Raw genomic sequence first — 57,671 nt, forward strand, 5'->3', positions numbered from 1 at the left:
CCCTGGCCACCCCCTCGGGGGCGAGCGCCGACGGGGCCGCCGGGGCGGTCGTCGCCGCGGCGGCCGGCGCCGGGGTGCGGTACTTCGACACCGCGCCCTACTACGGCTTCGGGCTGGCCGAGCGCCGGCTCGGCCGGACGCTGGCCCGGCTGCCCGCGGGTTCGTTCGCGGTGTCGACGAAGGTGGGCCGGACGCTGGCCGGCGACGGCTGCGTCTTCGACTTCTCCGCGGACGCCGTCCGCCGGGGGCTCGAGGGCAGTCTCGACCGCCTGGGCCTCGACCGCGTCGACATCGCGTACCTGCACGACCCGGACGACCACGAGGAGGCGGCCGCTGCCGAGGCGTGGCCGGAACTGTGCCGGCTGCGCGACGAAGGCCTGGTGTCCGCGATCGGCGTCGGGATGAACCAGTGGGAGATGCCCGCCCGGTTCGTCGAGCGGCTCGACGTCGACGTCGTCCTGCTCGCCGGCCGGTACACGCTGCTCGACCGCAGCGGTGCGCAGCTGCTCGACCTCTGCGGCGAGCGCGGGGTCGACGTGGTGCTCGGCGGGGTGTTCAACTCCGGCCTGCTCATCGACCCCAAGCCCGGCGCCTGGTTCGACTACGCCCCGGCGCCGGCGGACCTGCTGGCCCGCGCGCAGCGCATGCGCGAGGTCGCCGCCTCGGCAGGGTACGACCTGGCCGCGTGCGCGCTCGCGTTCGCCGCCGCGCATCCCGCGGTGACCTCGGTCCTGGTCGGTGCCACGAGCGCCGGACAGCTGCGGGCGAACGCTGAGGCCTTCCGCCGCGAGGTGCCGCCGGATCTCCTGCGGCGATTGGTTTCCTGCTAGCTCCCCATCACCCTCTGGAGAGTGCGATGACGCCCCCTGCCCAGAACCCGTTCTCCCGACGGCAGTTCGGCGCCCTCGCGGCCGCCGGGCTCGCCGCCGCGGCCGTGCCACCCGCGCTGGCCGGCCCGGCGGCCGCCGCCACGCCGGGCGAGCCGTACCAGCCCACCTGGCCGTCGGTCGACCGGCACCCGCCCGCGCCGGAGTGGTTCCAGGACGCCAAGTTCGGCATCTACTGGCACTGGGGCGCCTTCACCACCCCGGAGTTCGGCAGCGAGTGGTACGGCCGGAACATGTACATCCCGGGCAGCGGCGAGAACAAGCACCACAAGGGGACCTACGGCGACCCGGCAGTGTGGGGCTACGACCGGTTCATCGACGGCGGCACCGACGTGGCGGGGAACCGCGTGCAGTTCGCGCCGAAGCTCGGTGGCCCGCGGGCCGCACCTGAACTTGCTGGACCTGTTCGGCAAGGCCATCCGCGGGCAGGGCCTGAAGCTGCTGGTCGCGATGCAGAGCTCTGGCTGGCCAAGCTCAAGGAGGTGATCGACCGCGCGAAGCCCGATGTCCTCTGGCAGGACTTTTCGCTGAACTCGCCGGGCTACTGCATCAACAGCCGGCCGACATCGTCACGCCGTACTGGCTCACTGACGACGCGATCAGCAGCAGCAGCTGGAGCTACACCCGGGGCATCGGCTACTACTCGAGCACGCAGATGATCCACGCGCTGATCGACCGGGTCAGCAAGGGCGGCACCATGCTGCTCAACATTTCCCCGACGGTGGAAGGCACGATCCCGGCCGAGCAGCGGGCCGTGCTCGCCGACTTCGGCACCTACCTCGGCCGCGTCGGCGAGTCGATCTACGCCACGCGCGCCTGGGACGTCTACGGCGAGGGCCCGACCAAGATGGGCGGCGGCTCGTTCGTTTCGCCGAAGGTGGGCACCGCCAAGGACTTCCGGTTCACCCGCGACAAGGCCGGCCGCGTGCTCTACGCGACCGTGCCGGCCTGGCCCGGGGCCATGGCGGAGCTCACCACGCTGTCCGGCAAGCGGATCGACCTCAGCAGCCTGCGGCGCGTCGAACTGCTCGGTGCTCCCGGCGCGCTGAAGTACACCCAGGACGCGAGCGCGCTGCACGTCACGCTGCCCGCGGCGAAGCCGTACGAATCACCTGCCTACGTGCTCAAGCAGACCTTCGCGAACAGGATCCCGGTCGTGGGACCGGCGACCGGCGCGAAGGTGTTCGCCGAGCGTCGCTACGGCGGGGCGAGTGCGGCGCTGGGAGTCGGCAGCTACACCGCGGCGCAGCTGAAGGCCGTTCTGCCGAAGCCCGTTTCCGCGATCTGGCCCGGGGACGGCTACCCGGCTCTCGGCTACCCGGCCGACGACTTCACCGGGACTCCGAGCCGATTCCTCGTGGCCACGCCGGACGTGCGGGCGTCCGCCATCGTCTCGATGCGCGTGACGTTCGATCCCGCCCGGTGGTTCCGCATCGTCAACGTCACCAGCGGCCTCGCCGTGGACGGTGGCGGCGCGGTCGCGGCGGGCAGCAAGCTGAAGGTCTGGACCCCGGACGACAGCACGAACCTCCAGTTCGGCATCGAGGACGCCGGCGACGGGTTCGTCAAGCTGACCAACCGCACCAGCGGCCTGGTGATCGACGGGGCGGGCGCACCACCGCGGGCGGCAACCCGGTGCAGTCGGGCTACACCGGCGCGGTGAGCCAGCAGTGGTCGATCACCGACACCGGAGGCGGTGCCTGCGTGATCGCGAACCGGGCGAGCGGGCTGGTCCTCGACGGCGGCGGGAACGTGCCATCGGGCTCCCCGCTCAAGGTGTGGTCCGACGACGGCAGCCCCAACCTCCGGTGGCTGTTCTCCGTTGCCTGAGGTGCTCCTGGACGCCGTGACCGGTCTCCGGTCACGGCGCTCAGAGCTCGAGCCGGCCGTCGAGTTCCCGGATGTCGGCCAGGTGCGCGCGCAGCCAGCGTTCGGACGTGTCGACGTGCATCAGCGCGGCCGCGGTGGCCACCGCCGGGTCACGGTCGGCGAGCGCGTCGTAGATGGCCTTGTGCTGCGACAGCGTCACGTGCGTGACGCCGCGGTCGACGGTGCCGCGCCAGACCCGCGCGCGCAGGGTGCGCGAGGAGATGCCGTCCAGCAACGCGGTGAGGGTCTCGTTGCCCGTCGCGGTGACGACCGCCCGGTGGAAGGCGGCGTCGAGCACGGTGAGGCGTTCGACGTCCTCGACCGCATCGTGCATCGCGTCGAGCAGCTCGCCGACCGCGCGCAGCTGCGCGTCGGTGATCCGGGTGGCGGCCACGCCGGTCGCCGCGGGCTCGAGGAGCCGGCGCACTTCGGTCAGTTCGAGGACGCTGCCGCCCTGCATGAGCGCCACGGCGTTGCCGAGGCCTTCCAGGAGCAGGCTCGGCGCGAGACTGGTGACGTACGTGCCGTCGCCGCGGCGGACTTCGAGCACCCTGGCCAGCGCGAGCGCCTTGACGGCCTCCCGCGTGGGACTGCGGGAGATCCCCAGCTCGGTGGCCAGTTCGTGCTCGGGGGGCAGCTTGGAGCCCGCCGGGAACCGGCCGGACCGGACGAACTCCCGGATCCGGTCGATCGCTTCGTCGGTCAACGACCTCGCCATGGTCCTCCTCGGACAGCTCACCTGAAGAACCACCCTAGCATTCATATGATGTATACCCACAAAGGAGTCGCCGGTGTCGCGTGAGTTTGGGTGATTCGCCAGTTTCGACGAAAGGGCATGCTTGAGACATGTGATGTCTGGAACATCTTCTTACTTACTTGTAAGTTAGAACGCAGGACGACGACATTCGCCCCCGACGTGGCCGAGGCACGGGCCCGGGTCGATCCGTGAGTTCGTGACGCACATGGCGCGTGCCTACCCCGACTACTCGTTCACGCGCACAGGGCTCTACGCCGAAGTGAGCCGCCGCGCCGTGCTCGTCGCCTGGCGCTTCACCGGTACGTTCGCCAAGACCGGCAGCCGGGTCGAGTTCCACGGCGACGACCGGCTGGAATTGGGCGAAGACGGGCTGATCCACGCGTACCGCTGCCTGTACGACAACAAGTTCGTGCTCAGCCGGCTCGGCGGTGGCGCGGGGGAGCGGTGAACGACGCGGGTCCGGCCCGCCTGCCCGCCGCGGCGCGCCGGGCGGGGATCATCGAAGCGGCCGACGCCGAGTTCGCCGCGAACGGGCTGGCGGGCACCCGGCTGGAGGCCATCGCCGCCCGGGCCGGCATCTCGCACCCGCGGATCGTGCAGATGTTCGGCTCCAAGCGGAAGCTGTTCCTCGAAGTCGTGCACGCCGCCTACGACCGCATCGAAGCGGCGTTCGGGGGCGCCGAGCCGACGCTGGCCGCGCTGGGCGTCGCCTACGTGCGGCTCCTGCAGAGTGATCCGACGGTCGGCCTGGTGGTGCTGCAGGCCTACGCGGCGGCGGCGGACGAGCCGGTCCGCGAGGCGGTCCGCCGGCGGCACCTCGCCCTGATGGACTCGATCGCCGGGTTGACGGGCGCGGACGCGTTGCGGGTGCGGACGTTCTTCGCCACGGGCCTCGTCCAGACGGTGTCGACCGCGCTCGAGCTGCCCGGGCAGCGCGCCGACACGGCTTGGAGCGCGTGGATCCTCGACCTGGCCGATCCGGCCGGCGACTCGTGACGGCGCCGGTCACGACTTTTCGGGCACTTTCGTCCCTCCGGTTGACACATCGGGGCGCCGGGTTCCAGCATCAATGCTGCCGAGCAAGCGGTCAAAAGATCACCGGTGGGTGACGGCGGCCGCGGCTCACCCGTTCGAACCACTCTCGCCCAAGGATGTGCGGACGTGACCGAGAACCGGTATCCCGGCGCCCTTCGCGCCGATCCCCCTTAGCCGTGGTGGACGCCGCGGCCGTCGACGGCCCGATCGGCGGTCCGGCGCGCTCTTCCCTGAAGTGTTAGCGCTAACACCATCCCCGGTGCGTGCTGTCCCCACGGAGGTGACCATGACCGTTCTCGACCTTTCCGATCCGCGGCCGACCCTGGCCGATGTGGCCCGGGCCGCCGGTGTCTCACCGGCCACGGCGTCGCGGGTGCTCAACGGATTCCCCAAGGTGCGCGACCGGACCCGGCGTCAGGTCGAACAGGCCGTGCGCGCCCTCGGCTACGTCCGGCAGCGGGCGGCGCGGGCGGGCGACGGACAGCGGACGGGCACGGTCGCCGTCGTGCTGTGCGAGGACAGCCTGCGGCTGTTCTCCGACCCGTTCTTCGGCCGCATCATGGGGGGTATCCACCGCGAGTTCACCGCGGCGGGCGTGCAGGTCGTGGTGCTGATGATGCAGGCGGCGGCCCAGGCCACCACCTTCCGGTACCTGGGCGGCGGGCACGTCGACGGAGCCCTCTTCGTGAGCACGCACGCGCGGTGCACCATGGCGTTGTCCCAGGCGGAGCTCCCCATCGTCAGCGCCGGCCGGCCGATGGCCCCCGACCCCACCCGGTACACCTACGTGGACGTGGACAACCGCGGGGGCGCCGTGGCGGCCGTCCGGCACCTCCAGGCCGCCGGGCGGCGGCGGATCACGACGGTCGCCGGCCCGAAGGACATGGCGCCGGGCCGGGACCGGCTCGCCGGCTACGTCGCCGCGATCGGCGGCCCGGGCGTCGTCGACCCGGGATCGGTGGCCCACGGCGACTTCGGCCAGGCATCCGGCGAGCACGCGATGCGGCGGCTGCTCGACCGGAGGCCGGACCTGGACGCGGTGTTCGTCGCGTCGGACGTGATGGCGTTGGGCGTGCTGCGCGCCCTGCGCCGCGCCGGGCGCCGGGTCCCCGACGACGTCGCGGTCATCGGCTTCGACAACTCGCCGATCTCGCGCACCACCGACCCGCCCCTGACGACGGTGAGCCAGCCGGTCGAGGCGCTCGGCGGCCGGTCGGCGGCCGAGCTGCTCGCGGTGATCGACGGAACGGCCGAGCGGCCGCGCCGCGTGGTGCTCGGTACAACGCTGGTGGTCCGGGAATCGGCGTGAGGTCGCGGCGGCGGCCGGGCGCCGGCCCTGAGCGGGCGCTTAGTGACCTTGTTCACGAACCGGCCGCGGGTATCGTCGCCCGGCGAGGCCGTCCGGGGAGGCGGGTCCCCAGGTGGGGGCCGCTTCCACCGGCGGATGGCGGGTGGCTGACGAGCGTCGCGAACGGTCGTGTTGCCGACGTCAAGGTGAACATTGCCGGTGACTGTGGTGACCTCCATGTGACGCGAAGTCTTCGCGGGGGTTACCGATGAGGGTGGGCAGCGTGCGAGAGCAGACCAGAGGGCACCTCGGTGGCACCGCGGTCGTGCTGCCGGACCCGGGGCGTTCGATCGGCGTGCTCACCTCGACGCTGGCCACGCTCGGCAACAGCCGGACGCTCGACGCCGTCGCGCAGGCGGCCGCGGCCGAGGGGTACGCGATCAAATTGATGTCCGTGGGCAAACCGACCCGCGACGCGGTGACCGACGCGTTCCGGGAACTGGGGACGCACGACGTCGACGGCCTCGTCGTCCTCGTCGAGGAATACGCCCTGGATTGGCCGGGAATCGTTTTCCCGCAAGCCGTCCCGGTGGTGGTCGTCGATTCGAACGCGCGTGCCGGATATGCGACGGTCGACGCCGATCAAACGCAGGGCGCGGTGCTGGCGACCGAGCACCTGCTCAAGCTCGGCCACGAGACCGTCTGGCACATCGCGGGGCCCTCGGATTCGTTCGCGGCCGAGCACCGGGAACGGGCCTGGCGGCGGACGCTGACCCGGTTCGACCGGCGCGTCCCGTTGCCGGTGGTGGGGGACTGGACGGCCGGATCCGGCTACACGCTCGGCCGGGTGCTGGCGCACGATCCCGCGGTGACGGCGGTGTTCGCGGCGAACGACCAGATGGCGCTGGGCCTGCTGCGCGCACTGCACGAATCCGGTCGTTCGGTGCCGGGCGAAGTCAGCGTCGTCGGGTTCGACGACATGGCGGAGGCGGCCAGTTTCTGGCCACCGCTGACCACGATCAGCCAGCCGTTCGCCGAACTGGGCGACCAGGTGGTGCGGACGCTGCTCGGCGAGATCAGGTCCGGGGTGCGGGCGGCCACGCTCGAACGGGTGCCGGTGTCGCTGGTGGTCCGGAGCAGCACCGGCCCGCCGCCGTGGTGATCCGCACCGGCGTGAGGAAGGTGTGAAGAGTTTCGCGGTTCGCTGGTTCTTGCTCGCTCTTCGCGATTGAATACATCGAATCGTGCGACCGCGTGTTGACACGGCGGCCGGCGCAAACGGATGCTCGGCGTACCGGCCGAAAGGCCGAACCCCCGGACCGACAAAGGGAGAGAGCCGAGTCATGACCACCGTGCCGGCGAAACCTCCCGTTGCGTCCTGATGGAACCGGAACTCATCGAGATCACCGTCACCGTGCCGCACCCGCCCGCGGCGGTGTGGACGATCGTGGGCAGCCCGCACCTCTACCCGCGGTTCGTCCGCGGGATCACTTCGTGTGAGCCGGTTTCCGAAGCGACCGGCCGGGGCGCCCGCTACCGGTACCGCGCCGGCGGGGAGGGCGAGGCCGAAATCTTCGTCCACCGCCGGGGCGAGCACCTGGCCTGGTCCGGCCGGCAGCACCGGATGTCGGTCGTGCTGCGTCCGACGTCCGAAGGCTGCGCGATCACGTTCCTGCTCACGCTGCTCGACGGCCGCTCGCCGACGGCCCCGCGGATCCGCCAGCGGATCCTGGACGCGGTCGCGGCGATCAGCGACCACCTCGGCGGCGTCCCCGCGGCGGACTCGCTGCCGCCCCGCCCCTCGAAGCGCGAGTTCGCGCGGATCCTGGTCAAGGCCGGGGTCCTCACCCCGGCCCAGCCCACCGGAACGCTGCGGCAGCTGAGGTCGGTGGGCCGCTGGGGCTCGACCCTGGCCGGCGGCTACGAGGCGGTGGCGCGCCGCACGCCGGAGTCGCTCGCCCTGTGCGACGAGCGGTCCGAGCGGACCTTCGGCGAAGTCGACGACCGCACCACCCGGCTGGCCGCGGTGCTGAAGCGCTACGACATCGGCGAGGGGTCGCGGGTCCTGCTGATGTGCCGCAACCACAACGCGATGGTCGAGGCGATGATCGCCTGCAGCAAGCTGGGCGCGGACGTGGCCCTGATGAACACCGGGCTGGCCCTGGGCCAGGCCGCCGAGTTCGCCCTGCGGCACGGCTCCCAGCTCGTGCTCGCCGACGCCGAGTTCGCCGCCCTGCGCGAGCAGCTGCCGCCCGAGATCCCGCAGCTGTGGACGTGGCCGCCCGGCGACGGGTGGCACGGTCCGACCATCGAAGAACTGATCGAGGCGCAGTCGCCCGCCCGGATCGCCCCGCCGGGCAAGCCCGGCCGGCTCGTCGTGCTCACCTCGGGCACGTCCGGCCCGCCGAAGGGCGCGCGCCGGCCGACCCCGCACAGCGTCGCGGACTCCGCCGCGGTGCTGTCGGAGATCCCGCTGCGCTCCGGCGAACCGATCCTGGTCGCGGCCCCGTTGTTCCACACCTGGGGCCTGGCCGCGCTCCAGCTCGGCATGGCGCTGCGGGCGGGGCTGGTGCTGCCTCGCCGCTTCGACCCGGAAGCGACGCTGTCGATGATCGAACGGCAGCGGTGCACGGCGTTGTTCGCGGTGCCGACGATGCTGCAGCGGCTGCTGGACCTGCCGGAGCAGACCCGGGCCCGCTACGACCTGTCCTCGCTGCGCGTGGTGGCCAGTTCCGGCGCGGGACTGCCGGGCCGGCTGGGTGAGGAGTTCATGGACGCCTTCGGCGACATCCTCTACAACCTGTACGGCTCGACGGAGGTGTCGTGGGCGGCGATCGCCGGGCCACGCGACCTCCGCGCGGCCCGCGGCACGGCGGGCCGTCCGCCGATCGGCACGGCGATCCGCGTCCTGGACCGCGCGGGCACCCCGGTGCCACCCGGCGCGACCGGCCGGCTCTACGTCGGCAACCGCCTGCTGTTCGACGGGTACACCGAGGGCGAGCAGCTCGACGTCCGCGACGGCCTGATGGACACCGGCGACCGCGGGTACGTCGACGCGAACGGCCTGCTGTTCGTCCAGGGCCGCGAGGACGAGATGATCGTGTCCGGCGGCGAGAACGTGGCCCCGGCCCCGGTGGAGGAAGTCCTGCTCACCTTGCCGGAGGTCCGCGAAGCGGCGGTGGTCGGCGTCCGCGACCCCAAGTACGGCCAGCGCCTGGCGGCCTACCTCGTGCTGGTGCCGGGCGCTCGGCTGGACGCGGACACGGTGCGGTCCCACGTGCGTGAACGTCTCGCGCGCTTCGCGGTGCCGCGGGATGTCGTGTTCGTCGACGAGTTGCCACGCAACGCGACGGGCAAGGTCGTGAAGCGGGCCCTGCGCCGCAACTACCGCTGGTGACCGGCCTGCCCCGCCACGGCTCCTGTGGCAGTGTCGTGAGTGGACGACGGCACCCGGCCCGCGGAGGAGCTGATGGTACACAAAGGACAGAGCAGGCTGTTCGACGCACTGACGACGAAAGGGACGGCGTTCGACCGCGACGAACGCGCCGAACTGGGGCTGCTCGGCCTCCTGCCGTACGCGGTGAAGTCGCTCGAGGACCAGGCCGCCCACACCTACCAGGAATTCTCCCGCCGCCGGGACGACCTGGACAAGCACATCTACCTGCGGGCCCTGCAGGACCGCAACGAAACGCTGTTCTACCGGCTCCTCGCCGAGCACGTCGAAGAAATGCTGCCGATCGTCTACACCCCGACGGTCGGCGAGGCGTGCGAACGGTTCAGCGACATCTACCGCCGCCCGCGTGGCCTGTTCGTCTCCTACCCCGACCGGGGACGACTGCGGGAAGTACTCCGGAACCGCCCGAACACCGGCGTCGACGTCATCGTCGTCACCGACGGGCAGCGCATCCTCGGCCTGGGCGACCAGGGGATCGGCGGGATGGGCATCCCGATCGGCAAGCTCTCGCTGTACACGCTCATCGGCGGCATCGACCCGGCCCGCACGCTGCCGGTCGTGCTGGACGTCGGCACGGACAACGTCGAACGGCTCGAGGATCCGAACTACCTCGGGTGGCGCCACCGCCGCATCGATGACGACGAGTACTACGCCTTCGTCGACGAGTTCGTCACGGCGGTGCGCGAGGAACTGCCGGACGTGCTGCTGCAATGGGAGGACTTCGCGACTTCGCACGCCCTGCCGATCCTCGAGCGCTACCGCGACCGGATGCTCACCTTCAACGACGACATCCAGGGCACCGCCGCGGTCACGCTCGGCGCACTGCACGGCGCGGCCGAGACGGCGGGACGCCCGCTGTCGCAGCAGCAGGTCGTCATGCTCGGCGCCGGCTCGGCCGGCATCGGCGTGCTGGAGATGATCCACCGGGAGATGGTGGTGCAGGGGCTTTCCGACGCCGAGGCCGCGGACCGGATCTGGGTCGTCGACATCGACGGGCTGCTCACCGACGACCGGGCGGGACTTTCGGCCGGGCAGCGCCGGTTCGCGCAACCGGCGAAGCGCGTCCGGGACTGGGAGGGCACCGGGCTGGCCGACGTCGTCCACCACGTCGACGCCGGGGTGCTCCTCGGCCTGTCCACGGCGGCCGGCGCCTTCACCGAGGACATCGTGCGCGAAATGGCGGGCAAGACCGACCGGCCGATCATCTTCCCGCTCTCGAACCCCACCAGCCGCGCCGAGGCGCACCCGCGCGAGCTCGACGAATGGACCGACGGCCGCGCGCTGGTCGCCACCGGCTCCCCCTTCGCGCCGGTGGAGCGGCACGGCCGGAAACGCCGGGTCGCGCAGTGCAACAACGTCTACATCTTCCCCGCGGTGGGCCTGGCGGTGACGGCCGTGGGCGCCACCCGGGTCACCGACGAGATGATGCGGGTGGCGGCCAAGACGCTGGGCGAGGCGTCCCCGGCGCTGACCGACCCGGACGAGCCGCTGCTGCCCGCGTGGGACGACGTCCCGGAGATCGCGACCCGCATCGCGACCGCCGTCGCCGTCCAGGCTGTTCAGGACGGCGTCGCACCGGAGAAGAGCGAGGACGAAGTCGCGAAGGCGGTGCGGCAGACCCGGTGGACTCCCGAATACCGTTAGCGGTCAGGCCGGGCAGCTGACGTCGTGCTCCGGGGCCGCCAGTGCCAGCAGGTAGCGGTCCACGGCCGACCGGGTGCAGGCGTTCTTCTCGAAAACCCCGTGGCCGGAGCCCTCGTACGTCAGCAACGTCGTGTTCGCCGGGGCTTGGCGGTGGATGGCGAGGGCCCAGGCGTACGGGGTCGCCGGGTCGTGGCGGGAATTGAGCAGCAGGATTCGCGGCGCTCGCGGGATGCTCAGCCGGTGCGGCGGGTTGGCCGGCGGGCCCTGGACGCCCAGGCACGCCATCGCTTCGCCGTGGCCCAACGTGCTGCCGCGCATGACCGGGCCGCGGCGCAACTCTCCGGCGTGCAGCACCGAGTACTGTGCGAAACTCCGGATACGCAGGTCGAAGTCCTGGCAGACGACGGCCAGGCGGATCGAGTCGTAGTTGTAGGAGAACTGGGCGGTCATCGGCGGCCTGCCCGCCGCGGCGTCGGCGATCGCCTGGCCCAGGTCGTCCCACACCGGGCGGTACATGTCCTTCAGCACCCGGTCGCGCAGCTCGCTCTGCGCCGGCGGCGCCCCGGCGGTCACCGCGAGAGCTTTCTGCCAGACGGCGTAGACGTCCTGGCCGTGCAACGCGCAGGTCGTCGTCCGGTCGCACCACGCGGCGAACTGGCGGAACGCGTCGTCCGCGGCGGCGGCCCGGTCGCCGAGGAACCGCTCGATGCCGGCGCTGTGGTCGATGGAGCTGTCGAGCACCATCGCCCGCACCCGGTCCCCGTGCTGTTCGGCGTACTGCTGGCCGAGCAGCGTGCCGTAGGAGATGCCGAAGAAGCTGATCCGCGCTTCGCCCAGCGCGCGGCGGACCGCGTCCATGTCCTGGGCGTTGGCGCCGGTATCGGCGTGGTCGAAGACGGGGAGGTTGCGGGCGCGGCAGGTGGAAACGGCCTGCTCGTGGTAGTTTCGCAGCGCGGCGAACTCGGCCGGGCCGGCGGGCTCGTCGCCCGGCGGCCTGCCCGTGTCACCGCATTCGATGAATGCGCTGCGGCCGGTTCCGCGCACGTCGAAGCCCACGACGTCGAACCGGGCCTGGACCTCCGGGCTGAACACGCCCGGGGTCACGGCGAGTTCCGCGTTCGACGAGCCGGGACCGCCGAAATCGGCCAGCAACACGCCGAGGCGGTGTGCGGAATCCGTGGCGCGGTGCCGGGCCACGGCGAGCGTGATCGTCGGCCCGTTCGGGGAGTTCCAGTCCAGCGGCACCCGGACCGTGCCGCACTCGCCGTCCGGCGGAGCGGGGTTGTCCGGGTCATCCGGGCACGCCGTCCAGACGATCGGGGCCGGCGTCCAGCCGGTCTCGGCCACGGCCGGCGCGGCGCCGGTCAGCAGAAGTGCGCTCGCCAGAACGGTTCCCAGCACCCGAGGCTCCTCCCCGCGACGACCCGGACCCCGCCGACCGTAGGGCGCCGGGGTCTGGACCACAAGAGCCGATCAAGCGCTGCTGCCCGCGAACGTCCACACGCGACCACAGGCCGCCGTCCCCGAGCTCCTTCTTCAGCGGATGATCGGTGACATCGGGGTGCGTGGTGATTCGGCGGGGAAACAGTCTTCCGCGCGGCAAAACCTGCGGTAATCGGCAGTCAGGCGGCGACTTTCCTGCGCTGAGCGCGCTTTCGCGGCGACGGCACTGACGATTCCGCGTCGGCGTCGTGCACCCGCTCGTAGGCGGCGACGACTTCGGAGGAGAGGCGGCCCCGCTCGGAGACCTCGTAGCCGTTCGCGTTCGCCCAGGCCCGGATCCGCTGGTTGCGCTCGCGATCGGAGGCGGTGGTCGACTGGCCGGTGGCCACGCGCACCTTGCGCCCGCCGACGCGCCGGCCGGCGCCGATGTAGCGGGCCAGTTCGTGGCGAAGGGCGGTCGCGTTCCGGTCCGAAAGGTCGATTTCGAAGGTGACGCCGTCGAGGCTGAACTGGACGGTCTGGGCGGCGGTGCTGCCGTCGATGTCGTCGAGGATCTCGACGGAGACTTTCTGGGCCACTTGGCTACTCCTCCGGTGGATGTGCGCTCGAGAACGCGAACAGCACAATGCGCAGCGTTCGCCGCGAAGTGTATCCACAACCGGCCCGAAAGGGAATTCAACTCGCGGGGAAACGGCGCGGGTCCGTTCGGCGTAATTGCCCGCATCGGAGCAGGAAGCAGGGGCCCGGGGCAAGATCGGCCGCGGTCCGGAAATGCGCCGGTGTCGCCTCAATGGGTGAAGAGCGACTTCGGCCGGGTTACCGGCCGGTCAGGTGCCACACCGCGACGGCGAGGAGATCTCCTGGCCTGGGGGATCTATTGTGGACGTCCTTTCCGGACGGCCCGTGGTCGAGCCGCGGACGGCGCCCGCGGCCTTCCTGCGGTTTCCCGGATGGCCGGCGAAGGGGTTCCCGAAATGCTCGCCGGTGTCGGGTGGGTTCGAAACCCGGGTGGCGGGAAAGGCGGTGGCCGCGGCGGCTCGCCGGACTTGGCCGACGCGCCCGCTGCCGCCGGACGGCGCCCGCCCGTGCTGGTCCGGCGCCGATCAGGGTGGGGGTCACCGTCGGAGGGGCGACGTCGGCTGCGCGGGGGCGCGACCCGCGGGAGATGGCCGTGCGCGCTGCCGGAGGTGGTCGGGGCCGCGGCGGTTGCGGCTCGCTCCGCGGGGTTGGGGTCGGGAGCCGGTGGCCGACGCGGCTGCGGCTCGCTCCGCCGGGCTGGGGTCGGGAGCTGGTGACCGCGGCGGCTCCGCCGGGTTCGGGACCGCTCGCGAGACGGGTCGGGGTGGCTGGTGCGCTCGCTGCCGCCGGACGGTGCTTCCGCTCGCCACGGTGCCGGCCGGCGCTGATCAAGGGCGCGCACGCCAGTGACCGGGACGGGGCTGCCCGGCTGGACTGGGGCCGCGGCCCGGCGGTGGTCGCGGCTTGCGTCGCTAGGTGCTGGCAGGTGAGTCGGGGAGCTGGATGGGATCGATGGGCGGTGGCTCTGAGTGGTCTCTGGGAGGGGCGGGTCCCCGTCGCGCTGAAGCGGTGGGGTCGGCCGAGCCGGACCGGTCCCTCGGTGGGTCTGGTCGAGTGGGTCCCGGCAGGCTGCTCCGGTCGCGCTCGAAGCGGCGGGTCGGCTGAGCCGACCCGGCTTCGTCGGCGGTCTACCCCGGTGGTCCCCGCCATCCCGGCCCCCGGGGCGCGCCCGAAGCAGCAAGGCTGGCTGAGCCCGACCCGATCCGCGGCCGGGATGGCCGAGGCGGTCCCGGCCGCGAGCCCACCGCCCCGACCGCCGCCGGCGGGCAGGCCCGGTCACCAACCCCATGCCGTGCCACCCACCCGCACCCCGGCCACCCCCAGCCGCCCCGGGGCGCGCTCGGCCCCCGACTCCCGTCACCCCTCCCGGGTGAACGCTGTTCACTCCGCGGCAATCGGCCACCTTCGCATTCCGGGCTCGACTTTGCCCCGGTTGCCGGGATCGTGGAGATCTGCGTTGATCGATCATTTCACCGATGCGCCCGGCTCTTCCGCGTTACCCGCCAATCGGGTGATGCGCCGTAAGCTGAAGCACATCTTCGAAAGTCACTTACTTCGGCCGCCGGGCTGTGTTCGTCACCCGGGTGGCGTTGCGTCTTCGCTGGTGAGCGCCCTGTCGTAAATTCAAACCTCCCAATCGAGGTAACATTTTCCGGCAGAAGAGTGAACAAAAATCGTCGTTGTACTACTCGCTGTCCGGGTAAACCGAGGCGATTTTTGGACATTTTTGCCAATGCTCCGTTCGGCGGTACGAGCTAGGCGTTCACTAGGTAGCGTGATGCCAATCCGGCTGGTCTTGGGGGGCACTCGACTGCCGGGTGATCGGACCTGTTGCACGAAGAACGCTGGTTGTCGCGCGCGTTCGACGGTCGCTGGTGCCTAATCGGCTCCGCGGGGTGCCGTCGAAATCGGAACTGTTTCCGGGGGTTGCCGCGCGGCTGCACGCTGGAAAGGATCAATGTGTCTCGCCCTCGTTCCTGTGGGTTCGCCCGGTGTGTGGCACGCCGGGGCGATTTGTTGAACGAGTGGCAAAAAGCCGGTGACCGGGCCTGGATCCGGCCACCTTTCTTCGCGATTTCCCTGGTCGCGGGCCCCACCTGCGTGTCAACTCCCAGCGCCCGGACGGCCCTGCGCTGACCTCCCCCGTGCTCGAAAGGTTCCAGCAATGCCGCGATACGACGTCTCGGTTCCTGACGCCGACGACGACAGATCGGTCCCCGCGCGTACCCTCGCCGGACTGTTCCAGGCCCAAGCCGCGCGCACCCCGGCGGAACCGGCGCTGACCGGCGCCGGCGGCACGCTGACCTACGCGACCGTCAACACGCGGGCGAACCGGCTGGCGAGGCTGCTGATCCGGCACGGCGCCGGGCCGGAAACGGTCGTCGCGCTCGTCCTGCCGAGGTCGGCCGACCTCGTCGTCGCGCAGCTCGCCGCGGCCAAGGCCGGTGCCGCCTTCCTGCCCGTCGACCCCGACCAGCCCGCCGAACGGCTCGCCTTCGTGCTCGCCGACGCGACGCCCGTGCTCGTCGTGACCCGCGGGAAAGTGAGCACCACAGCCACCGCTCTCGACCTCGGCGAACCCGGCCTGCTGGACGGCCTGCCCGGCACCGAGCCCACCGACGCCGACCGGACGCGCCCGCTGCACGTCGACCACCCGGCCTACCTCATCTACACGTCCGGTTCGACCGGCGTGCCCAAGGGCGTGCTCGTCACCCACCGCGGCCTGGCCGGCTTCTTCGCCGCGATGCGGGAGCAGTACGACGTGCGGCCCGGCGACCGGGTCCTGGAGTTCTCCTCGCCGAGCTTCGACGCCTCCATCCTCGAGCTCGGCATGGCGCTGCCGCACGGGGCGGCCCTGGTCGTGCCGCCGCCCGGCCCGCTGCTGGGCGACCGGCTCGCGGACGTCCTGGCCGAGCACGAAGTCACCCACGCGCTCATCCCGCCGGTCGCGCTGGCCACGCTGTCCGCCGCGCACGCGGCCGGGCTGCCGGACTTCCGCACGGTGATCGTCGGCGGGGACGCCTGCCCGCCCGAACTGGTCCGGACCTGGGCGCCCCGCCGCCGGATGATCAACTCCTACGGTCCCACCGAATTCACCGTCGTGGCCACCTGGAGCGACCCGCTGGTCCCCGGGGGCCCGCCCCCGATCGGCCACCCGCTGCCGGACGCCACCGCGTACGTCCTCGACGGCTCGCTGCGCCCCGCCGACACCGGCGAGCTCTACGTCACCGGCCCGGGCCTGGCCCGCGGCTACCTCGACCGGCCCGGACTGACCGCGAGCCGGTTCGTGGCCGACCCCTTCGGCGCGCCCGGCGCGCGGATGTACCGGACCGGTGACGTCGTCCGCCGAACCGCGAACGGCGAGCTGGAGTTCGTCGGGCGGGCCGACCACCAGGTCAAGATCCGCGGCTTCCGGATCGAACCGGGCGAAATCGAAGCGCTGCTGCGCGAGCAAGACGGCGTCCGCGAGGCGGTCGTCGTCGCCCGAGAGGACCAGCCCGGCGTCAAACGCCTGGTGGCCTACGTCGTCGGGGACGCCGATCCGGCGGACCTGCGCGCCGCCGCGGCCGACCGGCTGCCGCCGTACATGGTGCCGGCCGCTTTCGTCCCGCTCGAGGCGATGCCGCTGACCCACCACGGCAAGCTCGACCGCGACGCCCTGCCCGAACCCGACTGGCAGGCCCAGGTCCAGGCCGCGCACACCGCGCCCCGGACGCCGGCCGAGCACGCGCTCGCCGAGATCTGGGCCGACGTGCTGGGCGTGCCGGACATCGGCGTCGACGCGGACTTCTTCGAACTCGGCGGGGACTCCATCCTCGGGGCGCGGGCGCTCGCCCGGATCCGCGCCCGCTTCGGCGCCGAGCTGTCCCCGCGGGTCGTGTTCGACGCCCGCACCATCGCGAAGCTCGCCGAGCTGCTGCCGGCTCGAGCCAGTGCCCCGGCCGCCCGGATCGAACCCGGGCCCCACGACGCGGTGGTGCCGCTCTCGCCGGTCCAGCGCCGCCTCTGGGTGCTCGACCGGCAGAACCCCGGCAGCACCGAATACAACGCCGGCGTCGCCCTCACCCTCTCCGGCCCGCTGGACCGCGACGCCCTGCTCGCCGCGCTGGACGGGCTGGCCGCGCGCCACGAGGCACTGCGGACGACTTTCCGGACCGTCGACGGCGAGGGCGTCCAGGTCGTCGCGGACGAAGGCACCATCCCGCTGCGGGAAGCCGACGCCGAGGCGGACCTGGACGCACAGCTCGCGGCCGAACTGGACCGCCCCTTCGACCTGGCCGCCGGACCGCTCACGCGGGCCACGCTGATCCGCCGCGGCCCGGACGACCACCTGCTGCTGCTCTGCCAGCACCACATCATCACCGACGGCTGGTCCGTCGGCCTCCTCGTCGACGAACTCGCCACGCTCTACGCGGGGGAGAAGCCCGCGCCCCTGGACATCGGCTACCGCGACTACGCCCGCTGGCACCACGACCGGCTGGCCGGGCCGTTGCGCGAGCGGCAGCTGGCGTACTGGCGCGAGCAGCTCGCCGGCCTCGAACCCCTGGACCTGCCCACCGACCGGCCCCGCCCGCCCGTCCGCGCCACCGAAGGCGCGATCCGCCGGTACGCGCTGCCGGCGGAGCTGGCCGGAAAACTCGCCGAGCTGGGCCACGACACCGGCGCGACGCTGTTCACCACGCTGACCGCCCTCGTCCAGGTGCTGCTGGCCCGCTACACCGGGCAGGACGACGTCGCCGTCGGCACCGCGGTGTCCGGCCGCGACCACGACCAGCTCGAACGGCTCGCCGGGTTCTTCGTCAACACCCTCGTCCTGCGGTCCGCGGTCGATCCGGCCGAGCCGTTCGACGCCTTCCTCGGCCGGGTCAAGGAAACGACGCTGGCGGCCTTCGCCGCCGCCGAAGTGCCCTTCGACCAGGTCGTCGACGACCTGCGGCCGGCCCGTGACCCGAGCCGGACCCCGCTGGCGCAGGTCCTGCTGGTGCTGCAGCAGGACCTCGTCGGGCCCCGGGAGGCGGGCGCCCTCCGCCTGGGCGAGCACGATCTGCCCCGCCCCCGGGCCCGGTTCGACCTCGTGCTGGAGTTCCAGCCGCAGGGCCGCAGTGTCGCCATCGAGTACGACACCGCGCTCTTCGACGCCGCGACGATCGACCGCTTCGCCGGGCACCTGCGGGTGCTGGCCGCAGCGGTGGTCGCCGAGCCCCACCGGCCGGTGGCCGAGCTGCCGCTGATGGGTGACGCCGAGCTGGCGCAGGTGGCCGAGCTGTCCCGCGGGCCGGTGCTCGAAGCGCCGGAAGCCACCCTGCCGCAGCTGTTCGAGGCCCAGGCGGCCCGCACGCCCGACGCGATCGCGGTCGTCTGCGAGGACCGCTCGCTCAGCTACGCCGAGCTCGACGAGCAGGCCAACCGGCTGGCCCGGGTGCTGGTGGAGCGGGCCGCCGGGCCCGAGCGGTTCGTCGCCGTCTCCCTGCCGCGCACCGAACGGATCCTGGTGGCGCTGCTCGGCGTGCTCAAGTCCGGCGCCGCCTACCTCCCGGTCGATCCGGCCTACCCGGCCGACCGCCAGGAACTGATCCTCGACGACGCCGGCCCGGCCCTGCTGCTGACCCCGGACGGCCGGGGCCCCGGGTCCGTCCCCGCCCTCGCGTTCGACGACCCCGGCCTGCTCGACGGGCGGGCGGGCACGCCGCTCGCCCGCGCCACGAACCCGGACCACCCCGCCTACGTGATCCACACGTCCGGCTCGACCGGCCGTCCCAAGGGCGTCGTGGTCGCCCACCGCAGCGCCGCGAACCTGATGGCGTGGGCGGAAACCGACTTCCGGGACGTCTTCCGGCCCGGGTCCACCGTGGTCGCTTCGACGTCGCTGAACTTCGACGTCTCGGTGTTCGAGATCTTCGCGCCGCTGATGACCGGCGCCACCGTCGAGATCGTCCGGGACGTGCTGGCCCTCGGCGAAGGCGAGCACACCGGCCGGCCGGTCGGCCTGGTCAGCGGCGTGCCCTCGGCGTTCGCCCAGCTGCTGGCCCAAGGCGCGGTGTCGGTGCGTCCGTCCACAGTGGTCCTGGCCGGTGAAGCGCTGACCCTGCACGCGCTGCACGACATCCGGAAAGCGTTGCCCGGCAGCCGGATCGCCAACATCTACGGACCCACCGAGTCCACTGTGTACGCCACCGCGTGGTACCACGACACCGACCGCACCCCGCCGATCGGGCGCCCGATCGCCGGCATCCGCGCCTGCGTGCTCGACCGCGGGATGCGGCCGGTGCCCGTCGGGGTGCCCGGCGAACTGCACCTCGGCGGCGCCGGGGTGGCCCGCGGCTACCTCGGCCGGCCGGGCCTGACCGCCGGCCGGTTCGTCGCCGACCCCTTCGGCGAGCCGGGCGCCCGGATGTACCGGACCGGCGACGTCGTGCGCTGGACCAGCCGCGGCGAGCTGGAGTACCTGGGCCGCGCCGACGACCAGGTCAAGATCCGCGGCTTCCGGATCGAGCCCGGCGAGGTCGAGGCCGCGCTGCGGCAGCACCCGGACGTCACCGAAGCGGTGGTGGTCGCGCGCACCGACGCCGGCCACCAGCGGCTGGTCGCCTACGTCGTGCCCGAGGCCCCGGCCGGCCTGCGCGAGTTCCTCGGCGCGTCGCTGCCCGCCCACCTCGTGCCGTCGGCGTTCGTGCCGTTGACGCGGCTGCCGCTCAACCCCAGCGGCAAGCTCGACCGGCGTGCCCTGCCCGCCCCCGACTGGACGGGCGGCACCACCCGCGTCGCGCCGCGCACCGAGACCGAACGGCTCCTGGCCGCCATCTGGGCCGACGCCCTCGGCCTGCCCGAGGTCGGCGTCGAGGACAACTTCTTCGAACTCGGCGGCGACTCGATCCTCAGCATCCGGCTGGTTTCCGAGGCGGCCAAGGCCGGCCTGCGGATCACCACCAAGGACGTCTTCCGGCACCAGACGATCGCCGCGCTCGCCGCGGCGGCCGGGGTGGCCGCGCCCGCGGCCGAGCGCCCCGCGGCCACCGGGGACGTCGTCGTCACGCCGATCCAGCACTGGTTCCTCGACACCGATCCGGCCGACCCGGACCACTTCGTCCAGCAGCTGAGCGTCCGGCTCGCCGACGACGTCGACGAAGCCCGCCTGCGCGCGGCCGTGAACACGGTCGCCGCCCACCACGACGCCCTGCGGCTGCGCTTCCGCAAGACCGCCGAAGGCTGGACGCAGTTCCACGCCGAGCCCGGCGAGGCCGACGTCTTCGGCGCGGAGATCGACATCGAACACGGCCCGCTGGTGCGCGCGGACCTGGACGGCACGACGCTGCGCCTGGCGGTGCACCACCTGGCGGTGGACGGCGTCTCCTGGCGGATCCTCCTGGAGGACGTCGGCCACGCCTACCACGGGCGGGACCTGAGCGCCCGGACGACGTCCTTCCAGGACTGGGCGAACCGGCTCGCCGAGCACGACTTCGCCGGCGACCTCCCGTACTGGCGGTCGGTCGGCGGCGCCCAGATCCCGCTGGACACCGACGGCGCCAACACGGTGGCGAGCACCCGCACGGTGACCACCCGGCTGGACGCCGAGCTGACCCGGGCGCTGCTGCAGGACGTCCCGGGCGTCTACCGCACCCAGGTCAACGACGTGCTGCTGGCCGCGCTCGGCGGGGCCCTGCGCCGCTGGAGCGGCGACGACCGGGTGCTGGTCGACCTCGAAGGCCACGGCCGGGAGGACCTGTTCGACGACGTCGACCTGTCCCGCACGGTCGGCTGGTTCACGTCGATGTTCCCCGTCGCGCTCGACGCGGCCCACCGCGACACCGCGAGCCTGCTCAAGTCCGTCAAGGAGCAGCTGCGCGCGATCCCGTCCCGCGGGCTGTCCTACGGCGTGCTGCGGCACCTCGCCGGCACCGCGCCCGCGGTGACGCCCCGGCTCAGCTTCAACTACCTCGGCCGGTTCGAGGTCGAAGGCGAGCTGTACCAGGGGATCGAGCGGGAACTCGAACTCTCGCAGCACCCCGGTGACGTCCGCGCGCACGCCGTCGACGTCGTCGCCCGGGTCACCGACGGCCGCCTGGAGCTCACCTGGTTCTACTCGGATCAGCTCCACGAGGAAGCCACGATCCGGACGGTCGCCGACGACCTCGTCCACGGGCTGGCCGGGATCGTCGCGCACTGCACCGGACCGGGCGCCGGCGGCCGCACGCCGTCGGACTTCCCCCTGGCCGGCCTCGACCAGGCCGTGGTCGACCGGCTCGCCGGCGACGGCCGCGACGTCGAGGACATCTACCCGCTCACCCCGGCCCAGGCCGGCATGCTCTTCCACCGGCTCACCGGCGGCGGCCGGCACGCCTACCTCCAGCAGGTGACGTTCGTGATGAGCGACGTCCCCGACCCGGCGGCGCTCGGCCGCGCCTGGCAACAGGTGGTGGACCGGACGCCGGTCCTGCGCACCCGGGTCGTCTGGGACGGCCTCGACGCCCCGGTGCAGGTCGTCCACCGGCAGGTGGCCCTGCCGATCGAGTACCGGGACTGGACGACCGGACCGGTGGACCTCGACGCCGTGCTGGCGGCCGACCGGGACACCGGCCTGGACCTGGGCGCGCTCCCGCTGATGCGGCTGCTGCTCGCGCGCGTCTCGGCGACCGAGGTGCGCGTGGTCTGGACGTTCCACCACCTGCTGCTGGACGGCTGGAGCCTCTTCCAGGTGCTCTCCGACGTCGCGGCGGCGCACGCCGGGCGCCCGCTGCCGGCCCGCCGTCCGTTCCGCGACCACGTCCGGTGGCTGTCCGAACAGGACCAGCCGGCGGCGGAAGCCTACTGGCGTGAAAGGCTTTCCGGGCTGCCGGAGCCCGCCCGGCTGCGCACCGACCGCGCCCCCGGCGGGCACCCGGTCGAATCGAGCGCCTCGCTGCGGATCGAGCTGCCCGCCGGGCCGCTGCGCACCGCCGCGCAACGCCACGGGCTGACCCTCAACACGCTCGTCCAGGGCGCCTGGGCGGTGCTGCTGGCCCGCCACACCGGCCGGCCGGAGGTCTGCTTCGGCACCACGGTCGCCGGGCGGCCCGCCGAACTGCCCGGGGCCGGGGAGATCACCGGCATGTTCATCACCACGCTGCCGGTCGTCGCCGACGTCGACGAGCGGGCGGCCGCGGTGGACTGGCTGCGCGATCTCCAGGACGCCCAGGCCGAAGCCCGGCGGTTCGACCACCTGTCCCTGGCGCGCCTGCAGAGCTGGGGCGGGGAGTTCGACAGCCTGCTCGTGTTCGAGAACTACCCGGTCACCGCGGAGCTCGGGCTGCGCGACCTGCGGGGCGTGGAGACGACCAACTACCCGCTCAGCGTCGTCGCCTACCCCGGTGAGGAGCGCCTGGAGTTCCTGTTCGGCTACGACCCCGAGCTGTTCGACGCCGAGACGGTCGCCGGGTTCGCCGGGCACCTGCAGACGCTGCTGTCCGAGCTCGCGACCCGGCCGCACGAGCCGCTCGCCCGGCTGCGCATGCTCCCCGGCGCCGAGCGGCAAGCCGTTCTGGACCAGGGGAACGGCGCCACGCAGGACCACCCGGACACGACCGTGCCGGCGCTGTTCGCCGAGCAGGTCCGCCGCACCCCCGGCGCGGTCGCCGTCACCGGCGAAGAAACCCTGACCTACGCCGAACTGGACGCCAGGGCGAACCGGCTGGCCCGCCGCCTGCTCGCCCTCGGGGCGCGGCGGGACGGCCTGGTCGGGCTGCTGCTCGGCCGCTCGGCCGACGTCGTCGTCGCCGAGCTGGCGGTGCTCAAGGCCGGCGGCGCGTACCTGCCGCTGGACGCCCGCGCGCCCCGCAGCCGGCTGACGGCGCTGCTCGACGGGGTCCGCGTGCTGGTGACCGACGACGCGGGCCGGGCGCTCGCCTCAGACGTCCACAGTGGACCCGTGGTGACCATCGGCGAAACCGGTGACGAGCCGTCCGACGCGCCGGATGTCCTGCTGCGGCCGGACAACCTGGCGTACGTCATGTACACCTCGGGATCGACGGGGACGCCCAAGGGCGTGGCCGTCAGCCACCGGGCCGTCGTCGGCCTGGCCCGGGAGCGATCGTTCGCCGTCCCCGCGCACCGGACCGTGCTCATGCACTCGGCGCTGGCCTTCGACGCGTCGACCTACGAGATGTGGGTGCCGCTGCTGACCGGCGGCCGGGTCGTCGTCGCGCCGCGGGGTGACCTCGACGCCGACGTGCTGCGCCGGCTGATCGCCACGCACGGGGTGACCGGGCTGTTCATCACCGCGGGGCTGTTCCGCGTGCTGGCGCAGGAGGACCCCGGCTGCCTGCGCGGCGTCCGCGAGGTGTGGACCGGCGGCGAGGTGGTGCGCCCCGCCGCGGTGCACCAGGTGGCGGCCGCCTGCCCGGGCCTCACCGTGGTGGACGTCTACGGCCCCACCGAGACCACCACCTTCGCCACCCGGTTCCCGCTGCCGCCGGGCGAGCCGGTGCCGGACGTGCTGCCGATCGGGCGGCCGCTGGACGACACGGCCGCCTACGTGCTCGACCACGGGCTGCGGCCGGTGCCGCCGGGTGCCGTCGGCGAGCTGTACCTGGCCGGCACCGGGCTGGCCCGCGGCTACCTCGGGCAGCCGGGGCTGACGGCGGAACGGTTCCTGGCCGACCCGTTCGGGGCGCCGGGTGCGCGGATGTACCGGACCGGCGACCTCGTCCGGTGGACCCGGGCCAGGGTGCTGGAGTTCGTCGGCCGCGCCGACGACCAGGTGAAGATCCGCGGCTTCCGCGTCGAGCTCGGCGAGATCGAAACCGCGCTGACCGCCCATGCGGACGTGACCGAAGCCGTCGTCGTCGCGGCCGAGCACGGCGGGTCCAAGCGGCTTGTCGCCTACGTCGTCGCGACCGGGACGCCGGACCTGCGCGAATTCCTGCTGCGCTCGCTGCCGGACTACCTCGTCCCGGCCGTGTTCGTGCCGCTCGAAGCCTTGCCGCTCAACGAAAACGGGAAGGTCGATCGCCGCGCGCTGCCCGCGCCCGACTTCGTCTCCGGGCTCGGCTACCGCGAACCCGCCACGGACGCCGAACGGCTGCTCGCCGGCATCTGGGCCGAGGTGCTGCGGGTGGAGCGGGTCGGTGCCGACGACAACTTCTTCGAGCTCGGCGGCGACTCGATCCTGAGCATCCAGGTGGTCTCCCGCGCCCGCCGGGCCGGCCTCGACCTGATGCCCGGTCAGGTGTTCGACCACCCGACCGTCGCCGCGCTGGCCCTCGCCGCCACCCCGGCCGCGCCCGCCGCGGCCGTCGCCGACGCTGAACCGGTGACCGGTGCGATGCCGCTGACGCCGGTGCAGCACTGGTACCTCGACCCGCGGCCGGTGCACCCCGAGCAGTTCGTGCAGTCCGTCTCGGTGGAACTGCCGGCCCCGCCGGACCCGGCGGTGCTGCGCCGCGCGCTGCGCGATCTCCAGCTGCACCACGACGCCCTGCGGCTGCGGTTCACCGACGACGGCCCGCACCACGCGCCGGACGCCGAAGACGTCCTCGGCGCCACGATCGACCTCGAAACCGGGCCGCTGCTGCGCGCGGACCTGTCCGGCACGACGCTGACGCTCGCCGCGCACCACCTGGTCGTCGACGGCGTCTCGTGGCGGATCCTCCTGGAGGACCTGGAAACCCTGCTCCAGGGCGGTGAGCTGCCGGCCAAGACGACGTCCTTCCGCGACTGGGCGCGCACCCTGGCCCGCCACACGGCCGACGGCTTCTTCGACGGCGAACTCGCCCACTGGGCGGCGATCGACGCCGACCCGGCCCTGCCGGTCGACGCGACGGGCGAAAACACCTACGGCTCGGCCCGCTCGGTGGTCGTGCGGCTGCCCGCGGCGGAGACCCGGTCGGTGCTGCACGACGTGCCGGGGGCCTACCGGACACAGGTCAACGACGTGCTGCTGACCGCGCTCGGCCGCGTCCTGCGCGACTGGACCGGCCGCGACCGCGTCCTGGTCGACCTCGAAGGCCACGGGCGCGAGGACCTGTTCCCCGGCATCGACCTCTCCCGCACGGTCGGCTGGTTCACCTCGATCTTCCCGGTCGAGCTGACCTCGTCCGGACAGGACTGGGGCGAGGCGCTCAAGACGACGAAGGAGCGGCTGCGGGCGATTCCCCGCCGGGGGATCGGCTACGGCGCCCTGCGCTACCTCGCCGGCACCGCCCCGCAGCTCGAACCGCGGATCAGCTTCAACTACCTGGGCCGCTTCGACCACGGCGGCGGGCTGGGCGGCGCGGCGCACCCCGGGCAGACCCGCGCGCACCAGCTCGACGTCGTCGGCGCGGTCGTCGGCGACGAGCTGGAACTGACCTGGCACTACTCGGCAGGCGTGCACACCGAGGCCACCGTCCGCCGGCTGGCCGGCGCCCTCCTCGAAGCGCTCACCGGGATCACCGGGCACTGCGCCCGGCCGGACGCCGGCGGCCGCACCCCGTCGGACTTCCCCCTGGTCCGGCTGGATCAGTCCACAGTAGACGGCTTGGTCGGTGACGGCCGCGGCGTCGAGGACATCTACCCGCTGACGCCGATGCAGTCGGGCATGGTCTTCCACAGCCTCGTCGACGGCGCGGCCGGGACCTACCTCAACCAGGTGCGCCTGCGGCTGACCGGCATCGCCGACCCCGAGCGCCTCGCCCGGGCGTGGCAGCAGGTCGTCGCGGACACGCCGGTGCTGCGGACCCGCGTCGTCTGGGACGGCCTCGACGAGCCCGTGCAGGTCGTCGAGCGGGCCGTCACGGTCCCGGTCGTCCAGCTCGACTGGACGGCGCTGGACGACGACGAGCGGGCCCGCGAGCAGGAGCGGTTCCTCGAAGCGGACCGGGCCGAGGGCTTCGACCTGACGACCGCGCCGCTGCTGCGGCTGGCGTTCGCCCGGCTGCCCGGCGGCGACGTCCTGCTGGTGTGGACGTTCCACCACGTGCTGCTCGACGGCTGGAGCGCCGCGCAGGTGTTCGGCGAGGTGTGTGCCCGGTACGCGGGCGCCACGACGCCGGGGCACCGGCCGCCGTTCCGGGAGTACCTGCGCTGGCTCGGCGAGCAGGACACCGCGGACGCCGAAGCGCACTGGCGCGAACAGCTCGCGGGCCTGCGGACACCGACGCCGCTGCCGTTCGACCGCCGTCCGGTGGAAGCCCACCGCGCGCGGTCCGCCGCGTCGGTCCGGGTGTCGGCACCCGCCGACGGGCTGCGGGAGCTGGCGCGCCGCGCCGGCCTGACGCTCAACACGATCGTGCAGGGCGCCTGGGGACTCGTGCTGTCCCGCTACAGCGGGGAATCCTCCGTCGTGTTCGGCACCACCGTGTCCGGCCGGCCGGCCGACCTGCCCGGTGTCGAGTCGATGGCCGGGCTGTTCATCAACACGCTGCCCGCCCCGGTGACCGTCCACGACGGACACACCGTGGCGGACTGGCTTCGTGAGCTGCAGGCGGGCCAGGCGCGCTCGCGCCGGTTCGACTTCGTGTCACTGGCCCAGCTGCAGACCTGGGCGGGCGGCACCACGCTGTTCGACAGCATCCTCGTCTTCGAGAACTACCCGTTCGACACCGAAGCCGTGGCCGCACACGGAATTGGCCTGCACGAGGAAGGCGAGCTGCAGCCGACCAACTACCCGCTCAGCGTCGTCGTCGCGCCGGGCGAGCGGCTGACGGTGACCTTCGACCACGACCCGGACCTGTTCGACCGGGCCACCATCGACCGGCTGGCCGGGCAGCTGCTGCTCGCCCTGGAGCGCATCGCCGCGGGCCCCGGCCGGCGGGTCGGCGAGCTCGACCTGCTGACCGACGGCGACCGCGAGCGCGTGCTGCGGACCTTCAACGACACCGCGCACCCGGTGGCCGAGGCCACGGTGGTGAGCCGGTTCGCCGAGCAGGTCCGCCGGACGCCGGACGCTCCGGCGGTCGGCGACCTGACCTACGCCGAGCTCGACGCCCGCGCCGATGGGCTCGCCTGCCGGCTGCTCGAGCTGGGTGCCGGGGTGGAGGACCGGGTGGGACTGCTGCTGGAGCGGTCGGCCGACCTCGTCGTCGCCGAACTGGCGGTGCTCAAGGCCGGGGCCGCGTACGTGCCGGTCGACCTGCGCGCCCCGGCGAGCCGGATGCGGCTGGTCCTGGCCGAAGCGGGCGTCTCCGTGGTCATCGCGGAGGAGTCCTATCAGGACGTCCACGGTGGACCGGTGGTCCGGGTGGACGAGACCGGCCAGGCGGGTGCGCCGGATGTCCCGGTGCGGTCCGGAAACCTCGCCTACGTGATGTACACGTCCGGGTCGACCGGCAAGCCCAAGGGCGTGGCGGTGACCCACCGCGACATCGTGGCCCTCGCGTCGGACCGGTCGTTCGCGGGCGAGGCGCACCGGAGCGTGCTGCTGCACTCACCGCAGGCGTTCGATGCCTCGACCTACGAGGTGTGGGTTCCGTTGCTCAACGGCGGCCGGGTGGTCGTCGCGCCGCCCGGCGACGTGGACGCCGAGGTGGTGCGTGCGGTCGTCACGCAGCAGGGAGTGCGTGCGCTGTGGCTGACCGCCGGGCTGTTCCGGCTGCTGGCGCAGGAGGATCCCGGCTGCCTGCGGGGCGTCGGCGAGGTGTGGACCGGCGGGGACGTCGTGCCCGCCGCCGCGGTCCGGCAGGTGCGCGACGCCTGCCCCGGGCTGACCGTCGTCGACGGCTACGGCCCCACCGAGACGACCACCTTCGCCAGCCGGTTCTTCCTCGCCCCCGAAGACGTGGTCCCGGACGCGATGCCGATCGGGCGGCCGCTGGACAACATGGCCGCCTACGTCCTGGACGAGGGGCTGCGGCCGGTCCCGCCGGGCGTGACGGGCGAGCTGTTCATCGCCGGCGCCGGCGTGTCCCGCGGCTACCTCGGCCGTCCGGGGCTGACCGCGGAACGCTTCGTGGCAAACCCCTTCGGCGAGCCGGGCGCGCGGATGTACCGCACCGGCGACGTCGTCCGCTGGTCCGGTGGCTCGCTTTCCGGGGGTCCGGGTGGCGAAGCCCCCGGCCCGGGGCGAAGCCCCGGTAGTCACGCAGCCGTGCTGGAGTTCGTCGGCCGCGCCGACGACCAGGTGAAGATCCGCGGCTTCCGGATCGAGCTGGGCGAGATCGAGACGGTCTTGGCCGCTCACCCGGACGTCACCGAGGCCGTGGTCGTCGCGCGGGACCGGCGGCTCGTCGCCTACGTCGTCACCACCGCGGGCACCGCCGACCTGCGGGCGTGGCTGCAACGCGACCTGCCCGACTACATGGTGCCGCCGGCTTTCGTGAAGCTCGACGCGCTTCCCCTGAGCGCCAACGGAAAGGTCGATCGCCGGGCGCTGCCGGAACCCGCCGCGGAGCCGATGGCCGGGTACGTGCCACCGCGCACCGAGACCGAACGCGTGCTCGCCGAGGTCTGGGCCGGCGTGCTCGGCGTGCCCGGCGTCGGCGTCGAGGACAACTTCTTCGAGCTCGGCGGCGACTCGATCCTCAGCATCCAGGTCGTCTCCCGGGCCCGGCGCCACGGCCTCGCCCTCACCCCGCGGGACCTGTTCGCCCACCAGACCGTCGCCGCGCTGGCGGTCGCGGCGGGCTCGGCCGCGGTCACCGTGGCCGAGCAGGGGCCGGTCACCGGCGCCGCCGCGCTGACCCCGATCCAGCACTGGCTCTTCGCCGGGGACTTCGGCGACCCGAACGGGTTCACGCAGTCGGTGCGGATCGAGCGGGCCGAGCCGTTCGACGTCGAAACCCTGCGCGCGGCACTGGCCACCCTGGTCGAGCACCACGACGCGCTGCGCATGCGGTTCGCCGGCGTCGGCCAGGAGAACGCCCCGGCCGAACCGGCCGAGGTCCTCGGCGCCGAGATCGACGTGACCCGCGGGCCGCTGCTCACCGCCGAACTGCTGGAGCCCACGGTCCTGCGGCTGACGGTCAACCACCTCGTCGTCGACGGCGTCTCGTGGCGGATCCTCCTGGAGGACCTGGAAACCGCCTACCGCGGTGGCCCGCTGCCGCCGAAGACGACGTCGTTCCGCGACTGGGCCAACCGGCTAGCCGCCCACGCCGAGGCCGGCGGCTTCGACGACGAACTGCCGTATTGGCGCGAAGCGCTCGCCGTCGATGCTGCTTTGCCGGTCGATGCTGCTTTGCCGGTCGACGCCGTCGGCTCGGCCGAGGGCACCGGCACGGTCACCACGCGCCTGGATCCCGAGCTGACGCGGGCACTCCTGCAGGACGTCCCGGCGGTCTACCGGACGCAGGTCAACGACGTGCTGCTGGCCGCGCTGGGCCGGGTGCTGGCCCGCTGGACCGGCCGCGACGGCGTGCTGATCGACCTGGAGGGCCACGGGCGCGAGGACCTGTTCGACGACGTCGACCTGTCCCGCACGGTCGGCTGGTTCACCTCGCTCTACCCGGTGGCGCTGCGGGTCGAGGACGGCTGGGGCGCGCTGCTCAAGTCGGTGAAGGAACAGCTGCGCGCGGTGCCCCGCCGCGGAGCCGGCTTCGGCGCGCTGCGGTACCTGACCGGGACCGCGCCCGCGCTGCGGCCCGAGATCAGCTTCAACTACCTGGGCCGGCTCGACGGCGCCGCCGGCAGCCTCGGCTCTTCGGTCGGCGAAGGGGCGGGCCGGGCGCACCTGCTCGACGTCGTCGGCCGGGTGGACCGGGAGACCCTGGAACTGACCTGGTACTACTCGCGCGGCACGCACTCCGCCGCCACGGTGGAGCGCCTGGCCGCCGAACTGGTGGCCGCGCTGGGCGAAGCCGTGGCGCACTGCGCCGAGCCCGGCGCCGGCGGGCGCACGCCGAGCGACTTCCCGCTGGCCGGGCTGGACCAGCGGCAGGTGGACCGGATCGCCGGCGACGGCCGCGGCGTGGCCGACGTCCACCCGCTCACGCCGATGCAGGCGGGCATGGTCTTCCACGGGCTTTCCCAGGAATCCCAGGGCGTCTACTTCGAACAGGTCAACGCCGTCCTCGACGGCGTGGCCGAGCCGCGGTTCCTGGCCGAAGCGTGGCAGCACGTCGTCGACCGGACGCCGGTCCTGCGCGGCAGCATCGTGTGGGAGGACGTCCCCGAGCCGCTGCTCGTGGTCCACCGTGACGTGCGGGTGCCGGTCACCGAGCTCGACTGGCGGGACCGCGACCGCGAGGAGGCCCTGCGCGAGCTGCTCGCGAGTGACCGTGCCAAGCCGTTCGACCTGACAGCCGCGCCGCTGCTGCGGGTCACCCTGGCCCGGCTGCCCGGCGACGCCGTCCAGCTCGTCTGGACTTTCCACCACGTCCTGCTGGACGGCTGGAGCGTCTTCCAGGTGCTCTCCGACGTCTGCACCGCCTACGCGGCCCTGCGCGACGGCACGCCGCCCGCCCTGCCGCACCGCCGTCCGTTCGGGGACTACGTCGCGTGGCTGAGCGGCCAGACCGCCGAGGGTGCCGAAGAGTACTGGCGCCGTGAGCTCGCCGACGTCACCGAGCCGACGCCGCTGCCCTACGACCGGATCCCCGCGTTCGCCCACGAATCGAGCTCGTCGACGTGGGTCAGCCGCGATCTGGACGAAGCGGCCACCGGCCGGCTGGCGGCGTTCGCCCGGCGCGAGCGGCTCACCCTCAACGCCGTCGTGCAGGGCGCCTGGGCGCTGCTGCTGGCCCGGCACAGCGGCGAGGACGACGTCTGCTTCGGCGCCACCGTGTCCGGCCGCCCGGCCGGGCTGGCCGGTGTCGACGACATCACGGGCATCTTCATCAACACCCTGCCGGTGCGGGTCACCGCCGACCCGGCGGCCCCGGTCGCCGGCTGGCTGCGCGGCCTGCAGACCGCCCAGGCGGAGTCGCGCCGGTTCGAGCACGTGCCGCTGACCGCGGTGCAGGCCTGGAGCGGGGTCGAGGGTGGCCGGAACCTGTTCGACAGCCTCGTGGTGTTCGAGAACTACCCGGTCACCGCCGATGATGTGGCCGCCCACGGCGTGCGGCTGCGTGACCTGCAGGCGATGGAGACGACCAACTACCCGCTCACCGTCGTCGCCGCGCCCGGCCCGCGCCTGTCGCTCGGCCTGGGCTACGACCCGGCGCTGTTCGACGAAGCAACCGTCCGGCGGCTGGCCCGGCGGCTCGAGCACCTCTTGGCGGCGATCGCCGAAGACCCGGCCCGGCCGCTGCGCGCGTTCGACGTCCTCGACGCCGCCGAACGCGACCAGGTCCTGGTGGCCTTCAACGACACCGGCCACGAGGTCCCGCCGGTCACCCTCACCGGGCTGATCGAGGCCCAGGCCGCTCGCACCCCCGACGCCGTCGCGGTGCTTTCCCGCGACGAACGGCTCACCTTCGCCGAACTCGACGCCCGCGCCGACCGGCTGGCGCGGCTGCTGGCCGCGCGGGGTGCCGGGCCGGAGCGGATCGTCGCGCTCGCCTTGGGGCGTTCGGTGGACATCGTCGTCGCGCAGCTGGCCGTGCTGAAGACCGGTGCCGCCTACCTGCCGGTCGACCCGGACTACCCGGCCGAGCGGATCGCGTTCATGCTCGCCGACGCACGGCCGGTCGTCGTGGTGACCAAGCCGGGGACGCCGCTGCCGGTGGCCGACGTGCTCGTCCTCGACGGCTCGGAGGCGCACGGCCCGGCCAGCCCGCTCGGCCGGTCCGTGCCGGTGGACGCGCCGGCGTACGTCATCTACACCTCGGGGTCGACCGGCACCCCGAAGGGCGTCGTCGTCACCCACGCCGGGCTGGCGAGCTTCTCCGCCGCCGAAATCGCCCACTTCGACGTCCGGCCCGGCGACCGCGTGCTGCAGTTCTCCTCGCCGAGCTTCGACGCGTCGGTGCTGGAACTGTGCATGGCGCTGCCCGCCGGGGCCGCGCTGGTCGTGCCGCCGCCCGGGCCGCTGCTCGGCGACCACCTGGCCGCCGTGCTGCGCGACGAAGGCGTCACCCACGCGCTGATCCCGCCGGTCGCCATGGCGAGCGTGCCCGACGTCGACCTGCCCGCGTTCCGCACCCTGGTCGTCGGCGGCGAGGCCTGCCCCGCCGACCTGGTGGCCCGCTGGGCACCGGGCCGCCGGATGATCAACGCCTACGGGCCCACCGAAACGACGGTGGTGGCGACCTGGAGCGATCCCCTGGAGCCGGGGGCCACCCCGCCGATCGGCCGCCCGATCCGCAACACCCGCGTCCGCGTCCTCGACGCCGCCCTCCGCCCGGTGCCGATCGGGGTCGCGGGGGAGCTGTACGTCTCCGGCGCCGGGCTCGCCCGCGGGTACCTCGACCGGCCGGGGCTGACCGCCACGCGGTTCCTCGCCGATCCGTTCGGGGCGCCGGGGACGCGGATGTACCGCACCGGCGACCTGGTGCGGTGGCGCGCCGACGGCACGCTCGAGTTCCTGGGCCGCGCCGACGACCAGGTGAAGATCCGCGGCTTCCGGATCGAGCCCGGCGAGATCGTGGCGGTCCTGCGCAAGCACGCGGCCGTCCGCGACGCCGCCGTCGTCTCGGACGGCCGGCGGCTGATCGCCTACGTCGTGGGCGACGCGGGCCCAGGGTTGCGTGAACACGTCGCGGCAGCCCTGCCGGCCCACTTCGTGCCCGCCGCGTTCGTCCGGCTCGACGCACTTCCGTTGACGGCCAACGGAAAGCTGGACCGGCGGGCGCTGCCCGCCCCGGCCGCACCGGAAGAGCGCGCCGGGTACGCCGCCCCGGAAACCGAGACCGAAGAGGTCCTCGCGGCCATCTGGGCCGAGGCGCTCGACCTCGACCGGGTCGGCGTCGAAGACAACTTCTTCGCCCTCGGCGGCGATTCGCTGCGCAGCCTGCAGATCACGTCGATGACGAAGTCCGCCTTCGACGTCGAGCTCACCCCCAAGGACGTGCTCACCGCCGGCACCGTGCTGGCGCTGGCGGAGCTCGTCGAAGAACGGGTCCTGCAGGACCTCGAACGGCTCGCCGCCGGCCAAGACCACTGAACAGAAGCACCGACCGGAAAGGAAATCCCCATGCAGGACGACGCCGAATTCCAGGTACTGGTCAACGACGAGGGCCAGTACTCGCTGTGGCCGGTGGCCAACGAGGTACCCGCGGGGTGGCGGGCCGACGGCTTCCGCGGCGGCCGCCAGGAGTGCATGGACCACGTCGACGAGGTGTGGACCGACATGCGGCCGCTGAGCCTGCAGCGGCAGATGGCCGCCGACGGCTGAGCCGGCGGCGCTCCCCGGCCCACCGAACCGACGCGGAAGGTCCCCTCTGATGCCCTCTCCTTCGACGTTTTCCCAGTTCATACCCGTGGTCCGGGACGTCCCGGACCCGCGGTCGCCCGCCGACGGCCGCCTCCAGCGGCTGCTCGCGGGGCTCGCCCACAAACACGGCGTCCCGGCCGCCCAGCTGGTCGTCCACGACAGCGGCCGGACGGCGTCGGCCACGGCCGGTGAGATCATCGCCGAGGCGAAGTTCCCGGCCGGGTCCATCACCAAGGCGTTCACCGCGGCACTGGCGATGCTGCTCGTCGCCGACGGCGACCTCGACCCGGACGACCCGCTCGGCGAGCACCTGGACGGCCTCGGGCCCCAGGTCGGCAGACCCACCGTCGGGCAGGTGCTGAGCCACACCGGCGGGTTGCCGGCCGCGCTCGGCGCCGACGCGGACGGGGGCGGCTCGGCCCGCCGGTACCTGCGGGCCTGCCGCGACGCCGGGCTCGTCCAGCCGCCCGGGCTGGGCTTCTCCTACTCCAACGTCGGGTACGTCCTCACCGGCTACCTGGTCGAGGCCATCACCGGGATGAGCTGGTGGGAGGCGATGGACACGATGCTGCTCGGCGAGCTCGGCATCGAGGCCGCGTTCGTCGTGGAGCCGGGTGCGCGGCGCCGGACCGCCGCCCACGTCAGCGGGCACGCCGTGCACGCGGCGACCGGCCGCGCCCGGCCGGTCGCGCAGACCCTGACCCCCGCCGAGGCCGCGGCCGGGGCGCTCGCGCTGAGCGCCGGGGACCTCGCCGCGTTCGGCCTGATGTGCTGCGGCGGCGACGGCCCGCTGCCGGCGGACCTGGTCGACCTCATGCGCCGCCCGGTGCCGGGGGCGGAGCCGTTCGGGCTGGCCGACGGCTGGGGGCTCGGCCTGGCCGGCTACCGCGGCGCCGACGCGGACTGGACCGGCCACGACGGCACCGCCGACGGCACCTCCTGCCACCTGCGGATCGACGCCGAGCACGGCCGGGTCGTCGCGCTCACCACCAACGGGAGCACCGGCTCGGCGCTGTGGACGGACCTGGTCGCGGCGCTGCGCGCCGATGGCCTGCCGGTCGGCGACTACGAGCTGCCCCACGACCTCGCCCGGGCCGCGCGCCCGGCCGCCGACCTGACCGGCCGCTACACCAACGGCGACCTCGAGTACCAGGTGGACGTCCGCGCGGACGGCGGCGCCGTGCTCGTCGTCGACGGCGAGGTCTACCCGGAGCTGGCGTTGCTGCGCGACGGGTCGTTCTCGGTGCGCGAACCCGGCACCGGCCGCCGGATCATCGGCGGCCGCTTCCTGACCGACCCGGCCACCGGCACCGTCAGCGCCATGCAGGCCGGGGGCCGGGTCGCCCGGCGCCGCCGCCGCGCCTCCTGATCTCCAGCCCCCCGCACCACCCGACTTCTGTTGTAAGGAAACGAAAGCGATGACCACCTCGAGGAAGAGCCGCATCGACGCGCTGCCCGCGGAACTGCGGGAGACGCTCAAGCGCCGGCTGGCCGGGCGGGCGGAGCGGTCCGACGTGATCGGCCGGGCGCCGCGGGAGAACGCCCTGCCGCTGTCGTTCGCCCAGCAGCGCCTGTGGTTCCTCGACGAGTTCCGCCCGGGGGACGCGGAGTACAACAGCGCCGTGGCGCTGCGGCTGACCGGGCCGCTCGACACGAGCGCCCTCACCGGCGCACTGGCGCGGCTGGTGTCGCGGCACGAGTCGCTGCGCACGACCGTCGACGACACCGGCGGCATCCCGGTGCAGGTCGTCCACGCCGATCCGGAGATCCCGGTGCGGACGGTCGACCTGACCACCGACCCCGCGTTGCGGCCGGCCGACCTGGACGAGGTGCTGGAGGCGGAGTACGGCCGGTCGTTCGACCTCCGCCGCGGCCCGCTGGTGCGGCTGCTGCTGGTGCGGGTCGCCGACGAGCAGCACATCCTGCTGATCACCGCCCACCACATCGTCACCGACGGCGAGTCGATGGGCATCCTGGTCGGCGAGCTCGGCGCGCTGTACGCGGCCGCCGTGCGCGGCGAACCCGCCGAGCTGCCCGAGCCGGCGGTGCAGTACGCCGATTTCGCCGTGTGGCAGCGGAACCGGCTCGCCGGACCCGCCCTCGACCGGCACCTCGCCTACTGGACGACCCAGCTGGCCGGCGTCGAACCCCTGGACCTGCCGTCCGACCGGCCGCGGCCGGCCGTGCGCACGACGGCCGGTGCCGTGCACCGCTTCAGCGTCCCGGCCGGCGTCGCGGCGGGACTGGCCGAGCTGGCCCGGCTCCACGACACCACGCTCTACACCGTGCTGGTCGCGGCCTGCCAGGTGCTGTTCGCCCGCTACACCGGCCGGAGCGACATCGCCGTCGGCACCGTGGTGTCCGGCCGGAACCGGCCCGAACTGCAGCGGACGGTCGGCTTCTTCGTCGACACCGTCGTCATCCGGTCCACTGTGGACCGGACCGCGCCGTTCGGGACGTTCCTCGACGCCGTCCGCACCACCGTGCTGGAGTCCTTCGAGCACGCCGAAGCCCCGTTCGAAAAGCTCGTCGAAGCCCTGCGCCTCGACCGCGACGCCAGCCGCAACCCGCTGTTCGACGCGATGGTGCTGCTGCACGGGAGCCAGGGCGGGCCGGCGGACTTCGGCGGGCTGACGGCCGAGCCGGTCGAGGTGGCCCGCCGCGCGGCCAACTTCGACCTCACCGTCGAGTTCCAGCCGGCCGCGGCCGCGCTCGAAGGCTCGCTGGAGTACAACACCGACCTGTTCGACGAGCGGACCGCCGTCGCGCTGGGCGAGCACCTCACCGTGCTGCTGACCGCGATCGCCGCCGACGCGCGGCGCCCGGTCGGCGAGCTGCCGCTGCTGACCGGCGACGAACGCCGCCGGCTGCTCACCGGCTGGAACGACACCGCGCTGGACGTGCCCGCGGCCACCGTCACCGAGCTGTTCGAGTCGCAGGCCCAGCGCAGCCCGGACGAGACCGCGCTCGTCGCCGGGGACATCGCGCTGAGCTTCGCCGAGCTCAACGCGCTCGCCAACCGCCTGGCCCGCCACCTCGTCGCGCTGGGCGCCGGCCCCGAGCGGGTGGTGGCGCTCGAGCTGCCGCGGACGGCGGAGGCCATCGTGGCCTTCCTGGCGGTGCTGAAGGCGGGTGCGGTGTACCTGCCGATCGATCCGGCCCTGCCCGCCGACCGGAAGGAGCTGCTGCGGCGGGACGCCGGCGCCACCCTGGTCCTCGGAACGGCGGAAATCGCCGCCGCGCACCAGGAGTACTCCGCCGCGGACCTCACCGACGCCGACCGCCGGGCGCCGCTGCGGCCGGACAACACGGCCTATGTCATCTACACGTCCGGGTCGACCGGCCGCCCGAAGGGCGTGGCAGTCCCGCACCGCAACCTCACCAACCTGCTCTTCAACCACCGCCACGACTTCGCCCCGCCCGGACGGCGGCTGCGGGTCGCGCTGACCGCCACGCTGTCGTTCGACACGTCCCTGGAAGGCCCGCTGCTCATGGCCGACGGCCACGAGCTGCACCTGATCGGGGACGACGTCCGGCTCGACGCCCACGCCCTCGTCGGCCACATCGCCGAACGCCGGATCGACTTCCTCGACCTCACCCCGACCTACCTGCGCCGGCTGATCCCCGCCGGGCTGCTGACCGACCCGCGGCACCGGCCCAAGATCCTGATGCTCGGCGGCGAAGCCCTGGACGACACCCTTTGGCGGGACCTCGCCGGCGCCGAAGTCACGGTGGCGCACAACTTCTACGGCCCCACCGAGTACACAGTGGACGCCGTCTCGTGCCGGGTCGGCGAAACGGCCCGCCCGGTGCTGGGCCGTCCGCTGGCCAACACCCGCGCCTACGTCGTCGACCAGGACCTGCGGCCGGTCCCCGCCGGGGTGCCCGGCGAACTGTGCCTCGCCGGGGCGCAGCTCGCCCGCGGCTACCTCGGGCGCCCGGGCCGGACGGCCGGCAGCTTCGTCGCCAATCCGTTCGGTGCGCCGGGCGAGCGGATGTACCGCACCGGCGACCGGGTCCGCTGGACCGCGGACGGGCAGCTGGAGTACCTGGGCCGGCTCGACGACCAGGTGAAGATCCGCGGCTTCCGGGTCGAGCCGGGCGAGGTCGAGGCCGCGCTGGTCCGCCTGCCCGGGGTCACCGCGGCCGTCGTGGTCGCCCACCGGCCGGACGGCGGCCACGCCCGGCTGGTCGCCTACGTCGTCGGCGCCGGACCGGTGCCGCCCACCGCCGACGAGCTGCGCGCCGCCCTGCGGGCCACGCTGCCGGACTACCTGGTGCCCTCGGCGTTCGTCCCGATCGACGCGATCCCCCTGACCCCGCAGGGCAAAGTCGACCGGCGGGCCCTGCCCGCCCCCGACGCCCCGGCGGACAGCGGCCAGGCCTACGTGCCCGCGCGCACCGCCGTCGAGCACCAGCTGGTGGCGATCTGGTCCGAAGTGCTCGGCAACGACCGCATCGGCGTCGAGGACAACTTCTTCGGCCTCGGCGGCGACTCGATCCTCAGCATCCAGGTGGTCGCCCAAGCCCGCCAGGCCGGCCTGCGGCTCACCTCGCGGGACATCTTCCTGCACCAGACCATCGCCGGGCTCGCGACCGCGGTGCAGACCGCCGCGGTCCAGGCCCCGGCGGCGGGACCGGTCGCCGGCCCCGCCCCGCTCACCCCGATCCAGCACTGGTTCTTCGCCACCCACGGGCCCCTGGCCCACTTCACCATGTCGCAGCTGCTCGAGCTGCCCGCCGACGTCGACCCGCAGGCGCTGCGGGCCGCCCTCGACGCGGTCGTCGCCCACCACGACGCCCTGCGGACCCGGTTCTTCACCGTCGACGGGCAGTGGCGGCAGGAGGTCACGCCGGAGCCGCCGACCGGCGTCCTGCGGATCCGGGACCTGTCCTCGCTCGGCGACGCCGGGCAGCGCGCCGGTGTCGAGGCCGCGGCCGCGCAGGTGCGCGCCGGCCTCGACCTGGCCACCGGCGCCCTCGCCGGCGCGGCGCTGCTCGTCCGCGGCGCCCGGCCGCCGCTGCTGTTCCTGGCCGTGCACCACGTGGTCACCGACGGCGTTTCGCTGCGGCTGCTGCTCGGCGACCTCGAAACCGCCTACGGCCAGGTCGCCGCCGGGGCGCCGGTCCGGCTCGCGGCCACCGCCACGCCCTTCACCCAGTGGGCGCACCTGCTGGAGCGGCACGTCCGTTCCGGCGGGTTCGACGACGACCTCGAGCACTGGACGCGCGTGGCGCGGCGGGTCCCGGCGGCGCTGGCGGCCGACCACGCGGGCGCCGGCACCACCGGCTCCACCCGCACGCTGACCGTGACCCTCGGCGCCGAAGACACCGACGCGCTGCTGCACCGCGTCCCGGCGACCTACCGGACCCAGGTCAACGACGTGCTGCTGAGCGCCCTCGGGCGGGCACTGGCCGACCGCACGCGGGAAGACGGCGTCCTGATCGCGCTGGAGGGGCACGGCCGCGAGGACGTCCTCGACGGCGTGGACCTTTCCCGCACCATCGGCTGGTTCACCACGCAGTTCCCGGTGGCGCTCGACCTGCCGCCGTCGGGGGACTGGGGCGCCACCCTCAAGGCGGTCAAGGAGCAGCTGCGGGCCGTCCCGCGCCGCGGCCTGAGCTACGAGGCCCTGCGGTACCTCGGCGAGCCCGGCGCGCCCGGACACGCGCTGCAGGCGTTCCCGCTGCCGCAGATCTGCTTCAACTACCACGGCCGCTGGGACGCCCAGGCCGGTGACCACGGGCTGTTCCGCGGACGGCACGACAGCCCGGGCGCCGACATCGCCCCGGACGAGGCGAGCACCTACCAGCTGGACGTCACCGGCGTCGTCGAGTCCGGCGCGCTGTCGTTGACCTGGTCCTACTCCGACCAGGTCAACGACGAAGACACCGTCCGCGAGCTGGCGGAGGCGATGCTCGCGGGCCTGCGCGAGATCGTCGCCCACTGCGCGCGGCCCGGCAGCGGCGGCCGCACGCCGTCGGACTTCCCGCTCGCCCGGCTCGATCAATCCACTGTGGACAGAATTGCCGGCGACGGCCGCGCCGTCGACGACATCTACCCGCTGACCCCCCTGCAGGCGGGCATGTTGTTCCACAGCCTTTTTGCGGGGGGTCCGGGTGGCGGAGCCCCCGGCCCGGGGCGGAGCCCCGGATGTGACAGCCTGCTCGATCCCACCGCCGACGCCTACGTCGACCAGGCACGGATGCTCCTGGACGGTGTTCGCGACCCCGACGCGTTCGCACAGGCCTGGCAGCAGGTCGCCGACCGCACCCCGGTCCTGCGGACCGAACTGGTCTGGGAGGGCGTCGAGGACCCCCTGCAGGTCGTGCGGCACCGGGCGGTCGTGCCGATCACCCGCCACGACTGGCGTGGCCTGTCCGAAGCCGAGCAGACCGCCCAGCTGGACCGGCTCTCGGCCGACGACGCCGCCACGGGCCTGGATCTCACCACCGCCCCGCTGATGCGGCTGGCGATCATCGCGCTGACCCACGACCGCGTGCTGCTGATGTGGACCTCCCACCACATCGTGCTCGACGGCTGGAGCCTGGCCCGGATCTTCACCGAGGTGTGCGAGCAGTACGCCGCGATCACCGAGCACCGGGTGCCCCGCGTGCCGGCGCACCGGCCGTTCCGCGACTACCTCGGCTGGCTCGCCGCGCAGGACGTCACCGCGGCCGAAGACCACTGGCGCACGGTGCTGTCCGGCTTCGCCGCTCCGACCCCGCTGCCGTGGGACCGGTCCCCGGCGAGCGCGCACCGGACGCGCTCGTCGCGGACGGTCCGGACGTCTTTGTCCACTGAGGACACTGCCCGGCTGCGAGACGTGGCCCGGCGTCACGGCCTGACCGTCAACACGCTCGTGCAGGGGGCCTGGGCGCTGCTGCTGGCCCACTCCAGTGGCGAACCCGACGTCGTGTTCGGCACCACCGTCTCCGGCCGGCCCGACGACCTGCCTGGCGTGGAGACCATGATCGGGATGTTCATCAACACCATCCCGACCCGGACGCGGATCGACCGCGGCGAGCGGGTGCTGTCGTGGCTGCGGCGGCTGCAGGACGAGCAGAACCAGGCCCGCCGCTACGACTTCCTCGCGCTCGGGAAGCTGCGCGCCCTCAGCGACGTCCCGCCGGGGGAGAACCTGTTCGACAGCATGGTCGCGTTCGAGAACTACCCCTTCGACGAGAACGCCGCCGCGCAGGCGGGCGTCACGCTGCGCGAGGTGACCGCCCTCGACGCCACCACCTTCCCGGTCACCCTGCGCGCCTACGTCGACCGGCGTCTCGGCTTCGAGCTGGGCACCGACCCGGCGCTGTTCGACGAGGAGACCGCCATCGCGATGGCGGCCCGGCTGGAGACTCTCCTGCTGGGGATCGCCGAGATCCCGGACCGCCCGATCGCCCGGCTGCCGTGGCTGTCGGCCGAGGACCGCGCCGGGCTCACCGCCGACCGGCCCGCGTCGCTGCCCGCCCCCACCATCACCGAGCTGTTCGCCGCCCGGGTCGCGGCGCAGCCGGAGGCGATCGCGCTCACCGCCGACGGCGTCTCCCTGACCTACGCCGAGCTCAACGCGCGGGCGAACCGGCTGGCGCACCGGCTGATCGAGCTCGGCGCCGGGCCCGAGCGGTTCGTCGCGCTGCGCCTGCCGCGCTCGGCGGAGCAGGTCGTCGCCATCCTCGCCGTGCTCAAGGCCGGCGCCGCCTACCTGCCGATCGACCCGGCCACCCCGGCCGAACGCGTCGAGCGGATGTGCGCCGACACCGATCCCGTCGCCGTCCTCACCCCCGAAGACGTCGACGTCGAGACGGGCCCCGAGACCGACCCGCCGCTGCGCTGCACGCCCGACCACCCCGCCTACGTCATCTACACCTCCGGCTCGACCGGGCTGCCCAAGGGCGTGGTGATCCCGCACCGCAACGTCACGCGCCTGTTCGCCGCGACGGACGCCCGCTTCGGGTTCGGCTCGGACGACGTCTGGACGCTGTTCCACTCCTACGCGTTCGACTTCTCCGTGTGGGAGATCTGGGGCCCGCTGCTGCACGGCGGCCGGCTCGTCGTCGTCCCGCACGCGGTGTCCCGCTCGCCGCGGGACTTCCTGCGCCTGCTGGCCGACGAGGGCGTCACCGTGCTCAACCAGACGCCGTCGGCGTTCTACCAGCTCATCCGGGCCGACGAGGACGATCCCGAAGCCGGCGGCCGGCTTGCGCTGCGGTACGTGATCTTCGGCGGCGAGGCCCTGGAAACGCGCCGGCTGGCCGGCTGGTTCGCCCGCCACGGCGACCGCGCGCCGCGGCTGGTGAACATGTACGGCATCACCGAAACCACGGTGCACGTCACCCACCACGACCTTCGGTCCGACAGGGACACAGTGGGCACTCCGGGGCTCATCGGCACCGCCCTGCCCGACCTGCGCGGGTACGTCCTCGACCCGGACCTGAACCCGGTCCCGGCCGGCGTGCCCGGCGAGCTCTACGTCGCCGGCGACGGCCTGGCCCGCGGCTACCTCGGCCGCCCGGGGCTGACCGCCGCCCGGTTCGTCGCCGACCCGTTCGGCGCGCCCGGGTCCCGGATGTACCGGTCCGGTGACCGCGTGTCCCGCACCCGCGAAGGTGCCCTGCGCTACCACGGCCGCGCCGACCAGCAGGTGAAGATCCGCGGCTTCCGGATCGAGCCGGGCGAGATCGAAACCGCCCTGCTCGCCCTGACCGACGTCGGCTCGGCGGCGGTGCTGGCCCGCGAGGACGAACCCGGCCGCAAGCGGCTGGTCGCCTACGTCGTCCCGGCCACACCGGACGCCCCGCCGAGCGCGGCGCGGCTGCGCGAGCACCTCGGCCGGTCGCTGCCGGACTACATGGTGCCATCGGCGTTCGTCATGCTCGACGAACTCCCGTTGACCCGCAACGGAAAGCTCGACCAGCGCGCGCTGCCCGCGCCCGCCGCGGCGGGGCCGGAAAGCACCGAGTTCGCCGAACCCCGCACCGAAGCCGAACGCACGGTCGCGACGGTGCTGGCCGCCACGCTCGGCCTGGAGCGCGTCGGGGCCGACGGCAACTTCTTCGAGCTGGGCGGGGATTCCATCCTCAGCATCCGGTTCACCTCCGCGCTGCGAGAGGCCTTCGGCGTCGAGGTGTCCCCGCGCACGGTGTTCGACCACCCGACGGTGGCCGGCTTGGCGGCCGCGCTGCCCGCCGCGTCCGCCACGCCGCTGTCCGCGGCGATCACCCCGGCCGGCCGCGACGCCGAGCTGCCGCTGTCCTTCGCCCAGCAGCGGCTGTGGTTCCTCGACGACTTCGCGCCCGGCAGCACCGACCACGTCACGGTCTTCGGCGTGCGGCTGCGCGGCGACCTGCGGCCCGACGCGCTCGGCCGGGCGCTCACCACGCTGATCGCCCGGCACGAGTCGCTGCGCACCACGTTCCCGGCCGTCGACGGACGCCCCCGCCAGGTCGTGGGGGAGCCGTGGCAGCTCGCGCTGCCGGTCACCGACCTCGCCGGCTCGTCGACGGCGGAGGAGGAGCTGCGGCGGCTGCTGGCCGACGACCTCGCCCGGCCGTTCGACCTCGCCCGTGGCCCGCTGCTGCGGGCGCGCCTCGTCCGCCTCGCCGTGGACGACCACGCGCTCGTGCTGTCGCTGCACCACATCATCACCGACGGCTGGTCGATGGGCGTCCTCGCCGGCGAGCTGGCCACCCTCTACGGCGACGAGCGGGTCACCCTGCCGCCGCTGCCCGTCCAGTACGCGGACTTCGCGGCGTGGCAGCGCGAGCGCCTCACCGGCGAGTTCCTCGACGAGCAGCTCGGCTTCTGGCGCCACGAGCTCGACGGCCTGCGCCCGCTGGACCTGCCGACCGACCGCCCGCGCCCGGCCACCCGGACCTCGAACGGCGCCGAGCACGAGTTCACCCTCGGCGCCGAGGCCCTCGCCGGGCTGCGCCGGCTGAGCCGCGACCGCGACACGACGCTGTTCACCGCGCTGGTCGCGGCCTGCCAGCTGGTGCTGCGCCGCTGGTCCGGCCAGGACGACGTCGCCGTCGGCACGGTGACCTCCGGCCGCGACCACCCGGAGGTCCAGGACCTCGTCGGCCTCTTCGTCAACACCGTCGTCCTGCGGTCGCAAGTGGACGGACGGCGGGGCTTCGGCGAGCTGCTCGGCGCCGTCCGCCGGACGGTCCTGGACGCCTTCGCCCACCAGGAAGTGCCGTTCGAGCGGATCGTCGACGAGCTGAGCCCCGACCGCGACCCCAGCCGCACCCCGCTGTTCGAGGTGCTGGTGACCCTGCAGAACGCCGGCAACCGCCTGCCCGCCCTCACCGGGCTCACGGCCGGGGAACTGACCCTGCCGATGACCACCGCCGGGTTCGACCTGAGCGTCGAGTTCGAGGAGGGGCCCGACGGGCTGCGGGGCCTGCTGAACTACAACACCGACCTGTTCGACGCGGCGACGATGCGGCGGTTCGCCGAGCACCTCACGGTGCTGCTCACCGCCGTCGTGGCCGACCCGGACCGGCCGGTCGACGCACTGCCGCTGCTGCCCGCGGCCGAGCACGCCCTCGTCGTCGAGACGTGGAACGCGACCGGCCGGCCGGTGCCGGACGCGGGAGTCGTCGAGCTGTTCGAGGCCCAGGCCGCCCGGACCCCGCACGCGACGGCCCTGGTCTGCGGCGGCACGGCGTTGTCGTTCGCGGAGCTCAACGCCCGCGCCAACCGGGTCGCGCGGGTGCTCGTCGCCCGGGGTGCCGGGCCCGAGCGGCTGGTGGCGGTCGCCCTGCCGCGCTCGGCCGACCTGGTCGTCACGATGCTCGCCGTCCTCAAGGCCGGTGCCGCCCACCTGCCCCTGGACCCCGAGCTGCCCGCCCGCCGGCGGGAGGCGCTGCTGGCCGACGCCCGGCCGGTGCTGGTGCTCACCGAGCCGGTCGTCGCGGAAGAAGCGGACACGAACCTCACCGACGCCGACCGCCGTGCGCCGCTCACCCCGGACCACGCCGCCTACGCGATCTACACCTCCGGCTCCACCGGAACACCGAAGGGCGTGCTCGTCGGCCACCGCGCGCTCGCCAACTTCGCCGTCGACCACGCCGGCCGGTTCACCGCCGCGGCCGGGAAGGACCGGCTGCGGGTGGCGCTGACCGCGGCGTTCTCGTTCGACGCGTCCTGGGAAACCGTGCTGCTGATGCTCACGGCCGGGCACGAGCTGCACGTGATCGACGCCGAGACCCGGCTCGATCCGGGCGTGCTGGCCGGGTACGTCGCCGAGCACGCGATCGATCTGGTCAACTCGACGCCGTCGTTCGTCCGGCACCTGCTGGACGCCGGGTTCGGGGAACACCGCCCGCCGGTGCTGCTGATCGGCGGGGAAGCCGTCGGCGAAGCGCTGTGGCGCGAGCTGAGCGACCTCGACGGCGTCACCGCGTTCAACCTCTACGGGCCGACCGAGTGCACCGTCGACGCCACCCTCTGCCGGATCGGCGAAACCGCGCGCGAGGTGATCGGCCGCCCGCTCGGGAACGTACAGGCCTACGTCCTGGACGACCGGCTCCGCCCGGCACCGATCGGCGTGCCCGGTGAACTGCACCTGGCCGGCGTCCAGCTGGCCCGCGGCTACCTGAACCGGCCCGGGCTGACGGCGGACCGCTTCCGCGCCAGCCCCTTCGGGCCGCCCGGCAGCCGGATGTACGCCACCGGCGACCGGGCCCGCCGGACCGCCGACGGCCACCTGGAGTACCTCGGCCGCGTCGACGACCAGGTCAAGATCCGCGGCTTCCGGATCGAGCCCGGCGAGGTCGAGGCGGCACTGCGCGCCCTGCCCGAGGTCGCCGACACGGTCGTCGTCGCCCGCCGCGACGACGGCCACGCCCGGCTCGTCGCCTACGTCGTCCCCGCCGACGGGTCCGCCGCGGACCCGGCCCGGCTGCGGACGGCGCTGAAGTCGACCCTGCCCGACCACCTGGTGCCGTCGGTGTTCGTCCCCCTGGACCGGCTGCCGCTGGCCACCAGCGGCAAGGTCGACCGCCGGGCACTGCCCGCGCCCGCCGTCCACCCCGCCCCGGCCGAGGGCCGGACCGCCCCGCGCACCGGCACCGAACGGCTGCTGGCGGAGATCTGGGCCGACGTCCTCGGCGTCGGAGAACCGGGCGTAGACGACAACTTCTTCGCCCTCGGCGGCGATTCGATCCTCAGCATCCAGGTCGTCTCCCGCGCCCGGCGCCGTGGCCTGCGCCTGACCTCCCGGGACGTCTTCCGCCACCAGAGCATCGCCGAGCTCGCGCTCGTCGCGGGCGCCGAAGCGGCCGCCGAGCCCGAAGCGGGGTTCACCGGCTCGGCGCCCCTCACGCCGATCCAGCGGTGGTTCTTCGAAACCGGCCACCACGACCACTTCACGATGTCCACGCTCGCCGAGCTCGATCCGGCCGTCTCGGTTCCCGCGCTGGAAACCGCGTTGGGTGCGGTGCTGGCCCGGCACGACGCCCTGCGCACCCGGTTCACCCGCACCGGGGACGGGTGGCGGCAGGAGTTCCGGCCCGACGCGGAAATCCCGGCCCTGCGGCACGTGTCCGGTGGGGACATCAGCACGGTCGCGGCCGAGGCTCGGGCGGCGCTGCGGGTCGAGGGCGGCCCGCTCGTCGCGGCCGCACTGATCACCGCTCCCGGGCAGGCACCGGGGTTGCTGCTGGTCGTCCACCACCTGGTGGTCGACGGCGTGTCCTGGCGCATCCTCTTCGACGATCTGGAAACCGCCTACCGCCAGGTGGTTTCCGGGCAGCCGGCCGACCTCGGCCCGGCGCCGGTCAGCTTCCTCCGCTGGGCGGACCGCCTCGCGGGGCACGCTTTCGACGCCGAACAACCGTACTGGACCGAAGCGCTCGACGGAGTCGACCCGGACCTGCCGGTGGACGCGACGGGGGAGAACACCGCCGGAAGTGCCCGCACGGTCACCGTCCGCCTGGACCCCGCCACCACCGACGCCCTGCTGCACCAGGTCCCCGAGGTCTACCGCACGCAGATCAACGACGTCCTGCTCGGCGCGCTCGGCCGGGTACTGGCCCGCTGGACCGGCCGCGAACGCGTCCTCGTCGGTTTGGAAGGGCACGGCCGCGAGGAAATCTTCGACGACCTCGACCTGTCCCGCACGGTCGGCTGGTTCACCGCCGAGTTCCCGGTCGCGCTCACCCTCCCCGCGACCGAAAACTGGGGATCGACCCTGAAGGCGGTCAAGGAGCAGCTGCGAGCCGTCCCCGGCAAGGGTCTCGGCTACGGCGCGCTGCGGCGGCACGACGACCCGGTGCCGCAGATTTCCCTGAACTACCACGGACAGTGGACCGCCGCCGGCGACGACGGCGGGCTGTACCGCGGCTGGGGTGGCGACCTCGGCGACGACATCGACCCCGAGCGGCCGCGCACGGCCCTCCTGGACGTCGTCGGCATCGTCGACGGTGGCCGGCTCGAACTCGCCTGGACCTACACCCCCGGCGTGCACCGCGAAGACACCGTGCGCGGGCTCGCCGAGCAGGTCCTCACGGCGTTGCGCGAGATCGTCGCGCACTGCGCCACCCCGGGCGCGGGCGGCCGCACGCCGTCGGACTTCCCCTTGGCCCGGCTGAGCGCGGCCGAACTGGACACCGTGGCCGGCGACGGCCGCGCGGTCGAGGACGTCTACCCGCTGACCCCGCTGCAGGCCGGGATGGTGTTCCACACCCTGGTCGACGCCGGCTCCCCGGCCTACTTCGAGCAGGTCCGCATCCGGCTCGCTCGCGTCGCCGACCCCGCCGCGCTCGCCGCGGCCTGGCAGCGGGTCGCCGACCGGACCCCGGTGCTGCGCACCCGGCTCGTCTGGACGGGTGTCGAAGAGCCCGTGCAGGTGGTGGACCGCGCCGCGACCCTGCCGGTCACCCACCACGACTGGCGCGACCTCGGCCCGGCGGAGCGCGAAGCCGCGCTGCGGGACGCCCTGGCGGCCGATCGGGCCGTGCCGTTCGACCTCACCCGGGCCCCGCTGACCCGGCTGACGATCGCCGCCCTCCCCGGCGACGAGGTCGACCTCGTGTGGACCTCCCACCACGTGCTGTTCGACGGCTGGAGCTCCGCGCAGGTCTTCGCCGAAGCCTGCGAGCAGTACGCCGCCGCGACCGCCGGCGTCCGCCCCGCCCTGGTCACGCGGCGCCCGTACCGCGACTACCTCGGCTGGCTGGCCGGCCGCGACCAGGCCGCGGCCGACGCGTTCTGGCGGGACACCCTGGCCGGCTTCGACGCGCCGACCGCGTTGCCCTACGACCGCCCGCCGGCCGAAGCCCACCAGTCCCGGTCCACCGATTCGGTCCGGATCGAGCTGCCGCCGGCCGCGACGCTGCGGCTGCGGGAGTTCGCCCGGACCCACGGCCTCACCGTCAACACCGTCGTGCAGGGCGCCTGGGCGCTGCTGCTGGCGATGTTCTCCGGCGACCGTGACGTCGTCTTCGGCACCACCGTCTCCGGCCGCCCGGCCGACCTGGCCGGCGTCGAAACCATGATCGGGCTGTTCATCAACACCATCCCCACCCGTGTCCGCGTCGACGGCACCCAGCCGGTCGCGCGGTGGCTCGGGCAGCTGCAGACGGCCCAGAGCGAGGCCCGCGACCACGACTTCGTGTCGTTGGCCCGGTTGCGCCCGCTCAGCGACGTCCCGGCGGGACAGAACCTGTTCGACAGCATGGTCGTGTTCGAGAACTACCCGATCAGCGAGCCCGCCACCGCGGGTGCGCCCCGGGTCGTCGAGGTGGCCTCGGCCGACGCCACGAACTTCCCGCTGTGCCTGCGCGCGTCCCTCGACGAAGGCCTCGCCCTCGACCTCGCCTACGACCCGGCGCTGTTCGACCGGGACACGACGGCGGCCCTGACCGACCGGCTGGCCCGGCTGCTCGACGCCGTCACCGCCGACCCGGACCGGCCCCTGGCCCGGGTGCCGTGGGTCGACGCCGCCGAGCGCGCCCGGGTGCTCGCGGACGCCCACGGCCCGGGCGCCGCCGGGACGCCGTCCACGGTGCCCGCGCTGTTCGCCGACCAGGTGCGGCGCCGTCCGGACGCCGTCGCCGTGCTCGCCGGCGACCGCAGCCTGACCTACGCCGAACTCGACGAGCGGGCGAACCACCTGGCCGCGCGGCTGGCCGGCCTTGGCGTCGTCGCCGAAGACCGGATCGGGCTGCTGCTGGAGCCGTCGGTCGAGCACGTCGTCGCCGAACTCGCCGTGCTCAAGGCGGGTGCGGCCTACGTGCCACTGGACACCCGGGCGCCGCACGAGCGGCTGCGGGCCGTGCTCGCCGAGGCCGGGGTGTCGGTCGTGGTGTCCGGCGACAGCTGGGTGCCGACCGCCGAAGCCGTCCACAGTGGACCGGTACGGACCGTGGGCGGGCAGCGGTCGCGGACCGCACCGGAATGCTCCGTGGCGCCCGAAAACCTCGCCTACGTCATGTACACCTCCGGCTCCACCGGCGTCCCCAAGGGCGTCGCCGTGCGCCACCGCGACATCACCGCGCTGGCCCAGGACGGCCGGTTCGCCGGCGGCGCCCACACCCGGGTGCTCGCGCACTCGCCGCTGGCTTTCGACGCCTCCACCTACGAACTGTGGGTCCCGCTGCTCAACGGCGGCGCGACGGTCCTGCCCGACGGGCCCGACCTCACCGTGGAATCTTTGCGGCGCGCGGTGTCCGCGCACGGGGTGACGGCGGCGTGGCTGACCGCCGGGCTCTTCCGGCTGCTCGCCCAGGACGCCCCGGACTGCCTGCGCGGCCTGCGCGAGGTGTGGACCGGCGGCGACGTCGTCCCGCCCGCCGTGGTGCGGGCGGTCCAGGCCGCCTGCCCCGGCCTCGTCGTGGTCGACGGCTACGGCCCCACCGAAACGACCACCTTCGCCACCTCGTTCCGGATGACCGGCGGGGCGGTCGTCCCCGCACCCGTGCCGATCGGCCGTCCGCTCGACGGCATGCGCGCCTACGTGGTGGACGCCGAGCTGCGCCCGCTGCCCGCCGGGGCGCCCGGCGAACTGTGCCTGGCCGGGGCGGGCCTGGCCCGCGGCTACCTCGGCCGGCCCGGCCTGACCGCCGAGCGGTTCGTCCCCGACCCGTTCGGCGCGCCGGGGGAGCGGATGTACCGCACCGGCGACGTCGTCCGGCGCGGTCCCGGCGGCGACCTGGAATTCCTCGGCCGCTCCGACGACCAGGTCAAGCTGCGCGGGTTCCGGATCGAGCTCGCCGAGGTCGAGGCCGTGCTGGCCGCCCACCCGGCGGTCGCCCAGGCGGTCGCGAGCGTGCACGCGGACGCCGCCGGCACCCGGCGACTGATCGCGCACGTCGTCCTCGCCCCCGGGCGGACCGCGGACCCGGCCGGCCTGCGCGGGCACGCGGCCGCGTCCCTGCCCGAGTACATGGTGCCCGCCGCCGTGCTGGTGCTGGCCGCGCTTCCGTTGAACCGCAACGGGAAGGTCGACCGCCGCGCGCTGCCCGCCCCGGACGGACCGGTGACGTCGCAGCGGCCCTACGCCGAGCCGGCCACCGCGACCCAGCGCGCCGTCGCCGGGATCTGGCAGCGGCTGCTCGGCGTCGAGCGGGTCGGCGCCCAGGACAACTTCTTCGAGCTGGGCGGCGACTCGATCCTCAGCATCCGGCTGGTGTCCCGGCTGCTGGCCGAATGTGGGGTGTCGCTGTCGCCGCGGGCGGTGTTCGCGCACCCCACGGTCTCCCGCCTCGCCGCCGCGATCGAAACCGTCGGGGCCACCGCCAAGGACCCGATCCCGGCCGTGCCCCGCGACCGCGAGCTGCCGCAGTCCTTCGCCCAGCAGCGGCTGTGGTTCCTCGACGAGTTCGAGCCGGGCGGCACCGAGTACGTGACCAGCTCCGCGGTGCGCCTGCGCGGCGCACTGGACGTCGATGCGCTCGCCGGGGCGTTCACCGCGCTGGTCGCCCGGCACGAGCCGCTGCGCACCACGTTCGGCTCGGCCGACGGCCACGGCGTCCAGGTCGTGCACCCGCCGTCGCCGGTGCCGCTGCCGGTCGTCGACGCTCGCGAGGAAGAGCTCGCGAACATCCTGCGTGCCGACGGCGAGCAGCCCTTCGACCTCGGCGAAGGGCCGCTGCTGCGTGCCAAGCTGATCCGGCTCGCCCCGCGGGAGCACGTGCTCACCGTGGCGGTGCACCACATCGTCACCGACGGCTGGTCGAACGGCCTGATCGCCGAAGAGGTCGGCGCGTTCTACGCGGCCGCGCTGCGCGGCGAACCGGCGGACCTGCCGCCGCTGCCGGTGCAGTACGCGGACTTCGCGGCCTGGCAACGCGGCCGGCTCGCCGAGCGGGTGCTGGCCGGCCAGGTCGACTACTGGGCCGAGCGCCTGCGCGACCTCACCCCGCTGGAGCTGCCCACCGACCGGCCCCGCCCGCCGGTGCGCACCACCCGCGGCGCGACGCGCGAGATCGTCGTCCCGGCGGCGGTGACCGCCCGGCTCGAGCAGGTGAGCCGGCAGCGGGAAACGACCCTGTTCACCACGCTCGTCGCCGCCTGCCAGGTGCTGCTCGGCCGCTGGGCCGGCCAGGACGACGTGGCCGTCGGCACGGTCACCTCCGGCCGGGAGCGCCCCGAGCTCGAAGGGCTCGTCGGGTTCTTCGTCAACACGCTGGTGCTGCGGTCTCGGGTCCGTCCGGACGTGGCGTTCACGGCGTTCCTCGACGAGGTCGCGGCGGGCGTCCGCGCGGCGTTCGACCACCAGGACCTGCCGTTCGACCGGGTCGTCGACGCGGTGCAGCCCGGCCGCGACCCGAGCCGGACGCCGCTGTTCCAGGTGATGGTGGTGCTGCAGAACAGTCCCCGCGAAGCGGCCCGGCTGCCCGGCCTGGAGACCGAGGAGCTGCCCCAGCCGGCGACGGCGGCGAACTTCGACCTGACGCTGGAGTTCCAGCCGGACGGCGGAGTCCTGCGGGCGGCGCTGACGTACAACACGGACCTGTTCGACGCGGCCACGATCGACCGCCTGGCCACCCACCTGGGTGTCCTGCTGGCGGGCGTCGCGGACGACCCGGACCGGCCGCTGGCCCGGCTGCCGCTGATCGGCGCGGCCGAGCGTGAGCTGGTGCTGGGTGCCTGGAACGACACGGCCGTCCCGGTGGAGCCGCGCACGCTGGCCGAGCTGGTGTCGGCCCGCGCGCGGCGGACGCCGGACGCGACGGCGGTCATCGCGGGCGAGTCCCTCACCTACGCCGAGCTGGAGGGCCGCGCGTCCCGGTTGGCGCGGGTGCTCGCCGGACGCGGCATCGGCCCGGAGCTGATCGTGGCCCTGGCCCTCCCGCGGTCGGTGGAGATCGTGGTGGCGCAGCTCGCGGTCCTGAAGGCGGGCGGGGCGTTCCTGCCGGTGGACCCGACTTACCCGATCGAGCGCATCACGTTCATGCTCGCCGACGCCCGCCCGGCCCTGGTCCTCACCCTGGAGGGTCTGGCGCCCCCGGCGCCCGAGGGAGTGGAGGTGCTGGCGCTCGACGACCCGGCGCTGTTCGACACCGTGCCGGCCGCGGTGCCGGGAGGCGTGGGCGAGGATTCGGTCCTGGCCGCCGCTTCGGCTGAGCCGGCCGCGTCCGCCGCTGCTTCGGCCGAGCCGGCCGTGCCCGCCGCCGCATCGGCTGAGCCGGCCGCGTCCGCCGCTGCTTCGGCCGAGCCGACCGTGCCCGCCGCCGCTGCGGCCGAGCCGTTCCCGCCGGTCCCCGTCCGCCCCGAGCACCCCGCCTACGTCATCTACACCTCCGGCTCCACCGGCCGGCCCAAGGGCGTGGTCGTCACCCACGCCGGGCTGGCCTCCTTCGCCGCCGCCGAAGCCGAACACCTCCAGGTCACCGAAGGGGACCGGGTCCTGGCCTACTCTTCGCCCAGCTTCGACGCGTCCATCCTGGAACTCTGCCTGGCGCTGCCCAGTGGCGCCGCGCTCGTCGTCGTCCCGCCCGAGCCGCTGCTCGGCGAACCCCTCGCCGAGTTCCTCGCCACCCACCGGATCACCCACACCCTGATCCCGCCCGCCGCGCTGGCCACCGTGCCCGCCACCGACCTGCCGGACCTGCGCACCCTCGTCGTCGGCGGCGACGCCTGCCCGGCGGAGCTCGTCGACCGGTGGGCACCCGGACGGCGGATGATCAACGCCTACGGCCCCACCGAATCGACGATCGTCGCGACCTGGAGCGACCCGCTGGAACCGGGCACGCCGCCGCCGATCGGCCGGCCCATCCCGAACACCCGCGGCTACGTGCTCGACGCCGCCCTCCAACCCGTGCCGATCGGCGTGGCCGGCGAGCTGTACGTCGCCGGGCCGAGCCTGGCCCGCGGCTACCTCGACCGGCCGGGCCTGACCGCCGACCGGTTCACCGCCAACCCCTTCGGCGCGCCGGGGGAGCGGATGTACCGCACCGGCGACGTCGTCCGGTGGACGACGTCACCAGTGCAGCTGGAGTTCACCGGCCGGGCCGACGACCAGGTCAAGGTCCGCGGCTTCCGCATCGAACTCGGCGAAGTCGAGGCGGCGCTGACCCGCCACCCCGGCGTGGCCGCCGCGGTGGCCGCCGTCCAGCAGGACTCCTCGGGCCACAAGCGCCTGGTCGCCTGCTTCGTCGCCGAACCGGGGGCCGGCCCGGCCGGCGCCGGCGGACTGGGGGTGTTGCAGTGGCGGTGGGCGGCCCGGCCCCGGGGGGCCCCGCCCCTGGGGGGGGTGGCCCGGGAGGCGCGCGGGGCTTCCTGAGCCGGTCGCTGCCCGGGCACCTGGTGCCCGCCGCGCTGCTGGAGCTGCCCGCGCTGCCGCTCGGGCCGAGCGGCAAGGTCGATCGCCGCGCCCTGCCCGTGGTCGCCGCCGCGGCCGAGCCGGCCACCCGCCACGTCGAGCCGGTGACCCCGGCCGAGCGCGCGCTCTGCGAGATCTGGGCGCAGGTCCTCGGCTTGGACCGGGTCGGCACCGCCGACAACTTCTTCGAGCTGGGCGGCGATTCCATCCTCAGCATGCAGGTCGTGTCCCGCGCCCGGCAGGCCGGGCTGCGCGTGTCCACAAAGGACATCTTCCTGCACCAGACCGTCGCCGCGCTGGCCCCCGAAGCCGGCGCGGTGGCCGAGGAAGCGGCTGCGGACGGGCCGGTCGTCGGCGAGCTACCGCTGACCCCGATCCAGGACTGGTTCTTCGCCACCCACACCGTCAACCCGCACCACTTCAACCAGTCGATGCTGGTCGAGCTCGCCGACGGCTTCGACGCCGGCGCACTCGACCGGGCGCTGGCCGCGGTGTGGACCCACCACGACGCCCTGCGCATGCGGTTCACCCGCACCGAAGGGGGCTGGCGCCAGCACAACGCCGACGTCGAGCCGGTGCCGGGGCTGCGCCACGAGGACCTGACCGCCGAGCCCGCGGCCGGCCGGGCGGCCGCGCTGGAGCGGATCGCCGACGCCGTCCACGCCGGGTTCGACCTCGCGCGGGGCCCGCTGCTGGCGGCCGTCCTGGTCACCGCCGATCCGGCGTGGCGGCCGCGGCTGTTCCTGGCCGCCCACCACGTCGTGGTCGACGCCGTTTCCTGGCGGATCCTGCTCGACGACCTCGACACCGCCTACCGCCAGGCCGCCCGGGGCGTCCCGATCGACCTCGGCCCGCGGACGACGTCGTTCCGGGACTGGGCGCACCGCCTGCGTGACCACGTCCGCGCCGGCGGCTTCGACGACGAGCTGGCGTACTGGACCGGCCTGCCCGCCTCGGGCGAGCTGCCGGTGGACCACGACGCCACCGGCACCGGCTCGGCGGAGGTCACCGTGGCGCTCGACGCCGACGACACCAACGCCCTGCTGCGCTCGGCGCCGTCGGCGTACCGCACGCGCGTCAACGACGTCCTGCTCGCCGCCCTGGCGTGGGCGCTGGCCCGGTGGACCGGACGGCCGGCCGTCTCGATAGCCCTCGAAGGCCACGGCCGGGAAGACGTCCTCGACGGCGTCGACCTCAACCGGACCGTCGGCTGGTTCACCACCCTCTACCCGGTGGCGCTCTCGGTCGACGGCGCGGACGACCCGGACTGGCGGACGCTGGTCAAGTCGGTTCGCAAGCAGCTGCGGGCCGTGCCGGGCAACGGGTTCGGCTACGGCGCCCTTCGCCACCTCGGCGACCCGGACGTCCGGAAGCAGCTCGCGGAAACCGGGCCGCAGCCGCAGATCTCGTTCAACTACCTCGGCCAGTGGGACGACTCCGGGGCGGCGGCGACCTCCGAAAGCCTCTTCGCGGCGACCCGCGGTTCGCTCGGCCTCGACCACGACCCGGCCGAGCACCGCCCGTACCTGCTCGACCTGGTCGGCGCGGTCCAGGACGGCGAGCTGGTGTTTTCCCTGATCCACCAGCCCGATCGCCACGACCGGGCGACGGTCGAAGCCGTGGTGGGCGACTTCGCCACCGCGCTCAGGCGGATCGCCGCCGACAGCCGGAAGGAGCGGCGGTGACCACGCGCCTTTCGCGGAACCGGAACTACCGGCTGCTGTGGGGCAGCCAGGCGCTGTCGGAGGCCGGGTTCAGCGCGTCGATGATCGCGTTGCCGCTGCTGGTGCTGGCGGTGACCGGTTCGCCGGCGCTGTCCGGGCTGGTGCTCGGCGTCGACGCGATGGCCCAGCTGGTCGCCGGGCTGCCCGCGGGCGCGCTGGCGGACCGGTGGGACCGCAAGAAGATCCTGCTCGGCTGCGAGGCCGCGTACGCGGTGGCGGTGTCGAGCCTGGTGGCGGCGATCTGGTGGGACGGCGTGCGCATCCCCCACCTGATCGCGGTCGCGGCGGTGATGGGCTGCTGCCGGTCGCTGTTCGGCCCGGCCGAAGGCGCGATGCTGGCCGGGGTCGTGCCCCCGGCCCAGCTGCCCACGGCGGTGGCGATGAACTCCGCGCGCGGCGCGCTCGGCCAGCTGTCGGGCACCGCGGTCGGCGGGTTCCTCTACGGCATCGGGCGGGCCGTCCCGTTCGCCTTCGACGTGCTCGTCCACCTGATCTCGCTGGTCGCGCTGACGTTCGTCCGGGCGCCGCGCCGCGAGGCCGCGCGGCTGGAGGGCGGGCACCTCGGCCGGGAGATGGCCGAGGGGCTGCGCTGGGTGTGGAGCGAACGGCACGTGCGCGTCACGGTGGCGTGCGCGGTGAGCTTGAACTTCTTCTTCAGCGCCTACTACATCGTGATCATCGTGCTGGCCAAGGAGCGGGGCGTCACCTCGGGCGAGATCGGCGTGATGGCCGCGATGCTCGGCGTCGGCGGAGTGGTGGGGTCGCTGATCGCGCCCTACCTCCAGCGGCGGCTCAGCCCGTACGTGTCGATCATGAGCGTGTTCTGGGTGCTGACCCTGCTGACCCCGCTGGCGGCCGTGATCCACGACGGCTACCTGCTGGGCGTGCTGTTCGTCGCCATGGCCCTGCTCCCGCCGACCGCCAACACGACGATCGGGACCTACCAGCTGCTGCTCACCCCGGACCGGCTGCGCGGCCGGCTGACCAGCGTGATGGGCGTGATCGGCGGGGTGTCCGCGGCGACCGGGCCCGCCTTCGGCGGACTGGTGGTGCAGGCGTTCCCCGGCACCGGCGCGGTCGTGCTGTGCGCCGCGGGGATCGCCCTGGTGACCCTGGTCGTCACGGTGAGCCCGACCCTGCGCCGCTTCCCCCGCAGCGACACCCTCGTCCCCGCATCCCAGCCGACGACGACCGAGGAGAAAACATCATGACCACCCAGGAATCCGGCGTCGCGTTCGCCTTCGAAGACCTGCTGGCGCGCTCGGCCGAGCTGCGCGAGCGCGGCCCGGTGCACCACGACGAAGAGCGTGGCCTGTGGCGGGTGCTCGACCACCCGGGCGTCTCACGGGTGCTGTCCGACCCGGCGGCGTTCTCGTCGGACTTCAGCGGGCTCACCCCGGTCCAGGAGGACTTCGAAACCTTCCGCAAGGGCAACTTCGTCGGGATGGACCCACCGGACCACCGCAAGCTGCGCACCCTGGTCAGCCAGGCGTTCACCCCGCGGGTGGTGGCCGGCCTCGAGCCGCGGATCCGGGCCATCGCCGGCGAGCTGCTCGACGAGGTCGCCGGGGCGTCCCGCTTCGACGTCGTCGACGCCCTCGCGTACCCGCTGCCGATCATCGTGATCGCGGAGCTGCTCGGCGTCCCGGTGGCGGACCGCCCGCTGTTCACCCGCTGGGCCCAGGTCCTCTTCAGCGGCGACCAGCTGGGCGAGTCGGCCGACATGGCGGACATCCAGCGCGCCCTGGACGCGATCGCCCCGACGATCCGCGAGATGAACGCCTACATCCTCGACCACATCCGGCACCACCGCGCCCACCCCGGCCCGGGCCTGACGAGCCGGCTGGTGGCGGCGGAGTTCAACGGCGAGCGGCTCGAGGACCAGGAGATCGTGGGGTTCGTCGCGCTGCTGCTGATCGCGGGCCACATCACGACGACGGCGTTGCTGGGCAACGCGGTGGTGACGTTCGACCGCAACCCGGCCGCGGCGGCGGCGCTGCGGTCGTCGCCGGCCGGCCTGCCGGCAGCGCTGGAGGAGGTGCTCCGGATGCTGCCGCCGTTCCCCGAGCTGGGCCGCCGCACGACCCGCGAGATCGAGCTGGGCGGCCACCGCATCCCGGAGAACTCGATCGTGATGGCGGACCTGGCGGCGGCCAACCGGGACCCGGCGTTCTTCGACCGGCCGGACTCGTTCGACCCGGCGCGGAACCCCAACCCGCACCTGACGTTCGGCCACGGCATCCACTTCTGCTTCGGCGCGCCGCTGGCGCGGCTGGAGGGCCGGATCGCGTTCGAGGTGCTGTTCGAGCGGTACCGGGACCTGGCGGTCGCCACGGACGCGCCGGTGGAGTTCCAGAACCCGTCGGTGATCGTCAGCGTCAGGCATCTGCCGCTGGACGTGGAGCGGTCCTGACCGGCCGCGGCGCACGCACGGGTTTCCGCGGGTGCGCCGCGCCTTTGTGGTGGCTGTTCGGCAGGTCGTGGACGTCGCGCTGCCATCGTCGCAGCGAGTTGCCGGGCATCCCGGCCTGCCGCAGGATGTCCACCCGGTTCCGGCCGCATGGCGCCCCCGCGGGATCCGGATTCCGCTGTCGAAAAGAAAACGGGGGACGGCGGCGAACGGGTCAATGCGCTGGGGCGAACGCGGGCGCGAGCTTTCCGTCCACCCAGGCCGCGACCACCGCCAGCCCGGTGGCCGCGGCCGCGGCGAGCAGGAGCGCCTGGCCGCCCAGGCCGCTCGCCGCGCCCGCGAGGGCCGCTCCGGCCGCCGCCGAGGTGACCTTCAAGCCCGCGCTCGTCACGAACACCTGGGCCTGCGCGCTCGCCGGGGCGTACGCGCCGCGGGCGGACAGGGTGGCCGTGAACGCCATCGCGTTCAGCAGGCCCAGCACCGCGAACCCGGCGATCGCCACCGCGTAGGCCGGAGCGAACGCCGACATCGCCGTGGCCACCGCCATGGCCGCGAACAGCCGGGCCGTCAGCACCTCCGGCTCGCCGCGCAACGGCCACGCCGTCA

The 57,671-nt window shown here is 73.9% G+C and carries 18 protein-coding genes and 2 pseudogenes (1 of these 20 running past the window's edge); 16 read left to right on the plus strand and 4 right to left on the minus strand.

Annotated features, from left to right (window positions below; translation table 11 throughout):
- Positions 1-2: 2 nt before the first annotated feature.
- From ACFVYA_RS28200 to ACFVYA_RS28215, 4 genes are read left to right on the plus strand one after another with little or no spacing between them, the layout of a single operon-like run.
- Entirely contained in the window at positions 3-830 is an 828-nt protein-coding gene (locus tag ACFVYA_RS28200) for an aldo/keto reductase (protein ID WP_387049235.1), read from the plus strand.
- 26 nt (positions 831-856) lie between these two features.
- Positions 857-1,546 (plus strand): alpha-L-fucosidase, encoded by a 690-nt coding sequence (locus tag ACFVYA_RS28205; protein ID WP_387049236.1) that lies wholly within the window; start codon positions 857-859, stop codon positions 1,544-1,546.
- Complete coding sequence (locus tag ACFVYA_RS28210; protein ID WP_387049266.1) at positions 1,486-2,550, plus strand: alpha-L-fucosidase; 1,065 nt, start codon at positions 1,486-1,488, stop codon at positions 2,548-2,550. Before ACFVYA_RS28205 ends, ACFVYA_RS28210 begins: the two co-directional genes overlap by 61 nt.
- Positions 2,547-2,717 carry an RICIN domain-containing protein gene (locus ACFVYA_RS28215; protein WP_387049238.1) on the plus strand — a complete coding sequence of 57 codons (171 nt, stop codon included), beginning with the start codon at positions 2,547-2,549 and terminating at the stop codon, positions 2,715-2,717. The genes ACFVYA_RS28210 and ACFVYA_RS28215 overlap by 4 nt, the downstream gene beginning before the upstream one ends.
- A gap of 40 nt (positions 2,718-2,757) precedes the next feature.
- On the opposite strand, the gene ACFVYA_RS28220 is transcribed toward ACFVYA_RS28215, so the two are convergent.
- The gene (locus ACFVYA_RS28220) at positions 2,758-3,474 is read right to left on the minus strand and encodes a FadR/GntR family transcriptional regulator (protein ID WP_387049240.1); all 717 of its coding nucleotides are present in this window, start codon (positions 3,472-3,474) and stop codon (positions 2,758-2,760) included.
- A 202-nt stretch (positions 3,475-3,676) separates the two neighbouring features.
- Between ACFVYA_RS28220 and ACFVYA_RS28225 the strand changes: the two are divergent.
- The 6 genes and pseudogenes from ACFVYA_RS28225 to ACFVYA_RS28250 all read left to right on the plus strand — a co-directional run.
- A pseudogene (locus ACFVYA_RS28225) lies at positions 3,677-3,961 on the plus strand (nuclear transport factor 2 family protein); the annotation flags it as partial.
- Complete coding sequence (locus ACFVYA_RS28230; RefSeq protein WP_387049242.1) at positions 3,958-4,509, plus strand: TetR/AcrR family transcriptional regulator; 552 nt, start codon at positions 3,958-3,960, stop codon at positions 4,507-4,509. The pseudogene ACFVYA_RS28225 and the gene ACFVYA_RS28230, both read left to right, overlap by 4 nt.
- 325 nt (positions 4,510-4,834) lie before the next feature.
- Positions 4,835-5,857 (plus strand): LacI family DNA-binding transcriptional regulator, encoded by a 1,023-nt coding sequence (locus ACFVYA_RS28235; protein WP_387049244.1) that lies wholly within the window; start codon positions 4,835-4,837, stop codon positions 5,855-5,857.
- Positions 5,858-6,119: 262 nt separating this feature from the next.
- Positions 6,120-6,998: a substrate-binding domain-containing protein gene (locus ACFVYA_RS28240; protein ID WP_285990347.1), complete on the plus strand. Its 879-nt coding sequence runs from the start codon at positions 6,120-6,122 to the stop codon at positions 6,996-6,998.
- A gap of 219 nt (positions 6,999-7,217) precedes the next feature.
- Positions 7,218-9,233 carry an AMP-binding protein gene (locus tag ACFVYA_RS28245; RefSeq protein ID WP_387049246.1) on the plus strand — a complete coding sequence of 672 codons (2,016 nt, stop codon included), beginning with the start codon at positions 7,218-7,220 and terminating at the stop codon, positions 9,231-9,233.
- 72 nt (positions 9,234-9,305) lie between these two features.
- Complete coding sequence (locus tag ACFVYA_RS28250; RefSeq protein ID WP_387049248.1) at positions 9,306-10,934, plus strand: NAD-dependent malic enzyme; 1,629 nt, start codon at positions 9,306-9,308, stop codon at positions 10,932-10,934.
- Between the two features lie 3 nt (positions 10,935-10,937).
- Here ACFVYA_RS28250 and ACFVYA_RS28255 read toward each other — a convergent pair whose 3' ends face one another.
- Positions 10,938-12,335: an alpha/beta hydrolase gene (locus ACFVYA_RS28255; protein ID WP_387049250.1), complete on the minus strand. Its 1,398-nt coding sequence runs from the start codon at positions 12,333-12,335 to the stop codon at positions 10,938-10,940.
- Positions 12,336-12,556: 221 nt separating this feature from the next.
- Entirely contained in the window at positions 12,557-12,955 is a 399-nt protein-coding gene (locus ACFVYA_RS28260; RefSeq protein ID WP_387049252.1) for an Lsr2 family protein, read from the minus strand.
- A gap of 2,165 nt (positions 12,956-15,120) precedes the next feature.
- On the opposite strand from ACFVYA_RS28260, the gene ACFVYA_RS28265 reads away from it, so the two are divergent.
- From ACFVYA_RS28265 to ACFVYA_RS28290, 6 genes and pseudogenes are all read left to right on the plus strand, one after another.
- Positions 15,121-32,886 carry a non-ribosomal peptide synthase/polyketide synthase gene (locus ACFVYA_RS28265; RefSeq protein WP_387049253.1) on the plus strand — a complete coding sequence of 5,922 codons (17,766 nt, stop codon included), beginning with the start codon at positions 15,121-15,123 and terminating at the stop codon, positions 32,884-32,886.
- 30 nt (positions 32,887-32,916) lie between these two features.
- Positions 32,917-33,117 carry an MbtH family NRPS accessory protein gene (locus ACFVYA_RS28270; protein ID WP_013224966.1) on the plus strand — a complete coding sequence of 67 codons (201 nt, stop codon included), beginning with the start codon at positions 32,917-32,919 and terminating at the stop codon, positions 33,115-33,117.
- Positions 33,118-33,166: 49 nt separating this feature from the next.
- Positions 33,167-34,525, plus strand: coding sequence for a serine hydrolase domain-containing protein (locus tag ACFVYA_RS28275; protein ID WP_387049255.1), 1,359 nt, complete (start codon positions 33,167-33,169; stop codon positions 34,523-34,525).
- 49 nt (positions 34,526-34,574) lie between these two features.
- Positions 34,575-54,616, plus strand: a pseudogene (locus ACFVYA_RS28280) (non-ribosomal peptide synthase/polyketide synthase).
- Entirely contained in the window at positions 54,613-55,866 is a 1,254-nt protein-coding gene (locus tag ACFVYA_RS28285; protein WP_387049257.1) for an MFS transporter, read from the plus strand. The pseudogene ACFVYA_RS28280 and the gene ACFVYA_RS28285 overlap by 4 nt, the downstream one beginning before the upstream one ends.
- Positions 55,863-57,068, plus strand: coding sequence for a cytochrome P450 (locus tag ACFVYA_RS28290; RefSeq protein WP_387049259.1), 1,206 nt, complete (start codon positions 55,863-55,865; stop codon positions 57,066-57,068). The genes ACFVYA_RS28285 and ACFVYA_RS28290 overlap by 4 nt, the downstream gene beginning before the upstream one ends.
- 211 nt (positions 57,069-57,279) lie before the next feature.
- Here ACFVYA_RS28290 and ACFVYA_RS28295 read toward each other — a convergent pair whose 3' ends face one another.
- Positions 57,280-57,671 carry the end of an MFS transporter gene (locus ACFVYA_RS28295; RefSeq protein WP_387049261.1) on the minus strand. The gene runs 766 nt beyond the window's last position, so the window shows 392 of its 1,158 coding nt (coding positions 767-1,158); its start codon lies beyond the right edge, outside the window; it ends in the stop codon at positions 57,280-57,282.

This window comes from Amycolatopsis sp. NPDC058278, from assembly GCF_042881395.1.
GTDB lineage: Bacteria > Actinomycetota > Actinomycetes > Mycobacteriales > Pseudonocardiaceae > Amycolatopsis.

Excerpts from the sequence above, each read along its gene's own strand:
- ACFVYA_RS28205 (WP_387049236.1), top strand. The coding sequence starts at position 857 with ATGACGCCCCCTGCCCAGAACCCGTTCTCCCGACGGCAGTTCGGCGCC.
- ACFVYA_RS28245 (WP_387049246.1), top strand. The coding sequence starts at position 7,218 with ATGGAACCGGAACTCATCGAGATCACCGTCACCGTGCCGCACCCGCCC.
- ACFVYA_RS28250 (WP_387049248.1), top strand. The coding sequence starts at position 9,306 with ATGGTACACAAAGGACAGAGCAGGCTGTTCGACGCACTGACGACGAAA.
- ACFVYA_RS28290 (WP_387049259.1), top strand. The coding sequence starts at position 55,863 with ATGACCACCCAGGAATCCGGCGTCGCGTTCGCCTTCGAAGACCTGCTG.
- ACFVYA_RS28265 (WP_387049253.1), top strand. The coding sequence starts at position 15,121 with ATGCCGCGATACGACGTCTCGGTTCCTGACGCCGACGACGACAGATCG.
- ACFVYA_RS28220 (WP_387049240.1), bottom strand. The coding sequence starts at position 3,474 with ATGGCGAGGTCGTTGACCGACGAAGCGATCGACCGGATCCGGGAGTTC.
- ACFVYA_RS28270 (WP_013224966.1), top strand. The coding sequence starts at position 32,917 with ATGCAGGACGACGCCGAATTCCAGGTACTGGTCAACGACGAGGGCCAG.
- ACFVYA_RS28275 (WP_387049255.1), top strand. The coding sequence starts at position 33,167 with ATGCCCTCTCCTTCGACGTTTTCCCAGTTCATACCCGTGGTCCGGGAC.
- ACFVYA_RS28235 (WP_387049244.1), top strand. The coding sequence starts at position 4,835 with ATGACCGTTCTCGACCTTTCCGATCCGCGGCCGACCCTGGCCGATGTG.